General features: G+C 60.1%; 56 protein-coding genes (2 of these 56 only partly in view). 35 read left to right on the top strand and 21 right to left on the bottom strand.

The features are described from left to right. From miaB to ENGE1_RS13005, 9 genes are all read left to right on the top strand, one after another. A protein-coding gene (gene miaB / locus ENGE1_RS13045; protein ID WP_048253023.1) for a tRNA (N6-isopentenyl adenosine(37)-C2)-methylthiotransferase MiaB crosses the window boundary here: on the top strand, nucleotides 1-708 show its final stretch. 717 nt of this gene lie to the left of the window's left edge; the window shows 708 of its 1,425 coding nt (coding positions 718-1,425); its start codon lies beyond the left edge, outside the window; its stop codon occupies nucleotides 706-708. A gap of 148 nt (nucleotides 709-856) precedes the next feature. Then, the gene (locus ENGE1_RS13040) at nucleotides 857-1,912 is read left to right on the top strand and encodes a PhoH family protein (protein ID WP_043086712.1); all 1,056 of its coding nucleotides are present in this window, start codon (nucleotides 857-859) and stop codon (nucleotides 1,910-1,912) included. Then, on the top strand, nucleotides 1,909-2,376 hold the full coding sequence (gene ybeY / locus ENGE1_RS13035) for an rRNA maturation RNase YbeY (protein WP_043085239.1): 468 nt from the start codon (nucleotides 1,909-1,911) through the stop codon (nucleotides 2,374-2,376). Before ENGE1_RS13040 ends, ybeY begins: the two co-directional genes overlap by 4 nt. 88 nt (nucleotides 2,377-2,464) lie before the next feature. After that, nucleotides 2,465-3,343 (top strand): CNNM family magnesium/cobalt transport protein CorC, encoded by an 879-nt coding sequence (corC, locus tag ENGE1_RS13030; RefSeq protein WP_043085240.1) that lies wholly within the window; start codon nucleotides 2,465-2,467, stop codon nucleotides 3,341-3,343. Nucleotides 3,344-3,371: 28 nt separating this feature from the next. Then, a complete protein-coding gene (gene lnt, locus ENGE1_RS13025) occupies nucleotides 3,372-4,910 on the top strand; it encodes an apolipoprotein N-acyltransferase (RefSeq protein WP_048253022.1) in 1,539 nt (512 codons plus the stop codon). 340 nt (nucleotides 4,911-5,250) lie between these two features. Then, on the top strand, nucleotides 5,251-6,156 hold the full coding sequence (locus tag ENGE1_RS13020) for an amino acid ABC transporter substrate-binding protein (protein ID WP_043085242.1): 906 nt from the start codon (nucleotides 5,251-5,253) through the stop codon (nucleotides 6,154-6,156). 155 nt (nucleotides 6,157-6,311) lie between these two features. Next, nucleotides 6,312-7,052: an amino acid ABC transporter permease gene (locus tag ENGE1_RS13015; protein ID WP_043085243.1), complete on the top strand. Its 741-nt coding sequence runs from the start codon at nucleotides 6,312-6,314 to the stop codon at nucleotides 7,050-7,052. Further along, entirely contained in the window at nucleotides 7,052-7,726 is a 675-nt protein-coding gene (gltK, locus tag ENGE1_RS13010; RefSeq protein ID WP_048253021.1) for a glutamate/aspartate ABC transporter permease GltK, read from the top strand. Before ENGE1_RS13015 ends, gltK begins: the two co-directional genes overlap by 1 nt. Further along, entirely contained in the window at nucleotides 7,726-8,451 is a 726-nt protein-coding gene (locus tag ENGE1_RS13005; RefSeq protein ID WP_043085245.1) for an amino acid ABC transporter ATP-binding protein, read from the top strand. The genes gltK and ENGE1_RS13005 overlap by 1 nt, the downstream gene beginning before the upstream one ends. Nucleotides 8,452-8,553: 102 nt before the next feature. Here the strand turns inward: ENGE1_RS13005 and ENGE1_RS13000 are convergent, their stop codons facing one another. Continuing rightward, nucleotides 8,554-9,036, bottom strand: a complete 483-nt coding sequence (locus ENGE1_RS13000; protein ID WP_043085246.1) for a zinc ribbon-containing protein — start codon at nucleotides 9,034-9,036, stop codon at nucleotides 8,554-8,556. A gap of 215 nt (nucleotides 9,037-9,251) precedes the next feature. Between ENGE1_RS13000 and leuS the strand changes: the two genes are divergently transcribed. From leuS to ENGE1_RS12925, 15 genes are all read left to right on the top strand, one after another. Further along, nucleotides 9,252-11,834 (top strand): leucine--tRNA ligase, encoded by a 2,583-nt coding sequence (leuS, locus tag ENGE1_RS12995; protein ID WP_146144437.1) that lies wholly within the window; start codon nucleotides 9,252-9,254, stop codon nucleotides 11,832-11,834. 14 nt (nucleotides 11,835-11,848) lie between these two features. Continuing rightward, a complete protein-coding gene (gene lptE, locus ENGE1_RS12990; RefSeq protein ID WP_043085248.1) occupies nucleotides 11,849-12,436 on the top strand; it encodes an LPS assembly lipoprotein LptE in 588 nt (195 codons plus the stop codon). Next, nucleotides 12,436-13,467 (top strand): DNA polymerase III subunit delta, encoded by a 1,032-nt coding sequence (gene holA / locus ENGE1_RS12985; protein ID WP_043085249.1) that lies wholly within the window; start codon nucleotides 12,436-12,438, stop codon nucleotides 13,465-13,467. The genes lptE and holA overlap by 1 nt, the downstream gene beginning before the upstream one ends. Nucleotide 13,468: 1 nt before the next feature. After that, nucleotides 13,469-14,122, top strand: coding sequence for a nicotinate-nucleotide adenylyltransferase (gene nadD, locus ENGE1_RS12980; protein WP_048253019.1), 654 nt, complete (start codon nucleotides 13,469-13,471; stop codon nucleotides 14,120-14,122). A 210-nt stretch (nucleotides 14,123-14,332) separates the two neighbouring features. Then, nucleotides 14,333-14,650, top strand: coding sequence for a ribosome silencing factor (rsfS, locus tag ENGE1_RS12975; RefSeq protein WP_043085252.1), 318 nt, complete (start codon nucleotides 14,333-14,335; stop codon nucleotides 14,648-14,650). Nucleotides 14,651-14,653: 3 nt separating this feature from the next. Further along, complete coding sequence (rlmH, locus tag ENGE1_RS12970; RefSeq protein WP_043085253.1) at nucleotides 14,654-15,121, top strand: 23S rRNA (pseudouridine(1915)-N(3))-methyltransferase RlmH; 468 nt, start codon at nucleotides 14,654-14,656, stop codon at nucleotides 15,119-15,121. A gap of 30 nt (nucleotides 15,122-15,151) precedes the next feature. Next, entirely contained in the window at nucleotides 15,152-17,053 is a 1,902-nt protein-coding gene (gene mrdA / locus ENGE1_RS12965; protein WP_043085254.1) for a peptidoglycan DD-transpeptidase MrdA, read from the top strand. Between the two features lie 2 nt (nucleotides 17,054-17,055). Then, entirely contained in the window at nucleotides 17,056-18,168 is a 1,113-nt protein-coding gene (gene mrdB / locus ENGE1_RS12960) for a peptidoglycan glycosyltransferase MrdB (RefSeq protein ID WP_043085256.1), read from the top strand. A 10-nt stretch (nucleotides 18,169-18,178) separates the two neighbouring features. Beyond that, nucleotides 18,179-19,297: an endolytic peptidoglycan transglycosylase RlpA gene (gene rlpA / locus ENGE1_RS12955; RefSeq protein WP_043085257.1), complete on the top strand. Its 1,119-nt coding sequence runs from the start codon at nucleotides 18,179-18,181 to the stop codon at nucleotides 19,295-19,297. Between the two features lie 136 nt (nucleotides 19,298-19,433). Then, nucleotides 19,434-20,636 (top strand): D-alanyl-D-alanine carboxypeptidase DacA, encoded by a 1,203-nt coding sequence (gene dacA, locus ENGE1_RS12950; protein ID WP_043086713.1) that lies wholly within the window; start codon nucleotides 19,434-19,436, stop codon nucleotides 20,634-20,636. Between the two features lie 106 nt (nucleotides 20,637-20,742). Next, nucleotides 20,743-21,006 (top strand): DUF493 family protein YbeD, encoded by a 264-nt coding sequence (gene ybeD / locus ENGE1_RS12945; protein ID WP_043085260.1) that lies wholly within the window; start codon nucleotides 20,743-20,745, stop codon nucleotides 21,004-21,006. A 94-nt stretch (nucleotides 21,007-21,100) separates the two neighbouring features. Then, nucleotides 21,101-21,742, top strand: a complete 642-nt coding sequence (gene lipB, locus ENGE1_RS12940; RefSeq protein WP_043085261.1) for a lipoyl(octanoyl) transferase LipB — start codon at nucleotides 21,101-21,103, stop codon at nucleotides 21,740-21,742. 271 nt (nucleotides 21,743-22,013) lie between these two features. Further along, nucleotides 22,014-22,979 (top strand): YbeF family transcriptional regulator, encoded by a 966-nt coding sequence (locus ENGE1_RS12935; RefSeq protein ID WP_048253018.1) that lies wholly within the window; start codon nucleotides 22,014-22,016, stop codon nucleotides 22,977-22,979. A gap of 187 nt (nucleotides 22,980-23,166) precedes the next feature. Further along, nucleotides 23,167-24,132 (top strand): lipoyl synthase, encoded by a 966-nt coding sequence (gene lipA / locus ENGE1_RS12930; RefSeq protein ID WP_045288697.1) that lies wholly within the window; start codon nucleotides 23,167-23,169, stop codon nucleotides 24,130-24,132. Nucleotides 24,133-24,334: 202 nt separating this feature from the next. Next, nucleotides 24,335-25,717 carry a uracil-xanthine permease family protein gene (locus ENGE1_RS12925; protein ID WP_048253017.1) on the top strand — a complete coding sequence of 461 codons (1,383 nt, stop codon included), beginning with the start codon at nucleotides 24,335-24,337 and terminating at the stop codon, nucleotides 25,715-25,717. 117 nt (nucleotides 25,718-25,834) lie between these two features. Here ENGE1_RS12925 and tatE read toward each other — a convergent pair whose 3' ends face one another. Both tatE and ENGE1_RS12915 read right to left on the bottom strand, forming a co-directional pair. Further along, complete coding sequence (gene tatE, locus ENGE1_RS12920; protein ID WP_043085266.1) at nucleotides 25,835-26,038, bottom strand: twin-arginine translocase subunit TatE; 204 nt, start codon at nucleotides 26,036-26,038, stop codon at nucleotides 25,835-25,837. A gap of 126 nt (nucleotides 26,039-26,164) precedes the next feature. Continuing rightward, entirely contained in the window at nucleotides 26,165-26,953 is a 789-nt protein-coding gene (locus tag ENGE1_RS12915; protein ID WP_048272998.1) for a deaminated glutathione amidase, read from the bottom strand. Between the two features lie 87 nt (nucleotides 26,954-27,040). On the opposite strand from ENGE1_RS12915, the gene crcB reads away from it, so the two are divergent. Next, the gene (gene crcB, locus ENGE1_RS12910) at nucleotides 27,041-27,418 is read left to right on the top strand and encodes a fluoride efflux transporter CrcB (RefSeq protein WP_043085268.1); all 378 of its coding nucleotides are present in this window, start codon (nucleotides 27,041-27,043) and stop codon (nucleotides 27,416-27,418) included. A 49-nt stretch (nucleotides 27,419-27,467) separates the two neighbouring features. Here crcB and cspE read toward each other — a convergent pair whose 3' ends face one another. From cspE to ENGE1_RS12875, 7 genes are all read right to left on the bottom strand, one after another. Further along, nucleotides 27,468-27,677: a transcription antiterminator/RNA stability regulator CspE gene (gene cspE, locus ENGE1_RS12905; protein WP_000034826.1), complete on the bottom strand. Its 210-nt coding sequence runs from the start codon at nucleotides 27,675-27,677 to the stop codon at nucleotides 27,468-27,470. A 188-nt stretch (nucleotides 27,678-27,865) separates the two neighbouring features. Further along, nucleotides 27,866-28,432, bottom strand: a complete 567-nt coding sequence (pagP, locus tag ENGE1_RS12900; protein WP_106913026.1) for a lipid IV(A) palmitoyltransferase PagP — start codon at nucleotides 28,430-28,432, stop codon at nucleotides 27,866-27,868. Between the two features lie 101 nt (nucleotides 28,433-28,533). Beyond that, nucleotides 28,534-31,653, bottom strand: coding sequence for an efflux RND transporter permease subunit (locus tag ENGE1_RS12895; RefSeq protein WP_048253015.1), 3,120 nt, complete (start codon nucleotides 31,651-31,653; stop codon nucleotides 28,534-28,536). Then, nucleotides 31,650-32,876, bottom strand: coding sequence for an efflux RND transporter periplasmic adaptor subunit (locus ENGE1_RS12890; protein ID WP_048253014.1), 1,227 nt, complete (start codon nucleotides 32,874-32,876; stop codon nucleotides 31,650-31,652). Before ENGE1_RS12890 ends, ENGE1_RS12895 begins: the two co-directional genes overlap by 4 nt. Beyond that, nucleotides 32,873-34,129 carry a TolC family protein gene (locus ENGE1_RS12885; protein ID WP_048272997.1) on the bottom strand — a complete coding sequence of 419 codons (1,257 nt, stop codon included), beginning with the start codon at nucleotides 34,127-34,129 and terminating at the stop codon, nucleotides 32,873-32,875. The genes ENGE1_RS12890 and ENGE1_RS12885 overlap by 4 nt, the downstream gene beginning before the upstream one ends. Before the next feature lie 13 nt (nucleotides 34,130-34,142). After that, complete coding sequence (locus ENGE1_RS12880) at nucleotides 34,143-34,469, bottom strand: copper-binding protein (RefSeq protein ID WP_052097962.1); 327 nt, start codon at nucleotides 34,467-34,469, stop codon at nucleotides 34,143-34,145. Nucleotides 34,470-34,523: 54 nt separating this feature from the next. Beyond that, complete coding sequence (locus tag ENGE1_RS12875) at nucleotides 34,524-34,916, bottom strand: hypothetical protein (RefSeq protein WP_043085288.1); 393 nt, start codon at nucleotides 34,914-34,916, stop codon at nucleotides 34,524-34,526. Nucleotides 34,917-35,268: 352 nt separating this feature from the next. On the opposite strand from ENGE1_RS12875, the gene dcuC reads away from it, so the two are divergent. The 4 genes from dcuC (at nucleotide 35,269) to uspG (ending at nucleotide 38,638) form a co-directional block, all read left to right on the top strand. Beyond that, entirely contained in the window at nucleotides 35,269-36,642 is a 1,374-nt protein-coding gene (dcuC, locus tag ENGE1_RS12870; protein WP_043085289.1) for an anaerobic C4-dicarboxylate transporter DcuC, read from the top strand. Nucleotides 36,643-36,728: 86 nt separating this feature from the next. Next, entirely contained in the window at nucleotides 36,729-37,535 is an 807-nt protein-coding gene (gene rna, locus ENGE1_RS12865) for a ribonuclease I (RefSeq protein WP_045288706.1), read from the top strand. A 137-nt stretch (nucleotides 37,536-37,672) separates the two neighbouring features. Next, nucleotides 37,673-38,083 carry a nucleoside diphosphate kinase regulator gene (gene rnk, locus ENGE1_RS12860; RefSeq protein WP_045288707.1) on the top strand — a complete coding sequence of 137 codons (411 nt, stop codon included), beginning with the start codon at nucleotides 37,673-37,675 and terminating at the stop codon, nucleotides 38,081-38,083. Between the two features lie 126 nt (nucleotides 38,084-38,209). Next, the gene (uspG, locus tag ENGE1_RS12855) at nucleotides 38,210-38,638 is read left to right on the top strand and encodes a universal stress protein UspG (protein WP_043085293.1); all 429 of its coding nucleotides are present in this window, start codon (nucleotides 38,210-38,212) and stop codon (nucleotides 38,636-38,638) included. A 63-nt stretch (nucleotides 38,639-38,701) separates the two neighbouring features. Here uspG and ahpF read toward each other — a convergent pair whose 3' ends face one another. Then, nucleotides 38,702-40,267, bottom strand: a complete 1,566-nt coding sequence (ahpF, locus tag ENGE1_RS12850; RefSeq protein WP_043085294.1) for an alkyl hydroperoxide reductase subunit F — start codon at nucleotides 40,265-40,267, stop codon at nucleotides 38,702-38,704. A 118-nt stretch (nucleotides 40,268-40,385) separates the two neighbouring features. Next, the gene (gene ahpC, locus ENGE1_RS12845) at nucleotides 40,386-40,949 is read right to left on the bottom strand and encodes an alkyl hydroperoxide reductase subunit C (protein WP_043085295.1); all 564 of its coding nucleotides are present in this window, start codon (nucleotides 40,947-40,949) and stop codon (nucleotides 40,386-40,388) included. A gap of 380 nt (nucleotides 40,950-41,329) precedes the next feature. Between ahpC and dsbG the strand changes: the two genes are divergently transcribed. Next, on the top strand, nucleotides 41,330-42,076 hold the full coding sequence (gene dsbG, locus ENGE1_RS12840) for a thiol:disulfide interchange protein DsbG (protein WP_048253013.1): 747 nt from the start codon (nucleotides 41,330-41,332) through the stop codon (nucleotides 42,074-42,076). Nucleotides 42,077-42,080: 4 nt separating this feature from the next. On the opposite strand, the gene ENGE1_RS12835 is transcribed toward dsbG, so the two are convergent. Next, on the bottom strand, nucleotides 42,081-43,226 hold the full coding sequence (locus tag ENGE1_RS12835; protein ID WP_172626172.1) for a pyridoxal phosphate-dependent aminotransferase: 1,146 nt from the start codon (nucleotides 43,224-43,226) through the stop codon (nucleotides 42,081-42,083). A gap of 121 nt (nucleotides 43,227-43,347) precedes the next feature. On the opposite strand from ENGE1_RS12835, the gene ENGE1_RS12830 reads away from it, so the two are divergent. Genes ENGE1_RS12830 through ENGE1_RS12820 form a run of 3 tightly spaced genes read left to right on the top strand, consistent with a single transcriptional unit; the run spans nucleotide 43,348 to nucleotide 45,184 of the window. Further along, complete coding sequence (locus ENGE1_RS12830; RefSeq protein ID WP_043085299.1) at nucleotides 43,348-43,962, top strand: methylthioribulose 1-phosphate dehydratase; 615 nt, start codon at nucleotides 43,348-43,350, stop codon at nucleotides 43,960-43,962. Beyond that, nucleotides 43,959-44,645 (top strand): acireductone synthase, encoded by a 687-nt coding sequence (mtnC, locus tag ENGE1_RS12825; protein WP_048253012.1) that lies wholly within the window; start codon nucleotides 43,959-43,961, stop codon nucleotides 44,643-44,645. The genes ENGE1_RS12830 and mtnC overlap by 4 nt, the downstream gene beginning before the upstream one ends. Next, complete coding sequence (locus ENGE1_RS12820; protein WP_048253011.1) at nucleotides 44,642-45,184, top strand: 1,2-dihydroxy-3-keto-5-methylthiopentene dioxygenase; 543 nt, start codon at nucleotides 44,642-44,644, stop codon at nucleotides 45,182-45,184. Before mtnC ends, ENGE1_RS12820 begins: the two co-directional genes overlap by 4 nt. Nucleotides 45,185-45,269: 85 nt before the next feature. Here the strand turns inward: ENGE1_RS12820 and ENGE1_RS12815 are convergent, their stop codons facing one another. The 3 genes from ENGE1_RS12815 to mtnA all read right to left on the bottom strand — a co-directional run bounded on the left by ENGE1_RS12815 (nucleotide 45,270) and on the right by mtnA (nucleotide 48,220). After that, a complete protein-coding gene (locus ENGE1_RS12815; RefSeq protein ID WP_048253010.1) occupies nucleotides 45,270-46,595 on the bottom strand; it encodes an ImmA/IrrE family metallo-endopeptidase in 1,326 nt (441 codons plus the stop codon). Further along, entirely contained in the window at nucleotides 46,588-47,028 is a 441-nt protein-coding gene (locus ENGE1_RS26950; protein WP_071199816.1) for a hypothetical protein, read from the bottom strand. The genes ENGE1_RS12815 and ENGE1_RS26950 overlap by 8 nt, the downstream gene beginning before the upstream one ends. Nucleotides 47,029-47,197: 169 nt before the next feature. Next, nucleotides 47,198-48,220, bottom strand: a complete 1,023-nt coding sequence (mtnA, locus tag ENGE1_RS12810) for an S-methyl-5-thioribose-1-phosphate isomerase (protein WP_048272996.1) — start codon at nucleotides 48,218-48,220, stop codon at nucleotides 47,198-47,200. A 103-nt stretch (nucleotides 48,221-48,323) separates the two neighbouring features. Between mtnA and mtnK the strand changes: the two genes are divergently transcribed. Beyond that, a complete protein-coding gene (mtnK, locus tag ENGE1_RS12805; protein WP_048253008.1) occupies nucleotides 48,324-49,523 on the top strand; it encodes an S-methyl-5-thioribose kinase in 1,200 nt (399 codons plus the stop codon). 13 nt (nucleotides 49,524-49,536) lie between these two features. Here mtnK and ENGE1_RS12800 read toward each other — a convergent pair whose 3' ends face one another. From ENGE1_RS12800 to cstA, 5 genes are all read right to left on the bottom strand, one after another. Further along, a complete protein-coding gene (locus ENGE1_RS12800; protein WP_048253007.1) occupies nucleotides 49,537-50,598 on the bottom strand; it encodes a sugar ABC transporter substrate-binding protein in 1,062 nt (353 codons plus the stop codon). A gap of 17 nt (nucleotides 50,599-50,615) precedes the next feature. Further along, the gene (locus tag ENGE1_RS12795; protein ID WP_043085307.1) at nucleotides 50,616-51,614 is read right to left on the bottom strand and encodes an ABC transporter permease; all 999 of its coding nucleotides are present in this window, start codon (nucleotides 51,612-51,614) and stop codon (nucleotides 50,616-50,618) included. Then, on the bottom strand, nucleotides 51,611-53,113 hold the full coding sequence (locus ENGE1_RS12790; protein ID WP_048253006.1) for a sugar ABC transporter ATP-binding protein: 1,503 nt from the start codon (nucleotides 53,111-53,113) through the stop codon (nucleotides 51,611-51,613). The genes ENGE1_RS12795 and ENGE1_RS12790 overlap by 4 nt, the downstream gene beginning before the upstream one ends. Nucleotides 53,114-53,323: 210 nt before the next feature. After that, nucleotides 53,324-53,521 carry a YbdD/YjiX family protein gene (locus tag ENGE1_RS12785; protein WP_043085311.1) on the bottom strand — a complete coding sequence of 66 codons (198 nt, stop codon included), beginning with the start codon at nucleotides 53,519-53,521 and terminating at the stop codon, nucleotides 53,324-53,326. 55 nt (nucleotides 53,522-53,576) lie between these two features. Continuing rightward, on the bottom strand, nucleotides 53,577-55,682 hold the full coding sequence (gene cstA / locus ENGE1_RS12780) for a pyruvate/proton symporter CstA (RefSeq protein WP_043086719.1): 2,106 nt from the start codon (nucleotides 55,680-55,682) through the stop codon (nucleotides 53,577-53,579). 296 nt (nucleotides 55,683-55,978) lie between these two features. Between cstA and ENGE1_RS12775 the strand changes: the two genes are divergently transcribed. Further along, nucleotides 55,979-56,531 carry the 5' portion of a nucleoside recognition domain-containing protein gene (locus ENGE1_RS12775; RefSeq protein WP_045288720.1) on the top strand. The gene runs 161 nt beyond the window's last position, so the window shows 553 of its 714 coding nt (coding positions 1-553); it begins with the start codon at nucleotides 55,979-55,981; its stop codon lies off the right edge, out of view.

The following is a 56,531-nucleotide window of genomic DNA, read 5'->3' as shown; positions in this document are numbered from 1 at the left end:
CATCCGATCGAGTTTACCGACGACATTATCGAGGTATACCGCGATACGCCGGAGCTGGTGAGCTTCCTGCACCTGCCGGTGCAGAGCGGCTCCGACCGGGTGCTGAACCTGATGGGCCGCACCCACACCGCCCTGGAGTACAAGGCGATTATCCGCAAGCTGCGCGCCGCGCGCCCGGATATCCAGATTAGCTCCGACTTTATCGTCGGCTTCCCGGGCGAAACCACCGACGACTTCGAGAAGACCATGAAGCTGATTGCCGACGTCAACTTTGACATGAGCTACAGCTTTATCTTCTCCGCCCGTCCGGGGACGCCTGCCGCCGATATGGTTGACGATGTGCCGGAAGAAGAGAAGAAGCAGCGCCTCTATATTCTGCAGGAGCGCATTAACCAGCAGGCGATGGCCTGGAGCCGCCGGATGCTCGGCACGACCCAGCGCATCCTGGTGGAGGGCACCTCCCGCAAGAGCATCATGGAGCTGTCCGGGCGCACCGAAAATAACCGGGTCGTGAACTTTGAGGGCACGCCGGAGATGATCGGCAAATTCGTTGACGTTGAAATCGTCGACGTCTATCCGAACTCGCTGCGCGGCAAGCTGGTGCGCACCGAGGAGGAGATGGGCCTGCGCGTGACGGAGTCGCCTGAATCGGTGATCGCCCGCACCCGTAAAGAGAACGACATCGGCGTCGGTATCTACCAGCCGTAATTCCTGCGGTCCGCCCGGCCGGGCGGACCCTTGCTTTTTCCGCACCGATCCCCACATCAACAGCAGCGCTTGCGCCTTCACTCCCTGGCGTGAATAATTTCTTTATCAGCACCCGCAGTCGCCCGTGCGCAACGTGAAAGAGGACAGTTTGAACACAGAAACCCGCGAAATTACCCTTGAGCCCGCAGACAACGAGCGCCTGCTGAGCCTCTGCGGCCCGTTTGACGACAACGTCAAGCACCTTGAGCGCCGCCTCGGTATCGAAATCAACCGCCGCGACAACCACTTTAAGCTGACCGGACGCCCGATCTGCGTCACCGCCGCCGCCGATATCCTGCGCGACCTGTACGTCGATACCGCGCCGATGCGCGGCCAGACCCAGGACATCGAGCCGGAGCAGATCCACCTCGCGATCAAAGAAGCCCGCGTGCTGGAGCAGAGCGCCGAGAGCGTGCCGGACTACGGTAAAGCCATCAATATCAAGACCAAGCGCGGGGTGATCAAGCCGCGCACGCCGAACCAGGCCCAGTACATCGCCAATATTCTCGACCACGATATCACCTTCGGCGTCGGCCCGGCGGGGACCGGGAAAACCTACCTGGCCGTTGCCGCGGCGGTAGACGCCCTGGAGAAGCAGGAGATCCGCCGCATTCTGCTCACCCGTCCGGCGGTTGAGGCCGGGGAAAAGCTCGGCTTTCTGCCCGGTGACCTGAGCCAGAAGGTTGACCCGTACCTGCGCCCGCTGTACGACGCCCTGTTCGAGATGCTCGGCTTTGAAAAAGTCGAGAAGCTGATTGAGCGCAACGTCATTGAAGTGGCCCCGCTGGCCTATATGCGCGGACGCACGCTGAACGATGCCTTTATCATTCTCGACGAGAGCCAGAACACCACCATCGAGCAGATGAAGATGTTCCTGACCCGCATCGGTTTTAACTCAAAGGCGGTGATCACCGGCGACGTCACCCAGATTGACCTGCCGCGCAACACCAAGTCCGGCCTGCGTCACGCCATTGAAGTGCTGGCCAACGTCGACGAAATCAGCTTCAACTTCTTCCACAGCGAAGACGTGGTGCGCCATCCGGTGGTTGCCCGCATCGTCAACGCCTATGAGGCGTGGGAAGAAGCGGAGCAGAAGCGCAAGGCCGAACTCGCCGCCGAGCGCAAGCGCGAAGCGCTGGCCGCCCAGGAGCATGACACAAAATGAGCGCCGTGATTTTAGATTTACAGGTAGCCTGTGAAGAGACCAGCGGCCTGCCGGAGGAAGCCTTATTCCAGCGCTGGCTGGACGGCACCGTTCCGGCCTTTCAGGCGGAATCGGAAGTGACCGTCCGCCTGGTGGATGAGGCGGAGAGCCACGAGCTCAACCTGACCTATCGCGGTATGGATAAGTCCACCAACGTGCTCTCCTTCCCGTTCGAGGTGCCGGAGGGCATGGAGATGCCGCTGCTTGGCGATCTGGTTATCTGCCGCCAGGTGGTTGAGCGGGAAGCCAAAGAGCAGGGAAAACCGCTGGAAGCCCACTGGGCGCACATGGTCGTGCACGGCAGCCTGCACCTGCTGGGCTATGACCATATTGAAGATGATGAAGCGGAAGAGATGGAAGGCCTGGAGACGGAGATAATGCTTGCTCTGGGCTATGATGATCCGTACATTGCCGAGAAAGCGTAACCGGTGACCAGCCCGGTATTTATGCCGCGGGTTGCTGAGTTTACGCGCCGCGGCGACATTTCACTAACACGAGACCCCACACGACGCCATGAGCGACGACAATTCACACAGTAGCGACAACGTAACTCATAAGAAGGGATTCTTCTCCCTGCTCATCAGCCAGCTGTTTCACGGCGAACCGAAAAACCGTGATGAACTGCTGGAGCTGATCCGCGATTCCGGGCAGAACGAGCTTATCGACGAAGATACGCGCGACATGCTCGAAGGGGTCATGGATATCGCCGACCAGCGCGTGCGCGATATCATGATCCCCCGCTCTCAGATGGTCACCCTCAAACGTAATCAGCCCCTCGACGAGTGCCTCGATGTGATCATCGAGAGCGCCCACTCGCGTTTTCCAGTGATCAGCGAAGACAAGGATCACATTGAAGGGATCCTGATGGCCAAAGATCTGCTGCCGTTCATGCGCAGCGATGCCGACGCCTTCAGCATAGAGAAAGTACTGCGTCCTGCTGTGGTAGTGCCGGAGAGCAAGCGCGTAGACCGCATGCTCAAGGAGTTTCGCTCCCAGCGCTACCACATGGCGATTGTGATTGACGAATTTGGCGGCGTTTCCGGTCTTGTCACCATTGAAGACATCCTCGAACTTATCGTCGGCGAGATCGAAGACGAATACGACGAAGAGGAAGATATCGACTTCCGCCAGCTCAGCCGCCATACCTGGACGGTGCGCGCCCTCGCGCCCATCGAGGACTTCAACGACACCTTCGGCACCCACTTCAGCGATGAAGAGGTGGACACTATCGGCGGGCTGGTGATGCAGGCCTTTGGCCACCTTCCCGCGCGCGGTGAAGCGATCGACATTGATGGTTACCAGTTCAAAGTTGCGATGGCCGACAGCCGACGTATTATTCAGGTTCACGTAAAACTTCCGGACGACGCGCCTCAGCCTGAGCTGGAAGAGTAATTCAGACTTATTTAACAGGAAGTTGTCGATGGCCTTTGCCTCCCTGATTGAACGCCAGCGTGTGCGCCTGCTGCTGGCGCTGCTTTTCGGCGCCTGCGGTACGCTGGCCTTTTCGCCGTACGATATCTGGCCGGCGGCGATTATTTCGCTGATGGGCCTGCAGGGGCTGACGCTCAACCGTCGCCCGCTGCAGAGCGCCTGGATAGGCTACTTCTGGGGGCTGGGCCTGTTCGGTACCGGCATCAACTGGGTTTACGTCAGCATCGCCCAGTTTGGCGGCATGCCGGGGCCGGTGAACGTGTTTCTGGTCCTGCTGCTGGCGGCCTACCTGTCGCTCTACACCGGGCTGTTTGCCGGCATTCTCGCCCGCCTGTGGCCGAAAACCCACTGGCTGCGGGTGGCGATTGCCGCGCCCGCGCTGTGGCAAATCACCGAGTTCCTGCGCGGCTGGGTGCTGACCGGCTTCCCTTGGCTGCAGTTTGGCTACAGCCAGATTGACGGCCCGCTGAAGGGGCTGGCGCCGGTTGCCGGCGTGGAGACCATCAATTTCCTGCTGATGCTGGTCAGCGGCCTGCTGACGCTGGCGCTGGTAAAGCGCGGCTGGAAGCCGCTGGCGGTCGCCGTCGTGCTGTTCGCCCTGCCCTTCCCGCTGCGCTATATCCAGTGGTATCAGCCGCTGCCCGAGCGTACGACCACGGTATCGCTGGTGCAGGGCGATATTCCGCAGTCGATGAAATGGGATGAAAAAGAGCTTATCAATACCCTGCAGATTTACCTCGACGCCACCGAGCGGGTAATGGGCAAATCGCAGCTGATTATCTGGCCGGAGTCGGCGATCCCCGATCTGGAGATCAACCAGCAGCGCCTGCTGAGCCGCGTTGACGAGATGCTGCGGGCCAGCAATAGCTCGCTGATTACCGGTATCGTCGATGCCCGCCTCAACGCGCAGAATCGTTATGATACCTACAATACGATAATCACCCTCGGCAAAGATAATCCCTACAGCTACAGCTCGACTGACCGCTACAACAAGAACCACCTGGTGCCGTTCGGCGAGTTCGTGCCGCTGGAGTCGATCCTGCGCCCGCTGGCGCCCTTCTTCGATCTGCCGATGTCGTCGTTTAGCCGCGGACCATACGTGCAGCCGCAGCTCTCAGCGCATAATCTCAAGCTGACCGCCGCCATCTGCTACGAGATCATCCTCGGCGAGCAGGTGCGGGACAACTTCCGCCCGGACACCGACTATCTGCTGACTATCTCCAACGATGCCTGGTTCGGCAAGTCCATCGGCCCGTGGCAGCACTTCCAGATGGCGCGCATGCGCGCCCTGGAGCTGGCGCGCCCGCTGCTGCGCAGCACCAATAACGGCATTACGGCGGTAATCGACCCGCGCGGCGAGGTGCAGGCGATGCTGCCGCAGTTTACCCGCGACGTGCTGACCGCCAAAGTGACGCCAACCCGCGGCCTGACGCCTTATGCCCGCACCGGCAACTGGACGCTGTGGATCCTCACCGCGCTGTTCGGCTTTACCGCCGTGCTGATGAGCCTGCGCCAGCGCCGTCGCTAAAACCCCGGGCGGCGGCAGCGCCGCCCGAGGATCCCCCTGCCTTTTGCCATTTCTGGCACATCAATTGCTTTATTAAATCTGAGAACTGCGGATTTTTGCCTGAACGCGGCCAACCCGCACCAGCATGGCGCAGACCTGGCACCATAACAGTGCAAGCAGGTTTTTTTGCCTTGAAACGGTGCGGTGCGCTTCGCAAAAATAAACAATAACGCAGCAAAATCTTTACATTAAGCCAGACTAAATGTTAACAAAAAGGCTTAACACTGCACGCTTAAGTTGCAGGCAATAACAACACAACAGGTATCAGGGCGTCTCTGGCGCCATTCATGAGGAGTTGGAAATGCAATTACGTAAACTGGCCACGGCAATGCTGGTGATGGGAATGTCCGCCGCCGCAGTACACGCAGAAGACGCGCCGGCTGCCGGCAGCACCCTCGATAAAATCGCCAAAAACGGCGTGATCGTGGTCGGGCACCGCGAATCCTCGGTCCCGTTCTCCTACTATGATAATCAGCAGAAGGTTGTCGGCTACTCTCAGGACTACTCCAACGCCATCGTTGAGGCCGTGAAAAAGCAGCTCAACAAACCCGATCTGCAGGTGAAGCTGATCCCCATTACCTCCCAGAACCGCATTCCGCTGCTGCAGAACGGCACCTTTGATTTCGAGTGCGGATCCACCACCAACAACCTCGAGCGCCAGAAGCAGGCCGCCTTCTCTGACACTATCTTCGTCGTCGGCACCCGCCTGCTGGTGAAGAAAGGCGGCCCGATTAAGGACTTCGCCGATCTGAAAGGCAAAGCGGTGGTCGTGACCTCCGGCACCACCTCTGAAGTTCTGCTGCACAAGCTCAACGATGAGAAGAAAATGGATATGCGCATCATCAGCGCTAAAGACCACGGCGACTCTTTCCGCACCCTGGAGAGCGGCCGCGCGGTGGCGTTTATGATGGATGATGCCCTGCTGGCGGGCGAGCGCGCCAAAGCGAAGAAACCGGGCAACTGGGAAATCGTCGGCACGCCGCAGTCAAAAGAGGCCTACGGCTGCATGCTGCGTAAAGACGACCCGCAGTTCAAAAAGCTGATAGACGACACCATTGCCAAGGCGCAGACCTCCGGCGAAGCGGCGAAGTGGTTCGACAAGTGGTTCAAGAATCCGATCCCGCCGAAGAACCTGAACATGAACTTCGAGCTGTCTGACGACATGAAAGCCCTGTTCAAAGAGCCAAACGATAAAGCGCTTAACTAATTAAAACAACGATGGGCGGGACTCCTGCCCTCCCGACTGCGGGGAAAAACGGACAGACTATACGGCGGGTGGCCGTTCCCCACCGGCCGCGAAAATAAGTTTTCCTTAGCAGTCTTCGAGGGTAGCGCTGCTACCCTTTTTTTCGGAGTTTATTTATGTCAATCGACTGGAATTGGGGCATCTTCCTGCAGGAGGCCCCGTTCGGCAACACCACCTATCTCGGCTGGCTGTGGAGCGGATTCCAGGTCACCGTCGCCCTGTCGGTCACGGCCTGGATCATCGCCTTCCTCGTCGGCTCGCTGTTTGGCATCCTGCGTACCGTCCCGAACCGCTTTCTTTCCGGTATCGGCACCCTCTACGTGGAGCTGTTCCGCAACGTACCGCTGATCGTGCAGTTCTTTACCTGGTATCTGGTGGTCCCCGAACTGCTGCCGGAAAATATCGGCATGTGGTTCAAGGCGGAGCTGGATCCGAACATTCAGTTCTTCGTCTCCTCGATGCTCTGCCTCGGTCTGTTTACCGCCGCCCGCGTCTGCGAGCAGGTACGCGCCGCGATCCAGTCGCTGCCGCGCGGCCAGAAGAACGCCGGGCTGGCGATGGGGCTGACTCTGCCGCAGACCTACCGCTACGTGCTGCTGCCCAACGCCTACCGCGTGATCGTCCCGCCGATGACCTCAGAGATGATGAACCTGGTGAAGAACTCGGCCATCGCCTCCACCATCGGGCTGGTGGACATGGCCGCCCAGGCGGGCAAGCTGCTGGACTACTCGGCCCACGCGTGGGAGTCCTTTACCGCTATCACCCTGGCCTACGTGCTGATTAACGCCATCATTATGCTGGCGATGAACCTGGTTGAACGCAAAATTCGCCTGCCGGGCAATATGGGAGGCAAATAATGCACGATTTTGACTGGAGCTCCATCGTTCCTTCAATGCCCTACCTGCTGGACGGGCTGCTGATCACCCTGAAGATCACCGTCACCGCGATCGTCGTCGGCATCGTCTGGGGCACCCTGCTGGCGGTGATGCGCCTGTCGCCGCTGAAACCGCTGGCGTGGTTCGCCACCGCCTACGTCAACGTCTTTCGCTCCATTCCGCTGGTGATGGTGCTGCTGTGGTTCTATCTGATCGTACCGGGCTTTCTGCAGAACGTGCTGGGCCTGTCGCCGAAAGCCGATATCCGGCTGGTGTCGGCGATGGTGGCCTTCTCGATGTTTGAGGCGGCCTACTACTCGGAGATTATCCGCGCCGGGATCCAGAGCGTCTCACGCGGGCAGAGTAACGCCGCCCTAGCGCTGGGCATGACCCACGGCCAGTCGATGCGGCTGATCATTCTGCCGCAGGCCTTCCGCGCCATGGTGCCGCTGCTGCTCACGCAGGGCATCGTGCTGTTCCAGGATACCTCCCTGGTGTACGTCCTGAGCCTGGCGGACTTCTTCCGCACCGCTTCCACCATCGGCGAGCGCGACGGCACCCAGGTTGAAATGATCCTGTTTGCCGGCGCCGTCTATTTTGTTATCAGCCTTAGTGCATCCCTGCTGGTCAGCTACTTGAAGAGAAGGACCGTATAATGATTTCCCTGAAAAATATTTCTAAATGGTATGGCCACTTTCAGGTGCTGACCGACTGTTCCACCGAAGTGAAAAAAGGCGAAGTGGTGGTGGTCTGCGGCCCTTCCGGCTCCGGAAAATCGACCCTGATTAAGACCGTTAACGGCCTGGAGCCGGTGCAAAAGGGCGAGATCACCGTCAACGGCACAAAGGTCAACGATAAAAAAACCAATCTGGCGAAGCTGCGCTCTCACGTCGGGATGGTGTTCCAGCACTTTGAGCTGTTCCCGCATCTCTCCATCGTGGAAAACCTGACCCTGGCGCAGGTAAAAGTGCTCAAGCGCGATAAGGCTGCCGCCCGCGAGAAAGGGCTAAAGCTGCTGGAGCGCGTCGGGCTCTCCGCCCACGCCAATAAGTTCCCGGCCCAGCTCTCCGGCGGCCAGCAGCAGCGCGTAGCCATTGCCCGCGCCCTGTGCATGGATCCGGTAGCGATGCTGTTCGACGAACCCACCTCGGCGCTGGATCCGGAAATGATCAACGAAGTGCTCGACGTGATGGTTGAACTGGCCAACTCCGGCATGACCATGATGGTAGTGACCCACGAAATGGGTTTCGCCCGCAAGGTGGCGAACCGGGTGATCTTTATGGATGAGGGCAAGATCGTCGAGGATTCCAATAAGGACGACTTCTTTAATAATCCGCAGTCGGACCGGGCGAAGGACTTTCTGGCGAAGATTTTGCACTGACGGATTGCGGGGCAAGGCCGAGTCGCCTGATGCCCTCCCCCGGCCCTCTCCGACGGGGAGAGGGCGCAAACACCAGCCTCTCCTACGGAGAGGCGCTTTTACTTAAGGCTCAAACGCCCTCCTCTGAAACTGATCGTGGCCGCACTTCGGGCACAGCGGCAGCACTTCCGGGGAGTACATCGCCAGGTGAAAGTGGCACTTCTCGCACACCAGATTACCCAGGCCGACCACCTCACCGCTGTGGTAAACGCCGTGGTGGTTTAAGTCCTGAAACACCTCGCGCCACTCGAGCTGGGTCTTATCAGTAATGTCCGCCAGCTGCTGCCAGATACTCTCCTTAATCACCCGCATAAAGACGCTGTCCTGCAGCTCATCCTGGCTCTCCTGATAGCTGAGGGCAAACTCCTCCAGATCGCGGCGCACCGCGCGAAACAGCTGGTCCCGCTCCGCGTCCGTCAACTCGCCGGTCTGCTTAGCGTCTTCCCTCGCCCGCTCCACCAGCGCGTCAATGTCGCGATCGCCGCCCTGCAGCTTCTCCGACAATGACGCCACCAGCTCGCGGTAGTATTGAGCAACCTTGTTCATTGTTTTCCTCTCCCGGTCGGTTAACGTCCTCTAATAATAGACCTTATTCGCCCGTGGAATTGTCCGAGAGTCCACACTGTCGTTAAATAAACGCCCGCGCGCAGTGCGCGAAAGGCTGTTGTGACGTGCACGTTTGGGCTATGCTATGCGGATCTGCAATATCACATCCATTGGCTACATATGTAGCTGTATTGAAAACAGGACCACTGGCTGCCATGCAAGAGCAATACCGCCCGGAAGAGATAGAATCGAAAGTCCAGCAACACTGGGACGAAAAGCGCACATTTGAAGTGACCGAAGACAACAGCAAAGAAAAATATTACTGCCTGTCGATGCTACCCTATCCTTCTGGCCGCCTACACATGGGCCACGTGCGTAACTACACCATCGGTGACGTGATCGCGCGCTACCAGCGCATGCTGGGCAAGAATGTCCTGCAGCCGATCGGCTGGGATGCGTTCGGCCTGCCGGCAGAGGGTGCTGCGGTAAAAAACAACACCGCGCCTGCGCCGTGGACCTACGACAACATCGCCTACATGAAAAACCAGCTCAAAATGCTGGGCTTCGGCTATGACTGGAGCCGCGAGCTGGCGACCTGTACCCCAGAATACTACCGCTGGGAGCAGCAGTTCTTCACCGAGCTGTATAAAAAAGGCCTGGTGTATAAAAAGACCTCTGCCGTTAACTGGTGCCCGAACGACCAGACCGTACTGGCCAACGAGCAGGTGATCGACGGCTGCTGCTGGCGCTGCGATACCAAGGTTGAGCGCAAAGAGATCCCGCAGTGGTTTATTAAAATCACCGCCTATGCCGACGAACTGCTCAACGATCTTGACACGCTCGACCACTGGCCGGACACGGTTAAGACCATGCAGCGCAACTGGATCGGCCGCTCTGAAGGCGTGGAAATCACTTTCGACGTCAAAAAATACGCCGATACGCTGACGGTCTACACCACCCGCCCGGACACCTTTATGGGCGCCACCTACCTGGCGGTCGCAGCGGGCCACCCGCTGGCCCAGCAGGCTGCGGCGAATAATCCTGAACTGGCAGCATTTATTGACGAGTGCCGCAACACCAAAGTTGCCGAAGCCGACATGGCAACGATGGAGAAGAAAGGCATCGACACCGGCTTTAAGGCCGTTCACCCACTCACCGGCGAAGAAATCCCGGTGTGGGCAGCTAACTTCGTGCTGATGGAGTACGGCACCGGCGCCGTGATGGCCGTTCCGGGTCACGACCAGCGCGACTACGAGTTCGCCCGCAAATACGGTCTGACCATCAAGCCGGTTATTCTCAATGCCGACGGCAGCGAGCCGGACCTCTCTGAACAGGCGTTGACTGAAAAAGGCACCCTGTTTAACTCCGGCGAGTTCAGCGGCCTGAGCTTCGACGCAGGCTTCAACGCCATTGCCGATCGTCTGGCTGAAATGGGCGTGGGCGAGCGTAAGGTCAACTACCGCCTGCGCGACTGGGGCGTGTCCCGCCAGCGCTACTGGGGGGCACCAATTCCGATGGTCACCCTCGAAGACGGCACCGTCATGCCGACGCCTGCCGACCAGCTGCCGGTTATCCTGCCGGAAGACGTGGTAATGGACGGCATCACCAGCCCGATTAAAGCCGATCCCGAGTGGGCGAAAACCACCGTTAACGGCCAGCCGGCGCTGCGCGAAACCGATACTTTCGACACCTTTATGGAGTCCTCCTGGTACTACGCGCGCTACACTTGCCCGCAGTACGATAAAGGCATGCTGGACGAAAAAGCGGCCAACTACTGGCTGCCGGTCGATATCTATATCGGCGGCATTGAACACGCCATTATGCACCTGCTCTATTTCCGCTTCTTCCACAAGCTGATGCGCGACGCGGGCATGGTCAACTCCGACGAGCCGGCAAAACAGCTGCTGTGCCAGGGCATGGTGCTGGCAGACGCCTTCTACTACGTCGGTCAGAACGGCGAGCGCAACTGGGTCTCCCCGAAAGAGGCCATCGTTGAGCGCGACGACAAGGGCCGCATCGTGAAGGCGAAGGACGCCGCGGGCCATGAGCTGGTCTACACTGGCATGAGCAAAATGTCGAAGTCGAAGAATAACGGCATCGACCCGCAGGAGATGGTGGAGCGCTACGGCGCCGATACCGTGCGCCTGTTTATGATGTTCGCCTCCCCGGCCGATATGACGCTGGAGTGGCAGGAATCGGGCGTGGAAGGCGCTAACCGCTTCCTTAAGCGCGTCTGGAAACTGGTTTACGAGCACGTTGCCAAAGGCCCGGTTGCCGCCCTCGACGTTGATGCCCTCAGCGAAGATCAACAGGCCCTACGCCGCGACGTTCACAAAACGATTGCCAAAGTCAGCGATGATATCGGTCGTCGTCAGACTTTCAACACCGCAATTGCGGCAATCATGGAGCTGATGAACAAGCTGGCGAAAGCCCCGCTTGAGGGCGAGCAGGATCGCGCCCTGATGCAGGAAGCGCTGCTGGCAGTGGTTCGCATGCTCAATCCGTTCACCCCGCACGCCAGCTTCACCCTGTGGCAGGAGCTGGGCGGCGAAGGCGATATCGACTGCGCGCCGTGGCCGGTTGCCGACGATAAAGCGATGGTGGAAAACAGCACTCTCGTGGTCGTGCAGGTTAACGGTAAAGTACGTGGTAAAATCACCGTACCGGTGGATGCAACAGAAGATCAGGTACGTGAACGCGCAGGCCAGGAGCATCTGGTTGCGAAATATCTGGATGGCGTGACCGTGCGTAAAGTCATTTACGTTCCGGGCAAACTGCTCAATCTGGTCGTAGGCTAAGCGCGGGAGGAAACGTGCGCATTCTGACATCACTCTTGTTATCTGTGGCGGTACTCGTTACCGCCGGTTGCGGCTGGCACCTGCGCAGTACCACTCAGGTGCCCGACAACATGCGAAAACTGATCTTTGTTTCCGGTGACCCCAACGGGCCGCTGAGCCGCGCGGTGCGCAACCAGCTGCGCCTGAGCAACGTCGAAATCGTCGAAGGCAGTTCGGTACGTAAAGACATTCCGTCTCTGCGCATGGGCGGCGCCTCCATCAATGAAGACACCGCCTCTATCTTCCAGAACGGCGATACGGCGGAGTACCAGATGGTGATGACCGTCACCGCCAGCGTGCTGATCCCGGGTCACGATATCTATCCGCTGAAGACCAAGGTCTACCGCTCCTACTTCGACAACCCGCAGAAAGCGCTGGCGAAGGATGCGGAAAAAGACATGATCATCAAAGAGATGTACGATCGCGCCGCCGAACAGCTGATCCGCCAGCTGCCGAGCGTCAAGGTTGCCGATGCTGAAGAGGCCCGCGAGAGCGGAAATACCTCTGATATCTCGCCTGCGGCGCCGGCGAAAGCACGCGTTCCCACCATTACGGGCGAGTGATGATTCGGCTGTACCCTGAACAACTCCGCGCGCAGCTCTCTGAAGGGCTGCGCGCGGCGTATCTGCTGTTGGGTAACGATCCGCTTCTGCTTCAGGAAAGTCAGGATGCCGTTCGCCACGCCGCGAACGCGCAGGGCTTTGAGGAGCACCACACCGTTGCTATTGACGCCAGCACCGACTGGAATGCCCTGCTCGCCATGAGCCAGGAGCGCAGCCTGTTTTCCAGCCGCCAGACCCTGATGCTGCTGCTGCCGGACAACGGCCCCAATGCCGCCATTAATGAACAGCTGGCCGCGCTCGTCGCTCTGCTGCACGACGATCTGCTGCTGATCGTCCGCGGCAACAAGCTCACCAAAGCGCAGGAGAACGCGGCCTGGATCAAGGCGCTGGCCAACCGCGCGGTGCTGGTCTCCTGCCAGACGCCGGAGCAGGCCCAGCTGCCGCGCTGGCTGGCGGCAAGGGCGAAGCAGCACAAGCTGCAGCTCGACGATGCCGCAAGCCAGCTACTCTGCTACTGCTATGAAGGCAATCTGCTGGCGCTGGCCCAGGCTCTGGAGCGGCTTTCGCTGCTGTGGCCGGACGGCAAGCTGACGCTGCCCCGGGTAGAGCAGGCGGTTAATGACGCCGCCCACTTCACGCCGTTCCACTGGCTGGACGCGCTGCTGGCCGGCAAGAGCAAACGCGCGCTGCACATTCTGCAGCAGCTGCGCCAGGAGGGCAGCGAGCCGGTTATCCTGCTGCGCACCCTGCAGCGCGAGCTGCTGCTGCTGGTCAATATGAAGCGTCAGTCGGTCAGCACGCCCCTGCGGGCGCTGTTTGATAAGCACCGGGTGTGGCAAAACCGCCGCCCGCTATTTACCGAAGCCCTTAACCGCTTAAGCCAGGAACAGCTGCGGCACGCGGTTTCCCTGCTGACGCAGACCGAGCTGACCCTCAAGCAGGATTACGGTCAGTCCGTCTGGGCAGAGCTTGAGAGTCTCTCTCTGCTGCTGTGCCACAAGACGTTGCCCGATATTTTTTTCGAAGGATAATATGACCGTTCTTAAGGCCATGTATGGCGGTACGTTCGATCCAGTGCACTATGGCCACCTCAAGCCCGTAGAGATCCTCGCCAACCTGATTGGCCTCTCGCGGGTGATCGTGATGCCGAACAACGTTCCGCCGCACCGCCCGCAGCCGGAGGCGACCAGCGACCAGCGCAAGCACATGCTTGAGCTGGCGATCGCCGATAAGCCGCTGTTTTCCCTTGATGAGCGCGAACTTAAGCGCGAAACGCCCTCCTACACTTCCGAGACGCTCAAGGCCTGGCGCGCCGAGCAGGGCCCGGAGCAGCCGCTGGCCTTTATTATCGGCCAGGACTCGCTGCTGAACTTTCCTTCGTGGCACGATTACGAAAGCATTCTCGACAATGCCCATCTGCTGGTATGCCGCCGCCCCGGCTATACGCTGACGATGAAAGAGGATGCGCATCAGGCCTGGCTTGACCGCCACCTGACCCATAGCGCAGAAGATCTGCACCGTACCCCGGCGGGGAAAATCTACCTGGCGGAGACGCCGTGGTTCAATATTTCCGCCACGCTCATTCGCGAGCATCTTGAGCGGGGAGAGTCCTGCAGCGGGATGCTGCCGGAGAGCGTGCTGACCTACATTGAGCAGCAGGGCCTCTATCGTCACGCCGGGCATTGACAGGCCCGGATAGGCTGATATTCTCCGCGCCTGGCGCGACGCTGATTTACAGAAATTGTTTTACAAAAATGGCGATGCAATCAGCGGCCTGTGATGGGATGATACCCCGCCTGGCGCCAACTGCCGGACATTTGTCCCGAATTCTTTGCTCAATCAGGTATACTGACGGGCTCTTTCTATTGTTTATCTTCACCTGACCAGGGGGAACACTTGCAGGGTAAAGCACTCCAGGATTTTGTGATCGACAAAATCGACGACCTTAAAGGCCAGGACATCGTCACCATCGATGTTCAGGGTAAATCCAGCATCACCGACTGCATGGTTATCTGTACCGGTACCTCCACGCGCCACGTGATGTCCATTGCCGACCACGTGGTTCAGGAGTCCCGCGCGGCGGGTATGCTGCCGCTCGGCGTTGAAGGCGAAAGCGTCGCCGACTGGATCGTTGTCGATTTAGGCGATGTCATTGTCCACGTCATGCAGGAAGAGAGCCGTCGCCTGTATGAGCTGGAAAAACTCTGGGGTTAACGGGTGAAGCTGCAGCTCGTCGCCGTAGGCACCAAAATGCCGGACTGGGTACAGACCGGCTTTAGCGAATATTTGCGCCGCTTTCCGAAGGATATGCCGTTTGAGCTGGTGGAAATTCCCGCCGGCAAGCGCGGTAAAAACGCCGATATTAAGCGCATCCTCGACAAAGAGGGCGAGCTGATGCTGGCCGCTGCCGGCAAAAACCGCATCGTGACCCTCGATATTCCGGGCAAACCCTGGGACACGCCGCAGCTGGCGGTCGAGCTGGAGCGCTGGAAGCAGGATGGCCGCGACGTGAGCCTGCTTGTGGGCGGTCCCGAGGGACTCTCCCCCGCCTGTAAAGCCGCCGCCGAGCAGAGCTGGTCCCTCTCCGCGCTGACGCTGCCCCATCCGCTGGTGCGGGTGCTGGTGGCAGAGAGCCTCTACCGGGCGTGGAGCATCACCACCAACCATCCATACCATCGCGAGTAATGATGACCAGGTCAGAAGATTAAGCAGCGGATGAAATTACAGAATTCTTTTCGCGACTATAGTGCTGAGTCCGCGTTGTTTGTACGCCGGGCGGTGGTCGCCTTTTTGGGGATTTTGGTGCTCACCGGCGTGCTGATCGCCAACCTCTATAATCTGCAGATTGTGCGCTTTACCGACTATCAGACGCGTTCAAACGAAAACCGCATTAAGCTGGTGCCGATTGCCCCCAGCCGCGGCATTATCTATGACCGCAACGGCACGCCGCTGGCGCTTAACCGCACCATTTATCAGCTGGAAGTGATGCCGGAGAAGGTCGATAACCTCCAGCAGACGCTCAACGATCTGCGCAGCGTTGTCGACCTGACCGACGACGATATTGCCAACTTTAAAAAAGAGCGCGCCCGTTCGCACCGCTTTACCTCTATTCCGCTGAAAATAAACCTCAGCGAAGTGCAGGTTGCCCGCTTCTCCGTGAATCAGTACCGCTTTCCCGGCGTGGAAGTGAAGGGCTACAAGCGCCGCTACTATCCGTTCGGCTCCGCCCTGACCCACGTCATTGGCTACGTGTCGAAAATCAACGACAAAGACGTGGAGCGCCTCGATAAAGAGAATAAGCTCGCCAACTATGCCGCTACCCACGATATCGGCAAGCTCGGCATTGAGCGCTATTACGAAGATGTCCTCCACGGCCAGACCGGCTATGAAGAGGTTGAAGTCAACAACCGCGGCCGGGTCATTCGCCAGCTGAAAGAGGTGCCGCCCCAGGCCGGGCACGATATCTATCTGACTCTCGATCTGCAGCTGCAGCAGTATATCGAAACGCTGCTGGCCGGCAGCCGCGCGGCGGTGGTGGTCACCGATCCGCGTTCGGGCGGTATTCTGGCCCTGGTGTCGATGCCGAGCTACGATCCCAACCTGTTCGTTGACGGCATCTCCAGCAAGGACTACTCGGGGCTGCTCAACGATCCCAATACGCCGCTGGTGAACCGCGCGACGCAGGGCGTCTACCCGCCCGCCTCGACGGTGAAGCCCTACGTGGCGGTCTCGGCGCTCAGCGCCGGGGTCATTACCCGCAATACCAGCCTGTTCGATCCCGGCTGGTGGCAGCTGCCCGGCTCTGAAAAGCGCTACCGCGACTGGAAAAAGTGGGGGCACGGCCGCTTGAACGTGACTAAAGCGCTTGAGGAGTCGGCGGATACCTTCTTCTACCAGGTCGCCTACGACATGGGTATTGACCGCCTTTCGGAGTGGATGGGCAAGTTTGGCTATGGCCACTATACCGGCGTCGATCTCTCCGAAGAGCGCTCCGGCAATATGCCAACCCGCGAGTGGAAACTTAAGCGCTTTAAGAAGCCCTGGTATCAGGGCGACACCATCCCGGTGGGCATCGGCCAGGGCTACTGGACCGCCACGCCGATTCAGATGAACAAGGCGCTGATGACCCTGATTAACGACGGCGTGGTCAAAGTGCCGCATCTGCTGTACAGCACCCGGGAAGACGGCAAGCTCATTCCGTGGCGGCAGCCGCCCGAACTGCCCATCGGCGATATTCACTCCGGCTTCTGGGAAATTGCCAAAGACGGCATGTACGGCGTGGCCAACCGCCCGAACGGTACGGCGCATAAGTATTTCGCCGGTGCACCCTACCGGGCGGCGGCCAAGTCCGGTACTGCGCAGGTCTTCGGTCTGAAGGCCAACGAAACCTATAACGCCCATAAAATTGCCGAGCGCCTGCGCGATCATAAGCTGATGACCGCCTTCGCGCCTTACGATAACCCGAAAGTGGCGGTGGCGATGATCCTCGAAAACGGCGGCGCCGGTCCGGCGGTCGGCACGATCATGCGCCAGATCCTCGACCACATTATGCTCGGCGATAACAATACCGTTCTACCTGCAGAAGCCCCGGCCGCTGCAGCGGCGGAGGACCAATAATCATGACCGACAATCCGAATAAAAAGTCGCTGTGGGAGAAAATCCATATCGACCCCACCATGCTGCTGATCCTGCTGGCGCTGCTGACCTACAGCGCGCTGGTTATCTGGAGCGCCAGCGGCCAGGATATGGGGATGATGGAGCGCAAAATCGGCCAGATCGCCATGGGTCTCGTCATCATGGTAGTGATGGCGCAGATCCCGCCCCGGGTGTATGAAGGCTGGGCGCCGTGGCTGTATATCTTCTGTATCATTCTGCTGGTGGCGGTGGACGCCTTCGGGGCTATCTCGAAAGGCGCCCAGCGCTGGCTCGACCTCGGTATCGTGCGCTTTCAGCCCTCGGAGATAGCCAAAATCGCCGTGCCGCTGATGGTGGCGCGCTTTATCAACCGCGACGTCTGTCCGCCGACGCTTAAAAATACCGCCATCGCGCTGGTGCTTATCTTCCTGCCGACCCTGCTGGTGGCGGCGCAGCCGGACCTCGGCACCTCGATTCTCATTGCCCTCTCCGGCCTGTTTGTGCTGTTCCTCGCCGGGCTGAGCTGGCGCCTTATCGGCGTGGCGGTGGTGCTGGTGGCGGCATTTATCCCGATCCTCTGGTTCTTCCTGATGCACGACTATCAGCGCCAGCGGGTGATGATGCTGCTCGATCCGGAAACCGATCCGCTCGGCGCGGGCTATCATATTATTCAGTCGAAAATCGCTATCGGCTCCGGCGGCCTGCGCGGCAAGGGGTGGCTGCACGGCACCCAGTCGCAGCTGGAGTTTCTGCCCGAGCGCCACACCGACTTTATCTTCGCGGTGCTGGCCGAAGAGCTGGGCCTTATCGGCATTCTGATCCTGCTCGCGCTCTACGTGCTGCTGATTATGCGCGGGCTGGTGATCGCCGCCCAGGCGCAAACTACCTTTGGTCGGGTGATGGCCGGCGGCTTAATGTTGATTTTATTCGTTTATGTCTTCGTGAATATTGGTATGGTGAGTGGCATACTGCCGGTGGTTGGCGTTCCGCTGCCGCTGGTCAGCTACGGAGGCTCTGCCCTCATCGTGCTGATGGCCGGGTTTGGGATCGTGATGTCGATTCATACCCACAGGAAAATGTTGTCGAAAAGCGTATAAGGGGTGCGCAATGCGCAAGCTTTGGATTGGGACCTGTATTGCAGCAGGATTACTGACGGCCTGTTCGAACGATGATGGTCAGCAGCAGACCGTTAGCGCACCTCAGCCCGCGGTCTGTAGCGGGCCGGTCGTTGAAATCAGCGGCGCAGATCCGCAGTATGAAACCCTGAATCCGTCGGCGAATCAGGATTATCAGCGCGACGGTAAAAACTACAAAATCGTGCAGAACCCGGCCAACTTCAGCCAGGCCGGACTGGCGGCTATCTATGATGCCGAGCCGGGCAGCAACCTGACCGCCTCGGGCGAAGCCTTCGATCCGACGCAGCTGACGGCGGCGCATCCGACGCTGCCGATCCCAAGCTATGCGCGCATCACCAACCTCGCCAACGGGCGGATGATCGTGGTGCGCATTAACGATCGCGGCCCTTACGGCAACGATCGGGTGATTTCGCTCTCCCGCGCCTCTGCCGACAGGCTGAATACCTCTAACAACACCAAAGTGCGCATCGATCCGATTATCGTCGCGCCGGACGGTACGCTCTCGGGTCCGGGCACGGCCTGCACCACTATCGCTAAGCAGACCTATGCCCTGCCCGCTCGCCCGGATCTGAGCGGCGGCATGGGCAGCGCCTCCTCCGCGCCGGAGCCCGTACCGGTCGCCGACCAGAACAACGTCCGGCCAATCAGCAACGATACGCTCAAGCCGGAAAACGGCACCGCTGAAACCGGTCACGAAGGTGGCTTCCTCGGAGCACCGGCGCCGCTCAGCGCCGGCGTGCTCGAAAGCAGCGAGCCCGCCGCGCCGCAGGGTACGGCCTCGTCGCCGGTTACCGCGCCCGGTTCCGTTCAGGGCAGCGCCGCGCCGGCAGCGGCCGCCCCTGTCTCCGCCCCGGCAGCCGCCAGCGGCAGCTACGTGGTGCAGGTTGGCGCCGTCAGCGACCAGGGCCGCGCGCAACAGTTCCAGAAAAAGCTGAGCCAGCAGTTTTCCGTGCCGGGCCGCGTAATGCAAAACGGCGCGGTGTGGCGCATTCAGCTGGGTCCCTTTAACAGCAAAGGCGAAGCCAGCGGCCTGCAGCAGCGCCTGCAGAGTGAAGCCCAGCTCCAGTCTTTTATTACTCACGCCAACTAGCGGCCGGCGGCACCGGGTTATGCGTATGTGTAAAAAGCGTTAACATTCACATATGCTTTCCCGGATGCCGCGCCAGAACGCATTTGCTATAGTTGGGCACTATTTTAACTCCATCACGGATGTCGTTGTTCTGACCATGAAGACCTCTTTCTCTGCACGTATACTTATCACCGCGCTCTCCGTCGCGGCGCTCTCTCCGGCAGCGGTTCGCGCCGATGACCTGAACATCAAAACCATGATCCCGGGCGTACCGCAGATTGATGCGGAGTCCTACATCCTCATCGACTACAACTCGGGCAAAGTGCTGGCGGAGCAGAACGCCGACGCCCGCCGCGATCCCGCCAGCCTGACTAAAATGATGACCAGCTACGTTATCGGCCAGGCGATGAAGGCCGGTAAATTTAAAGAGTCCGACCTGGTCACCATCGGCAACGATGCCTGGGCCACCGGCAACCCGGTGTTTAAAGGCTCGTCGCTGATGTTCCTCAAGCCGGGTATGCAGGTGCCGGTGTCGCAGCTGATCCGCGGCATTAACCTGCAGTCCGGTAACGACGCCTGCGTGGCGATGGCCGATTACGTGGCCGGTAGCCAGGACGCCTTTGTTGGCCTGATGAACAACTACGTCAACGCGCTGGGCCTGAAGAACACCCACTTCCAGACCGTGCACGGCCTCGATGCCGATGGTCAGTACAGCTCGGCCCGCGATATGGCGCTGATTGGCCAGGCGCTGATCCGCGACGTGCCGAACGAGTACGTCATCTATAAAGAGAAAGAGTTCACCTTTAACGGCATCCGTCAGATGAACCGCAACGGCCTGCTGTGGGACAACAGCCTGAACGTTGACGGCATCAAGACCGGACATACCGATAAAGCGGGCTATAACCTGGTCGCTTCTGCGACCGAAGGGCAGATGCGCCTGGTCTCCGCCGTGATGGGCGGGCGCACCTTTAAGGGACGCGAAACCGAAAGTAAAAAGCTGCTGACCTGGGGCTTCCGCTTCTTTGAAACCGTCAGTCCGCTGAAAGCCGGGAAAGAGTTCGCCTCCGAGCCGGCCTGGTTTGGCGACAACGACCGCGCATCGCTGGGCGTCGATAAAGATGTTTATCTCACTATCCCGCGCGGGCGTATGAAGGACCTGAAGGCCAGCTACGTGCTGAACAACCCTGAGCTGCACGCCCCGCTGCAGAAAAATCAGGTGGTCGGCACCATCAACTTCCAGCTTGATGGTAAAACCATCGAACAGCGCCCGCTGGTGGTGCTGCAGGAGATCCCGGAAGGAAACTTCTTTGGCAAAATCATTGATTACATTAAGTTAATGTTCCACCACTGGTTTGGTTAAAATTTAACCACTTGAAAGTGTGATCTTCATCCCCATATACTAAGCATGACTACTTCTGCTCCCGCGCCACGCGCGGGAGCAGTTCTTTTACACACCCGGAGCTGACATGAAAACCAAACTTAACGAACTGCTTGAATTCCCTACCCCGTTTACCTACAAGGTGATGGGTCTGGCGAAACCTGAGCTGGTTGACCAGGTGGTGGAAGTGGTGCAGCGCCATGCGCCCGGCGACTACTCTCCGCAGGTGAAGCCGAGCAGTAAAGGGAATTACCACTCGGTATCCATTACCATCACCGCCACCCACGTCGAGCAGGTAGAGACCCTCTACGAAGAGCTCGGCAATATCGAAATTGTGCGGATGGTTCTGTAATATTCTTTCCTGCCCGGCTCCCCGCCGGGCAACATGTTAACTCCCTGTGATATAATCCCGCACACCCGTTTCACCCTCCAGCGGAGATGCTGTTTTGGATCTCAACACCATTATTGTGCGCCAGCTCGGCGTTCAGCCCTACGAACCCGTCTCGCAGGCAATGCACGAATTTACCGACCAACGCGATGAAAATACTCCGGACGAACTCTGGCTCGTCGAGCATCCGCCGGTATTTACCCAGGGCCAGGCCGGAAAGGCCGAACATCTGCTGATGCCGGGCGATATTCCGGTTGTGCAGAGCGATCGCGGTGGCCAGGTGACCTACCACGGACCCGGACAGCAGGTTATGTACGTACTGCTCAATCTCAAGCGCCGCAGGCTCGGCGTGCGCGAACTGGTCACCCTGCTGGAACAGACCGTGGTCGATACGCTGGGTGAGTACGGCATCGATGCCCATCCGCGGGCTGATGCCCCAGGCGTCTACGTCGGCGAGAAAAAAATCTGTTCGCTGGGCCTGCGCATTCGCAAAGGCTGTTCCTTCCACGGACTGGCGCTGAATATCGACATGGATCTGACGCCTTTTCTGCGCATTAATCCCTGCGGTTACGCCGGCATGGAGATGACCCAGATGCGTGCGCTGGTTGCCGGCGTTAAAACAGAGACGGTTTCACCGGTATTAGTCTCCGCATTTTTAGCTTTGCTAAACAACCCACCGAATATATATATCAACGCTTAATATATTTTGTTTTAACCCGGCCGATGTCGGGTTACCTCAATTTTTATCGGGTTATCCTTTACATTAACTCTGTATTTCTATATTTTCTTCTTCTCGGACAGTTAGCAGAATAGGTCTTAATACCTCTAACGAGGTATTAAATATAAATTCAGCACAGCACTCAGTGGTCCTACCCATTGATATTTAATAGCGAAAATCTTTTTTCCGCGAAATTTCTCTGAGAAAAATACCTAATCCTCATTCCTGTTATGAATGAACACGGAGTTCCATTGTGGAATATGACTACCAATCAGCACATCTAATAAGTCCTCATAGCGAAAAGGATTCACCGCAAATTTTCCATACCCTACGCGCCATCGACCTCAATCTGTTGACCATTTTTGAAGCAGTTTACATCCACAAAGGTATTGTTAACGCCGCACGTATTCTGAATCTCACGCCGTCTGCAATTAGCCAGTCAATTAAGAAACTCAGAACCGTATTTCCCGACCCGTTGTTTATCCGTCGGGGCCAGGGCGTGGTGCCGACAAGTTATGCCACGCATCTTCATGAATACATCAGCCAGGGGCTCGAATCTATTCTCGGCGCGCTCGACTTAACCGGAATTTACGATAAGCAGCGCACCATTACTATCGGCACGTCACCAACGGTGGGGGCAGTGGTAATGCCAACCATATATCCGATAATAAAAGAGAAATTTCCGCATCTGCTGCTGCGCAATATTCCGGTTACCGACGTCGACAGCCAGCTCAGCCAGTTTCAGACCGACCTGATTATTGACAGCCACAGCTACACGCCGCGCGCCCTGAATTATCAGGTCCTTTATCGCGACAGGCTGGTGCTGGTCGCCCGTAACGGCCATCCGGCCCTGCAGATACCGTTTAGCCTCGATATGCTAGACCACTACCGCTATACGCTACTGATGGTTGAGGGCGCGGCCCATACCGAGTTCCGCAACCGTATCCAGGCCATCCTTGCCGAGCAGCAGATAAGCGTCAGCAGCTATAACCTCGTAACCATTACCGCGCTTATCAGCAGCAGCGATCTGCTGGGGATCATGCCGGAGAGTTGCTACAACCTGCTCTCCCGCTGCTGGCCTATCCGGCGCCTCGACGTGCCGCTGATTGAAGAGGAGCCGATGGACATCTCCCTCTACTATAACAGCCACAGCCTGCTCGACCCCACGCTCGGCAACGTCATTGAGACTATCAGTCAGGCTTTTGGGGCAGCGAAATAGCCAGATGTAAACTCTGGTGAGCACATAACGCAACATATGATTTACAAATTGACGGGGCGGCGGAGTGCGCTCCGGGCGCAATTAGTGGTATACTTTCCGGCATCCTGATTCAAAAATAGTTGATAAATACAACATTACCTTGAATTGAACGCTTTCCTTCGTTACTCGCAACTGGAACACGCAAGCTATGAGTAAACCCATTGTTATGGAACGCGGCGTTAAGTACCGCGATGCCGACAAAATGGCCCTTATCCCGGTTAAAAACGTGGCTACCGAGCGCGAGGCGCTGCTGAGAAAACCGGAGTGGATGAAGATTAAACTTCCCGCCGACTCCTCCCGCATTCAGGGCATCAAAGCAGCAATGCGTAAGAACGGCCTTCACTCCGTCTGCGAAGAGGCCTCCTGCCCTAACCTCGCAGAGTGCTTCAACCACGGCACCGCCACCTTTATGATCCTCGGCGCTATCTGCACCCGGCGCTGCCCGTTCTGCGACGTGGCCCACGGTCGTCCGATCACGCCGGATGCTAACGAGCCGCAGAAGCTGGCCCAGACCATTGCCGATATGGTCCTGCGCTACGTGGTTATCACCTCCGTAGACCGCGATGACCTGCGCGACGGCGGCGCCCGGCACTTTGCCGACTGCATCAGCGCCATTCGCGAAAAGAGTCCGGGCATCAAGATAGAGACGCTGGTCCCGGACTTCCGCGGCCGCATGGATCGCGCCCTCGATATTCTGAAAGAGACCCCGCCGGACGTGTTTAACCACAACCTGGAAAACGTGCCGCGCCTCTACCGCCAGGTGCGCCCGGGCGCCGACTATAACTGGTCTCTGAAGCTGCTCGAGCGCTTTAAAGAAGCGCACCCGGAGCTTCCCACCAAATCAGGTCTGATGGTCGGCCTGGGGGAAACCAACGCCGAAATCATCGAGGTGATGCGCGACCTTCGCCGCCACGGGGTGACCATGCTGACGCTTGGCCAGTATCTGCAGCCGAGCCGCCACCACCTGCCGGTGCAGCGCTACGTCAGCCCGGACGAGTTCGAAGAGATGAAAGCCGAGGCGCTGGCGATGGGCTTCACCCACGCGGCCTGCGGCCCGTTCGTGCGCTCCTCTTATCACGCCGACCTGCAGGCGAAAGGGATGGAAGTGAAGTAATTCCGCCCTGCCCTGAAAAGCCGCAGCCCGCCTGCGGCTTTTTTGTCCATTCCGCACAATCCTGGTGCACATGGTGCGTTATGAAACTTTCGCTTCACAACTTAAAATCCATTAAATCAAATAGATAATATTTTAAGCACCAACATCATTATCTGGAACGTTTCATGCATCTCCTGTTTATCGCGACTTACAGGAGCACGCAATGTCAGCCCACGAACCCTCCGAACTGATTTACGGCCTGGAAGATAAACCGGCGCCGCTACCGGCCTTTCTCACCGCGCTGCAGCACGTCATGGCGAGCCTGGTCGGCATCATCACCCCGCCGCTGATCGTCAGCTCGGCGCTGGGCCTGGACGCCTATCTGCCCTGGCTTATCAGCATGTCGCTGATGGTCTCCGGCGCCGGCACCTTTTTACAGGCGCGCAGGCCGTTTGGCATCGGTGCGGGCATGATCTGCCTGCAGGGCACCAGCTTCGCCTTTCTCGGAGTTATTCTCGCCGCGGGCTTTACCGTCAAGAGCCGGGGCGGCGGCCCGGAGCAGATTATGGCGATGATCTTCGGCCTTACCCTCATTGCAGCCTTTATCCCGGTGGTGGTCAGCCGCTTTCTCGGCCAGCTGCGCCGGGTGATAACGCCGCTGGTGAGCGGCACGGTGCTGTGTCTGATCGGCATCAGCCTGATTAAGGTCAGCATCACCGACTGGGGCGGCGGCCACGGCGCCAAAGATTTTGGCGCGCCGGGCAACCTGCTGCTCGGCCTGCTGACGCTGATGACCATCGTGCTGTTCAGCCGGGCGGGGAACCGCTGGCTGCGGCTGGGGGCGGTTATCCTCGGTATCGCCTTCGGCTGCCTGCTGGCGGCGCTCAGCGGGAAGCTGCACTGGCAGCCATTTACCCACAGCTGGGTCGCCCTGCCGCAGCCGCTGCGCTTCGGCTTTGACTTCGACTACACGCTGTTTCTGCCGTTTGCACTGATCTCGCTTATCTGCATTCTGGAAGCGGTGGGCGATCTGACGGCCAACTGCCTGCTGTCGCGCCGCCCGATCGAGGGCGATGAGTACGTGGGCCGCCTCAGGGGAGGCATACTGGCAGACGGCGCAAGCTGCGTGCTGGCGGCGCTGTTTTCCGCCCTGCCGAGCACCACTTTTGCGCAGAACAACGGCGTCATTCAGATGACCGGCGTCGCCAGCCGCCGGGTGGGGCTGTGGATTGGCGCCCTGCTGGCGCTGCTGGGGCTATTTCCGATTTTTGGCGCCGCTATTCAGCAGATCCCGGCGCCGGTGCTGGGCGGCGCGACGCTCGTCATGTTCGGCAGCGTGCTGGCGGCGGGGATCCGCATCATGACCCAGTCGCCGCTGACCCGGCGCGATATGCTGATTATCGCCGTCTCTTTCGGCATTGGCCTGGGCGTAGAGGCCGAGCCGGCGTTTCTCAGCCAGCTGCCGCCGGTATTTAAAAACCTGTTCGGCTCTGCGGTCGCCAGCGGCGGCATTACGGCCATGCTGCTGAATCTGCTGCTGCCCGGAGAAGGCAGCGAGCGCCCGTCCGTTCAGGCCGCCGCGGCGAAAAATCGCGCGCCGCGCTGAAACAGTTCGTTGCACTTCTGCGAAAAAAAACGGACATGAAACACAAGAGGCCGCAGCAGGATTTGCTGTGGCCTCTCTGACAGGTGCGGCGTATTGAGAATATGGCTGCGCCGGGGATTACTCTTTATGCGAGAGTTTTTCTGCCGGGAGCTCGTCGTCGGCACTCTTTTTCACGCTGGTATCATCTTCGTTCATGGCCTTCTTGAAGCCTTTGATTGCCGAACCCAGATCGCCACCCAGCGTGCGTAATTTTTTGGTACCAAACACCAGTACAATCAGCGCAGCAACAACCAGCAGTTTGGTAATACTAATCTCACCCATAGATACCTTCTCATTAAATCAGCAACAAAAAAACGCGCTCTGAACCTTAGATCATTAAGGATCATTTAGCGGGGGCACACAATAGCAATCTGTAACAAGGTGAATCAAGCGCCGTTTAAAAAAACATCACATAATTTGCGGTGGCGCAAAGCGGCGGTTATTAAGCACCGGAAGCGCATCACGGATCTGCTGCAGCGCCGCTTTGCTCACCTCCGCCACGATCAGCTGCTGCTGATAGCCTGCCCCGGCGAGCGTAACGCCGCAGGGATCGACGATCCGGCTCTGGCCAATATTTTTATTACCGCACTCTCCCGCCGCCACAAAGTAGCAGGTGGTATCGAGCGCCCTGGCGGCCAGCAGCGTACTCCAGTGATGCTCCTTCAGCGGCCCGCGCACCCAGGCCGTCGGCAGCGCCAGGATCTCGGCACCCTGCAGGGCAAGCGCCAGCGCCATCTCCGGGAAGCGCAGGTCATAGCAGGTCATCAGGCCGACGCGCATACCTTCTACCTCAATAAGCGGCGGCAGTACATCGCCAGCGTCCACAAGCCGGGATTCCTGCACATTAAAGGCATCGTAGAGATGCAGCTTCCGGTAGCGGGCAATAATCTCGCCTGCCCGCAGCGCCACCAGCGTATTGGCGGCCCTGCCCTCGCCGGTAGGCACGTGGACGGTAAGGACCGTGGTGAGCCCGCTGCGGCGGCTCTCCTCGCGAAGCAGGCTGACAAACCCGCCGTCCAGCGGCTGCGCTGACTTCACCGACATATCAGGATCGCCGTCAGCGCGGGCCAGCAGCGCTTCCGGCAGCACCAGCAGGGCGACGCCAAGATCGGCAGCCTGCTGCATCAGCTGCACGCAGGTGCGGGCGTTGGTGGCCCAGTCTGGGGTAACGGCAAATTGTCCGGCGGCTACGCGCATGCTCCCTCTCCTTAAATCAGGCCGTAGCCAGATGGCTGGCCCGGCGTTAAACTCAACGATACTCTATTTCAATAACAGGAACACACGGTGATACAACTTCTTTTTGCCGTTTTTATCGGTGGCGGCACCGGCAGCGTCGCGCGCTGGATGCTGGGTATGCGCTTCAATCCGCTCCATCACGCTATCCCGGTGGGGACGCTCATCGCCAACCTGCTTGGAGCCTTCATTATCGGCGCAGGCCTGGCGTGGTTTAACCGGATGACGGATATCGACCCGATGTGGAAGCTTTTGATCACCACCGGCTTCTGCGGCGGCCTGACGACCTTTTCGACATTCTCTGCGGAGGTCGTTTTTTTACTGCAGGAGGGGCGATTTGGCTGGGCGCTGCTGAACGTGGCGGTGAACATGCTCGGGTCATTTGCCATGACGGCGGCCGCCTTCTGGCTCTTCTCCGCCTCGCGCTAAAACAAAAAAAACCCGCCGTGGCGGGTTTTGAATTCTGCTGTCGTTATGCTTACAGAGCGGTTACGTTAGCAGCAGAAGGGCCTTTGGCACCGTTAGTGATTTCGAACTCTACGCGCTGACCTTCAGCCAGAGTTTTGAAACCGTTAGTCTGGATTGCAGAGAAGTGTACGAACACGTCTTTGCTGCCATCTTCCGGAGTAATGAAACCAAAGCCTTTGGACTCATTAAACCACTTAACGTTACCTTTAATCTTAGACATCAATATTACCTTTACAAGAAAATAGACACAAATGCTGTGTCGGGTAACAGTACAGCAATTGTGGTGGCTTTTGTCCAGCTTAACTTCACTAAAAAGTGATAAAAGTCGCTAACTTTTTACTTACAGCCCGAATGGCTGTTTTTTTTACGCAGATTGTGCGTTTCGTCCAGGCATCCCGTGCTCCCTTCTCAGAAGCCGAAGCGCATCCAGGCGAAGTAGACATTGCCGTTATTGTAGGTGCCGGGAATGTAGGTCATCTGGAACGTGGCCGGGCCATAGCCGATGGACGCCAGCGGCAGCAGAACCGGAATGGGCACGTAGCGCCAGTTATCGCGGGCGGTGACGCCCGCGGTATAGCCAAGCCCCAGATGGAACTTATCATCCCTGAGCGGGCGCCAGGTCTTTTCCCAGCCGTAGCCGCCGATAGGCTCCCACTTGTTGAACGAGTCCTTAAACGCCATCAGGTAAAGGCCGTGCCAGTTCCCCTTATCGTCGCGTCGCGACTGGCCGAATCCGGCGCCCCAGGGACGCTCGTTGTATTTGTCCGTTTTCTCTTTGTCGTAGGCAAAGCGCGCGTGCCAGGTGATCGCGGGCACATACAGATCGTAATCCTGCGGCGCCTGCCAGGTCCTGGCGATATTGTCCCCCAGCGTGGAGAAGGCGTCGCCGACGCTCTCGCCAAGCGACGCCCGCGCGCCGGAAATGAATGCTAACTGGGTGAAAGCCAGCAGCAAAATAAACAGGTTTTGATTCAGTTTTAGCACATTTACTAACCTTTCATTTCAAGGTCGAACAAAATAGCAGCTGAAACCTGAACAAAACCCAAACGGCTGCGCCCGAGCGCAGCCTTGCTCTCCTACCGGCGCGGACGATGCAGCAGCTTATACAGCGCCGGGATCACCAGCATCGACAGCAGCGGCGCGCTCACCATGCCGCCGATCATCGGCGCCGCAATACGGCTCATTACTTCAGAGCCGGTGCCGCTGCCCCACATTACCGGCAGCAGTCCGGCCATGATGGTCGCCACGGTCATCACCTTTGGCCGCACCCGCAGGACCGCGCCCTCGTGAATGGCGCTCAGCAGGCAGGCCTCATCCACCGCGCCCTGCTGCCGCCGCTTTTCAAGGGCGCTGTTAAGGTACAGCACCATGATGACCCCGAACTCAGCCGCCACCCCCGCAAGGGCGATAAAGCCTACGGCGCCGGCCACCGACAGGTTGTAGCCGAGAAGCCACAGCAGCCAGACGCCGCCAATCAGCGAAAACGGCAGCGTACCGACGATAAGCAGTACGTCAGCCGCCCGTCGGAAGGTGAGCCACAGCAGCATCACAATAATCATCAGGGTCACCGGCAGCACCAGTTTCAGCTTCGCGCTGGCGCGTTCGAGGTACTCAAACTGCCCCGACCACGACAGGGTCACGCCCTGCGGCAGCGCCACCTCTTTTGCCACCCGCTGCTGCATCTCGGTCACCGCCGACTGCAGGTCGCGATCGCGCAGGTCAACGTAGATCCAGTTCGACAGGCGGGCGTTCTCGCTCTTGAGCATCGGCGGCCCTTCGCTAATCCGCACCTCCGCCAGCTCGCCCAGCGTCACCTGCTCGCCGCCCGCCGTCAGCAGCGGCAGCGCGCGCAGCTTATCGACGCTGTCGCGCAGGTCGCGCGGATAGCGGACATTGATCGGAAAGCGCTCCCGCCCTTCAAGGGTCTGACCGACGTTTTCGCCGCCCACCAGCGTGCCCGCCAGCGACTGTAGCTCCTTCACGGAGACGCCGTAGCGCGCCGCCTGCCGGCGGTTAAGGGTGATATCCACGTAGCGGCCGCCGGAAAGACGTTCCGCCAGCGCCGAGGTCACGCCGGGCACCGTCTTAACGACCCGTTCGATCTGCATCGCCACCCGTTCGATATCGGCGAGGCTGTTGCCGTTAACTTTGATCCCCACCGGGCTCTTGATGCCGGTCGCCAGCATATCGAGCCGGTTGCGGATCGGCGGCACCCAGACGTTGGCAATGCCCGGCAGCTGGACGATTTTGTCCAGCTCCTCCACCAGCTTTTCCGGCGTCATGCCGGGCCGCCACTGCTCGCGCGGCTTAAAGCGAATGGTGGTCTCAAGCATGGTCAGCGGCGCGGAGTCGGTGGCGGTGTCCGCCCGGCCCGCTTTGCCAAAGACGCTTTCCACCTCCGGCACGCGCTTAATCAACCGGTCGGTCTGCTGCAGCAGGCGTCCGGCTTCGCGGGCGGAGATCCCCGGCAGCGTCGAGGGCATATAGAGCAGGTCGCCCTCGTCGAGGGGCGGCATAAACTCGCTGCCGAGGCGCTGCAGCGGCCACAGCGTGAGGGCCAGCAGCATCGCCGCCAGCAGCAGCGTGGTCTTCGGCCAGCGCAGAACCTTATCGAGCAGCGGTTCGTAGGCGCGCACCAGCCAACGGTTGAGCGGATTAGCGCTCTCATCCGGCACCCGGCCGCGGATAAAGTAGCCCATCAGCACCGGCACCAGAGTGATACCGAGCCCGGCCGCCATCGCCATAGACCAGGTTTTGGTAAACGCCAGCGGCGCGAACATCTTCCCCTCCTGCGCCTCCAGCGAAAAGACCGGAATAAACGACAGGGTGATAATCAGCAGACTGCAAAACAGCGCCGGCCCTACTTCGGTCGCCGCCTTCTGGGTGATATGCCAGTAATCCTCGCCGGAGGGCGCGCGCTGGGGGTTATCGTGCCGCCACTGCTCCAGCACCTTGTGCATGTTCTCAATCATCACGATCGCGGCATCGACCATCGCCCCGATGGCGATGGCGATGCCGCCGAGCGACATGATATTGGCGTTAATCCCCTGGTAGTGCATGACGATAAACGCCCCGAGAATGCCCAGCGGCAGGGAGATTATCGCCACCAGCGCCGAGCGGAAGTGGAACAGAAACAGGGTGCAGACCAGCGCCACGACGATAAACTCTTCAATAAGCTTGTGGGTCAGCGTGTCGATAGCGTGCTCTATCAGGCCGGAACGGTCGTAGACCGGCACAATCTCAACCCCCGCAGGCAGGGTTTTCTGCAATTGCGCGAGCCTTGCCTTCACCGCGCGCAGCGTCTCCAGCGCGTTTTTGCCGTAGCGCATGATGACGATGCCGCCGGTGACTTCGCCTTCGCCGTTGAGCTCCGCCACGCCGCGGCGAATTTCCGGTCCCAGCTGCACGCGGGCCACGTCAGAGAGCATCACCGGCACGCCGCCTCTGCTGGCAATCACCACCTTGCGGAAATCCTCCACGCCGTGCAGATAGCCGCGGGTGCGTACCATGTACTCCGCTTCGCCCATCTCGATCAGCGCCCCGCCGCTCTCCTGGTTGGCCGACTTGATGGCGTCCACCAGCTGCTGGTGCGTCACCCCCAGCGCGCGCATGCGCTCGGGATCGACCACCACCTGATACTGCCGCACCATGCCGCCGACGCTGGCCACTTCGGAAACGTTCGGCACCGTTTTCAGCTCATACTTCAGCGTCCAGTCCTGAATAGCGCGCAGATCCGCCAGGCTGTGGCGGCCGCTTTTATCCACCAGCGCATACTCATAGATCCAGCCGACGCCGGTGGCGTCCGGCCCCAGCTCCGCCTTAACGCCCTCCGGCAGCTGCGACTGGATTTGGCTCAGGTACTCCAGCACCCGCGAGCGGGCCCAGTAGAGGTCGGTTCCGTCTTCAAACAGCACGTAGACGTAGGCGTCGCCAAACATCGAAAAGCCGCGCACGGTTTTCGCTCCCGGCACCGACAGCATGGTGGTGGTCAGCGGCCAGGTGACCTGATCCTCGATGACCTGCGGCGATTTGCCCGGATAGCTGGCGCGAACGATCACCTGCACGTCGGAGAGATCCGGCAGCGCGTCCAGCGGCGCCCGCTGCAGCGCCCAGACGCCCCACAGCGCCATGCCGATAGCGGCAACGATAACCAGCAGGCGGTTGCGCAGCGCGGCGCGAATGACCCAGGCAATCATGGCTGCATCTCCCCGTGCTCGTGTTCCATCGACACAGGCAGCGCGCTGCGCAGGCTGGCCTCCGAGTCAATCAGGAACTGGCCGGAGGTGACGACCCTCTCGCCCTCCTGCAGGCCCCGGCGGATCTCCGTCCAGCCGTCGGCGCTGATGCCGGTCATGACGTTCACCGCCTCGAAGCGTCCGCCGTCGCGGGCGACAATGACCCGACTGCGTTCGCCGGTGGCGATCACCGCCTCTTCCGGTACCGCCAGCACCGCTGGCGCCCCCTGTGCCTGCTGCGCCGCGACGTGCATATACATGCCCGGCCTTAACTTGTGCTGCGGGTTGTCGAGCACAATCCGCGCCTTCAGGGTGCGGGTCGCCGCGTCCATCTGCGGCAGGATCTCGCTGACCCGGCCGCGGAATGTCTCTCCGGGCCAGCTATCGGTGGCGGCCTCTATCTCTGCTCCCGCCGCCAGCGCTCCCGCCTGGCTCTGGGGATAGTCCACCACCAGCCAGACCGGATCGAGGTTTGCCAGTTCAAACAGCGGCGCGGAGGCCGCCACCTGCACGCCTTCGCGGGTATCAAGTTTCGCGACATAGCCGTCGCGCGGTGCCCGCAGCGTGATGCGGGTCTGCGGGCTGCCGCTGCGTTCGAGCTGGCGCAGAGTGGCCTCCGGCATAAACTGCAGCGCCAGCCGGCCGCGCGCCGCGCGGGTCAGGGCCGGATCGCCAAGCTGGCGAACCGCAAGATACTCCTGCTGGGCCGAGGTCCACGCCGGGATCCACAGCTGCGCCAGCGGTTCCCCGGCGCGCACCTGCTGCTGCTCGGCGCGAACGAACAGCTTCTCCACTACCCCGGCGGCGGGGGCCGGGACGGTCGTCAGGCTGCGGTCATCCTGGGTAATGGTGCCCCAGGCGGCAATTTTCTGGCTCAGCGCGCGCCGCTGCGCGGTCTTCACCACCATGCCCAGGCTCTGCTGCTGGCTGGCGCTGATGGCAACGCCGGCGGCCTGCTGCGGCTGCTCGTCGGCGTAGCGCGGCACCAGCTGCATATCCATAAAGGGCGATTTCCCCGGCTTATCAAAGCGCTGGCCCGGCACCATCGGATCGTACCAGTAGAGCACTTTGCGTCCGGCGCTTTCGGCCTGCGGCGCATCGGCGTGATGCCGGGTGCCGGCGTAATAGCCCGCGGCGGCGGCCAGAACGGCTACCGCGACGGCGATCGGGATCGGGCGCTTCATAGCGTGGTCTCCTGAGGGATCAGATAGCGAATGGCCGCCCAGCTTTTGGCGACGGTCTTCTCCGCGTTGAGAGTGGCCAGAGTGGCGGTCAGCAGGTCGCGGCGGGCGGCGAGCAGCGCGCTCAGATCCGACTGTCCGCTGCGGTACTGGGCGTTGAGCAGGCTGACCCGCTGGCGCTGAAGAGGCAGTACCTCGTCCCGCTGGCGCAGCCAGATAGCCTGGGCCGCCTGATAGTCAGCAATCAGCGCGCTGAGCTGCGCCGCATGGGCGCGCTCGACCTGCGCCAGCTTATCGTTGGCCTGCAGGGTGCGTGAGACGTCGGCCGCGTGATCTTTATCCTGCCGCTTCGCCTGAAATAGCGGCAGATCGACGGTAAACATCACCCCCGCCATATCGTCATAGTCATCTCCCCGGCGAGCGTAGTAGAGCTCAACCTCGACGTCCGGAATGGCGGCGATAGCCGACTCCGCCGAACGCGACTTCGCCGCTCCGGCCTCCCTGACGGCGGCAACCACTTCCGGATGCTGCGCCACGCCCGCCAGCAGCGCGCTCTCATCGGCGGGCAGGCGCTGCCAGGACGGCAGCGGCCCGCTGACCGCGGTGACGTTTTTACCGGTGAGCTGAAGCAGCCTGGCCTGCGCCAGGCGCACGTCGCGCCCGGCAAGCGTCACGCTGTCGCGCATCCCCAGCAGGGTCATCTTCAGGGCCAGTACGCTGTCCGGCGAAGAGCTCCCGGCGCCAACGCTGGCGCGCTGGGCACTCTGCTGACGCTCGGTTTCCGCCACCAGCGCGCGGGCCGACGCCAGCGCCTGCTGCGACAGGGCGAGATCGAGCCACGCCTGGGCGGTGTCGCGCTGCAAATTTGCCAGCAGGGTTTGCGACTGCGCCTCGACGCTTCTGGACTGCGCGATCAGGGTCTGCGCCTTGCGGTCGCGCTTCTCGCCGCTGACATAGCGCTGCATGATGCCGACCCGCTGCATAGTCATGCCTTCCCGGGTGAATCGGCGGTCGTTGTTGCCCTGTACGGGGACGTTTTCGATGCCGAACTTGAGCTTCGGATCCGGCAGTTGGCGGGCGGAGTCGGCCATCGCATCGAGGGCGCTGGCTTCGTTGCGGCTGGCGGAAAGTTCGGCGGAGTAGCGACGGGCTGCGGTGAGCGCCTGCGTCAGCGTCCACGCCTCTGCCTGCGCAGAGACGTGAAAAAAGCCGAGCAGCGCCCCGCCGAGCCACAGGCTCAGGGTGCGTATTCTCATGATGTCCCCTGAATCAGCCGCGCGGGCGTATTGCCGTAATGACGTAGCGTCCGTCCACCAGGCTGACGTCGGCCTCAACGGCCTGGTCAACCTTCAGCGGCGGCGGCGTCAGACCGCTGGCCAGCGCAAACGGCATGGTCATCGCGGGCCACTGCAGTTCGGGAACGGCCTCATGGGCAAGGGTAACGGCGCCCGGCGCCGTGGCTTTCACCACGCCGTGGATGCGGTACACCGCGGCGGCGGGCTGCGGCTGTGCGGAGGCGGAAGTTTCCGCATGAGCGGACGTCAGGACAAAGGCAAACAGGGCACCGATCAGCGCCTGAACAAATTTGATGGACATGATATTCTCCGGATAGTTGTTAATTGTCAGATAATTAAGCAAACATCCGGAAAGCTATTCCCGAAACCGGCAAAAGCGGATCGTTGCCGGCGGCCCTGCGGCGGGAGGTTTAAGGCTACCGTCTACAGCCGAGCGGCTGCCGCACGGTATATCGATAACGGCGAGGGTCATAGAGAGCGGCAGCGCCACCAGCGGCGGATGCTCCACCTTCTGCTGTCCGCTGTCGGGAACGCAGTGCTTATCGCACAGCGCGCTTTTCATCATTTTACTGCCGGTCTGCCCATGATCCAGATGCTGTATCTGAACGCTTGCGCCGCTAAGATCGATCGGGCAGCGGTGCCCGGCCACGGCGAGTTGGCTTTGCAGTACTATCGCGCAGAGCATCACCAGCAGCATCGAAAGATGCCGCCGGAGAGCGTTCAGCCGGTATAACCACAGAGCGTTCATTAACACAACCTGTTCAGGACAGAGAGCTCCGAGTATACGCAGGGCTAATATTTTGGCGAAAGGTTTTTACCCGTTTTACAAATAATCAGAATTCCCGGGCTTATTTTCGATAATATTTATCTTACTGTTATCAATTAATCAGCAAATAGCACAAATATTTTACTCAAAAAAGCGGACACGCTGCGCCAGTTTCATGTTTTACTTATTGCGCCTTATGGAAAGAAATTACCCACAACATCATTCACGCTGCCCCGGAGCGGCAAAGTCTTGATTACCGTCAGAGAAAGATGGCTGCTTATTAGGCACATTCTTTAACCGATTATTAATACCTTTGGGATTTCAGGATTTCAGCATGTTAACGTTATTTGAGCTCCTTATCGGAGCCGCGGTCATTGTGGGCGTAGCCCGCTATATCATTAAAGGTTATTCCGCCACCGGCGTGCTGTTCGTCGGCGGCCTGCTGCTGCTGATAGCCAGCGCCCTGATGGGGCATAAAATACTGCCGTCCAGCGCGAGCTCCACCGGCTATTCGGCCACCGATATCGTTGAATATATCAAGATCCTGCTGATGAGCCGCGGCGGCGATCTCGGCATGATGATCATGATGCTCTGCGGTTTTGCCGCCTATATGACCCACATCGGCGCCAACGACATGGTGGTGAAGCTGGCCTCGAAGCCGCTGCGCTACATCAACTCCCCTTATCTGCTGATGATTGCCGCCTACTTTGTGGCCTGCCTGATGTCGCTGGCGGTCTCCTCGGCTACCGGCCTCGGGGTACTGCTGATGGCGACGCTGTTCCCGGTGATGGTCAACGTCGGCATCAGCCGCGGCGCGGCGGCGGCTATCTGCGCCTCGCCTGCGGCGATTATTCTCTCGCCCACCTCCGGCGACGTGGTGCTGGCCGCCCAGGCCGCCGAAATGCCGCTGATTGATTTTGCTTTCAAGACCACGCTGCCTATCTCCATCGCCGCCATTGTCGCAATGGCGATAGCGCACTTCTTCTGGCAGCGCTATCTCGATAACAAAGAGCAGGTCGCCCACGAGATGCTCGACGTCAGCGAAATCACCACCACCGCGCCGTCGTTTTACGCCATCCTGCCGTTCACGCCCATCCTGGGCGTACTGATTTTTGACGGCAAATGGGGCCCGGAACTGCACATCATTACCATTCTGGTCATCTGTATGCTGCTGGCGGCGGTGCTTGAATTTTTGCGCGGATTTAACACTCAGAACGTTTTCTCTGGCCTTGAAGTTGCGTACCGGGGCATGGCGGACGCCTTTGCCGGCGTGGTCATTTTGCTGGTCGCCGCCGGGGTCTTCGCCCAGGGCCTCAGCGCTATCGGCTTTATCAGCAGCCTGATCTCCATCGCCACCTCGTTCGGTTCCGCCAGCATTATCCTGATGCTGGTGCTGGTTATCCTCACCATGCTGGCGGCGATGACCACCGGCTCCGGCAATGCGCCGTTTTACGCCTTCGTCGAAATGATCCCGAAGCTGGCGCACTCCTCCGGCATTAATCCGGCTTATCTGTCGATTCCGATGCTGCAGGCCTCCAACCTCGGGCGCACTATTTCGCCGGTATCCGGCGTGGTGGTTGCCGTGGCGGGAATGGCAAAAATCTCCCCTTTTGAAGTGGTAAAGCGCACCTCGGTGCCGGTCGTCGTCGGCCTTATCGTGGTTATTGCGGCCACGGAAGTGCTGGTTCCTGCCCTGGCCGTGCACTAGTCACCTCATGCAACGAAAAGGCGCCAGAAGGCGCCTTTTTTATGCTTTAATATTTCAAGGAATGTCTCTCAGAACCAGGAAATCTCATGTTAAGGAAGAATATCGCGGCGGTTAGCATCGGCGCATCGCTGTTTATTGCCCATGTCGCTCAGGCTGATCCGCTGACGGCCACCCGCTACGGCGATTTTGATCGCTATGTGCTGGCGCTCTCCTGGCAGACCGGATTTTGCCAGAGCCAGTACGATCGCAATAACAAGCCGCCCGTTGAGTGCCGCCTCGATAAAGAGCCAAAGGATAAAACCAGCTACCTGACCGTCCACGGTCTGTGGCCGGGGCTGCCGAAATCCATCGCCGCGCGCGGCGTCGACGAGGGGCGCTGGATGCGCTTTGGCTGCGCCACGCGCCCTGTTCCCGATATGCCTGAAGTCAGGGCCAGCCGCAAATGCGACGCCGCCGAAACCGGCCTGTCGCTGGAGATGGCTAACCGGCTCAATAACGTGATGCCCGGCAGCGGCGGCAAGTCCTGTCTTGAGCGCTATGAGTACGCCAAGCACGGCGTCTGCTTCGGCTTCGATCCCGACGCCTACTTCGGCACGATGGTGCGCTTTAACGGCGAGGTGAAGCAGAGCGCTATTGGCCAGTTCCTGGCGAAGAACTACGGCAAGACCGTCAGCCGCGAGGATTTTGATGCCGCGATCGCCAGCGCCTACGGTAAAGAGAGCGTTAAGGCCTTTAAGCTTACCTGTAACGGCAACCCCGCCTACCTGACCGAAATGCAGATAGCGATCAGGGCCGCCGCCGTTAACCGCCCGCTGGCCGCCGACTCGCTGCTGCCGCAGCCGCATCCGGGCAACTGCGGTAACGCTTTTGTAGTCGATAAAGCGGGCTATTAGCGGGAAATTTTGCGAATGTGACGCGATGCACTGCAAAATAGCCTCACAGCGGCTACACTAGCCCTGTTGAAACCCTCGCCTTAAGACGGCGAGGTTTTTTTTTGCACCAGGCCAACTGGAAAGACATGGAGTGAACAATGACCAGACCTGCAATTATCATTAACGAACTGGACGCCGAGCGCATCGACAGGCTGCTGGAGCAGCCGCAGTGGGCCAGTCTGCCGGTTGCGGACGCGCTCAACGATGAGCTGGATCGCGCCGTGATGTGCGAGCCTGAGCAGATGCCGCACGACGTGGTGACCATGAACAGCCGGGTGCGCTTTCGCGATCTCAGTACGCACGAGGAGCGCACCCGCACGCTGGTCTTCCCCGCCGACATGAAAGACAGCGCCAGCCAGCTGTCGGTTCTCGCCCCGGTGGGCGCCGCCCTGCTCGGGCTGAAGGTCGGGGCGACGATCCGCTGGACGCTGCCCAACGGCACCGTCACGCACCTTGAAGTCCTCGAGCTGCTTTATCAGCCGGAAGCCGCCGGCGAATTCCACCGCTAAAATGCTCCCCAGAGGATGCCCGCCATCCTCTTAATGCCCGCCCTGCTGATATATTTGCGAGCTGAATGACATAAAAAATCGTGCAAATATGCTTATCTATCTGCAACGCTTACAAGGAGGAGTGCTATGTATAACACCATCATTATGCCGGTTGATGTTTTTGAAATGGCGCTGAGCGATAAGGCAATACGCCACGCAGAATTTCTGGCAGGAGAGACTGGCATTATTCACCTGCTGCACGTGGTGCCCGGTTCAGCCAGCATGACCATGACCCGCTTCGCCGCCGATCTCCGGCGCTTTGAGGAACATCTCTACAATGAATCGATGACGCGGCTGAAAACGATGGTCGATCATTTCAGCATCGACCCGTCCCGCATCAAGGTCCACGTGCGCGAAGGCAGCGTGCGCGACGTGGTTAACGAGCTGGCCGAAGAGCTGAAGGCTGACGTCGTGGTGATTGGCTCACGCAACCCGTCCATCTCAACCCACCTGCTGGGCTCCAACGCCTCCAGCGTGATCCGCCACGCGCACGTGCCGGTGCTGGTGGTCAGATAACGCCGCAAAAAAAGGGGCTACCTCGCGGTAGCCCCTGCACATTGCTGTGTAACGTCTTTTTAATTATGCGGTCTTCGTGCGGATCAGATAATCAAAGGAACTCAGAGACGCCTTCGCACCCTCGCCGGTAGCGATGATAATCTGCTTGTACGGCACGGTGGTGCAGTCGCCGGCGGCGAATACGCCCTTAACGCTGGTTTCGCACTTAGCGTCGATGATGATCTCGCCCATGCGGTTGCGCTCGATAGCGCCGTCCAGCCAGTTAGTGTTCGGCAGCAGGCCAATCTGGACGAAGATGCCGGACAGCGCAACGTGGTGCTCGTCACCGCTGACGCGGTCGCGGTAGTCGATGCCGGTCACTTTGCTGCCGTCGCCCTTCACTTCAGTGGTCTGAGCGTTAACAATGATATCGACATTTTTCAGGCTGCGAACTTTATCCTGCAGCACCTGGTCGGCCTTCATTTCAGGGGCAAACTCAAGCAGAGTCACGTGCTCAACGATCCCCGCCAGGTCAATGGCCGCCTCAACGCCGGAGTTCCCGCCGCCGATCACCGCCACGCGCTTGCCTTTAAACAGCGGGCCGTCGCAGTGCGGGCAGTAGGTCACGCCCTTGGTGCGGTACTGATCTTCGCCCGGCACGTTCATGTTACGCCACTTGGCGCCGGTAGCGATGATGATGCTGCGCGCTTTGAGCACCGCGCCGGAGGCGGTTTCAATCTGGTGCAAACCGCCTTCCTGAGCGGCAGGCGTCAGCCTGCTGGCGCTCTGGGAGTCAATCACGTCCACCTCGTAGTCGGAGACGTGCGCCTTCAGGGCGCCGGCCAGCTTCTGACCTTCCGTTTTCGGCACGGAGATGTAGTTTTCAATATCCACAGTGTCCAGCACCTGGCCGCCAAAGCGCTCGCCCATCAGACCAGTGCGGATGCCTTTACGGGCAGAGTAGACTGCAGCCGCCGCGCCTGCGGGGCCGGAGCCAACGATCAGCACGTCATAGGCGTCGCGCTTATTCAGCTCTTCCGCCGCGCGTTTTTCGGCGCCGGTATCCACTTTCGCGACGATTTCAGACAGGGTCATGCGGCCCTGGCCGAACTCCTGACCGTTGACGAACACCGCCGGAACGCCCATCACGTTGCGCTCGGTGATTTCGTTCTGGAAGGTGCCGCCGTCGATGGCGGTATGCTTGATGCGCGGGTTGAGGACCGCCATCAGGTTCAGCGCCTGCACCACGTCCGGACAGTTGTGGCAGGAGAGCGAGTAGTAGGTTTCAAATTCGAAGTCGCCGTCGAGATCGCGGATCTGCTCCAGCAGAGACTGGGCCTCTTTCGACGGATGACCGCCGGTCCACAGCAGCGCCAGCACCAGCGAGGTAAACTCGTGGCCGAGCGGCGAGCCGGCAAAGCGCGGCCCCTGCATGGAGCCCGGGTTAGTGATCAGGAAGGAGGGTTTGCGCACCGCAAGGGTGTTGTCTTCTTTAAAGCTCACCTTCGGCGACAGCTCGGCGATCTCCGTCAGCAGTTCTCTGATTTCAGCCGATTTCGCGCCGTCATCCAGGGTGGCAACCAGCTCAACGGGCTTGGTCAGTTTCTCAAGGTAGGCCTTGAGCTGGGTCTTCATGTTAGTGTCGAGCATTATTTATCTCCTGCTTAAAACGTCATCATGCAAGCAGCCTGAGTCAGGCAGCGCATGCGGCTTGCATCATAAAGTTAGGAAAAACGGGTGCGGCGCACCCGTTTGGGAAGGTAGAAACTTAGATCTTACCGACCAGATCAAGAGACGGCGCCAGAGTCGCTTCGCCTTCTTTCCACTTCGCCGGGCACACTTCACCCGGGTGAGAAGCAACGTACTGTGCGGCTTTGATTTTGCGCAGCAGGTCAGACGCGTCGCGGCCGATGCCTTCAGCGGTCACTTCGATAGCCTGGATGATACCCTGCGGATCGACTACGAAGGTTGCGCGGTCGGCCAGACCTTCGTCTTCACGCATGTTTTCGAAGTTACGGGTCAGGGCACCGGTCGGGTCGCCGATCATCGCATACTTGATTTTAGCGATGGTTTCAGAGCTGCCGTGCCATGCTTTATGGGTAAAGTGGGTGTCGGTAGAAACAGAGTAAACGTCTACGCCCAGCTTCTGCAGTTCATCGTAATGGTCAGCTACGTCACCCAGTTCGGTCGGGCAAACGAAAGTGAAGTCAGCCGGGTAGAAGAAGAACACGCTCCAGCGGCCTTCGGTGTCTTTCTCCGTTACTTCGATGAATTCGCCGTTTTTGAAGGCCTGGTTTTTGAAAGGTTTGATCTTGGTGTTAATTAAGGACATCTGTACTTCCTCCGTGTTTTCGTTGAGGTCTAAGGTAACTAACTTCGCCTGATTCGGCTAATGCGTTTCCATTATCAAATCAATAAGCGTTAGCTAACAACCCGACCGCAGCGACTCTGTGAACCTGATTGACAAACTGCCTGACGTAAAAAAGGCCGCCGGCTGCGGCGACCCGTTTGTCCGAAGCCCATCCGGGAGCCGGCGCCAGTCAGTCTGGCTGTGCGTTGCGCGCTGTATGACCGTAAAAGGCCATGACAGCAGAGGGGATTAGAACATCCGACCTCTATAAGGGCAATTGCACTCGCCGTGGGTCTTATCTATGGTTGTGATAGGTTCTGCCATTCATATAACAATATCCATAAAATTTACAAGGAATTACCATGTCCCGTTTTGCCCTTGCATGCTGTTTGCTGCCGGCCATCGCGCTGGCCGACGATCTTCCGGCCCCGGTAAAAGCGATTGAGAAACAGGGTATCACCATTATCAAATCATTCGACGCGCCGGGCGGAATGAAAGGCTATCTGGGCAAATATCAGGATATGGGCGTCACCATCTACCTGACGCCGGACGGCAAGCAGGCGATCTCCGGCTATATGTATGATGCGAAGGGCACTAACCTCAGCGAACAGATGATCCAGCAGGAACTGTACGGTCCCCAGGGCCGGGCGCTGTGGCAGCAGATGGAAAAATCGACCTGGCTTCTGGACGGTAAAAAAGAGGCGCCGAGGATAATCTACGTCTTTTCCGATCCCTTCTGCCCCTACTGTCGCCAGTTCTGGCAGATGGCCCGGCCGTGGGTTGAGTCCGGTAAGGTACAGCTGCGCACGCTGCTGGTGGGCGTTATCAGGCCCGAGAGCCCGGCCACCGCCGCTGCCATTCTCGCCAGCAGCGACCCCGCCAAAACCTGGCACGACTATGAGCAGTCGGGCGGTAAACTCAAGCTTACGGCCCCTGCGTCTGCGGCGCCGGCGCAGATGAAGGAGCTCAACGACAACGAAAAGCTGATGGACACCCTCGGCGCCAGCGCCACGCCCGCCATCTATTATCTCAACGACCAGCAGATGCTGCAGCAGGTCGCCGGCCTGCCGGATGCGGAGAACCTGCAGGCGATGATGGGCGACAAATAGCCGACTACAGCCTGCACAGACGCTCCGCCGCCGCCAGCAGGGTTGCCTCCTGCTTGGCGAAGCACAGCCGCACCAGCCGGTGCGGGAAGGGTCCGTCGCAGAACACCGACAGCGGGATCGCCGCCACGCCCACCTCGGTGGTCAGCCAGCGGCAGAAGCTGACGTCGTCGAGATCGGACACGGCGCTGTAGTCCACCAGCAGGAAGTAGGTGCCTTCGCAGGGCAGCACCTCCAGCCGGCTGCTGCTCAGCGCGTTGATAAACAGATCGCGGCGCGCGCGATAAAACGCCGGCAGGTCGCGATAGTGCTCCGGAGCGTGGCGCAGCATATCCGCCAGCGCCAGCTGGGCGGGCGTATTCACGGCGAAGGTCAGATACTGATGGATCTTACGCAGCTCGGCGCTGATGGCCGCGGGCGCCACCGCGTAGCCCACCTTCCAGCCGGTCATGTGATAGGTCTTACCAAACGAGGAGACCGCCACCGCGCGCTGCCGGAGCTGCGGATGGGCCAGCACGCTGGCGTGGCCGCCGTCGGCAAAGCAGATGTGTTCGTAGACCTCGTCGCTGATAACGTAGATTTCGCGGTCGGCGATCGCCTGCCACAGCGCCGCGAAATCCTCCTGCCGCCAGACGGTGGCCGACGGATTGTGCGGCGTATTGAGGATAACCAGCCGGGTGCGCTCGCTCAGCAGCCCGGCAAATGCCTGCCAGTCAACGCGGAACTGCGGCGGCTGCAGGGCAATGCGCTGCAGTATGCCGCCTGAGAGCTGTACCGCCGGGGCATAGCTGTCATAGCTCGGATCGAAGCAGATAACCTCATCCCCTTCCCGCACCAGGGCGGTAATGGCCGCGTAAAGCGCCTCGGTGGCGCCCGCCGTCACCGTCACATCGCTGGCGGCATCCGGCCTGTAGCCGTACAGCTCTGCCGTTTTATCGGCAATCGCCTCGCGCAGCGCCGGCACCCCGGTCATCGGCGCGTACTGGTTCGCGCCCTGGGCCACGTGGTGCGCCAGCCGCGCCTGCAGATAGTCCGGACCGTCAAAATCGGGAAAGCCCTGCGACAGGTTAATGGCCCCGTGCTCGGCGGCCAGGGCGCTCATCTGGGTAAAAATGGTGGTGCCCAGCGCGGGCAGTTTGCTCTGCGGTATCAGGGAGGGATTGCTCATCTTTTGTTAACCAGCCGTCATTGTGATGTTGAAGCCACTATAACACGATGTTAGTATTTGGCAATCAAGACGCTTAGACGTCTAAATGCAACAACAAGAGGACACGATGAGCGATCTCCCGCAGCTTCACGCCCTGGTCGACGCCTGCCGCTGGATTGGCGCCAGGGGCTGGGCGCCCGCCACCGGCGGCAATATGTCGGTGCGCGAAGACGCGCGCTGGTGCTGGCTGAGCGAATCCGGCAAGGATAAAGGCAGCCTCACCGCCGCCGACTTCCTGCAGGTAGATATCGCCAGCAACGCCGCGCCGTCCGGCCGCCTTCCCTCCGCTGAAACCGGTCTGCACACGCTGATTTACCGCCTCTACCCGCAGGCGGGTGCGGTCCTGCACGTACACACGGTCAACGCCACCGTGCTGTCGCGCATTGAGAAATCGCCCGCGCTGCGGCTGCGCGGCTACGAAATGCAGAAGTCGCTGCGCGGGCAGACCAGCCACCTGGAAAGCGTTACCGTTCCGCTGTTTGACAACGACCAGGATATCGACGCCCTCGCCCGCCGCATCGAACGCAGGGCCGCAGAAGCTCCGCTGGAGTACGGCTTTCTGCTGCGCGGCCACGGTCTTACCTGCTGGGGGCGCGACGTCGCCGAGGCCCGCCGCCACCTGGAAGGGCTGGAGTTTCTCTTTGAATGCGAGCTGCGCCTGCGCCAGCTGGAGGGAGTATGATCCGCGCTATCGTTACCGATATTGAAGGCACCACCAGCGATATTCGCTTCGTGCACAACGTCCTGTTCCCTTTCGCCCGCCGGCGCCTGGCGGCCTACGTTACGCAACATCAGGCCAGCGTCCCGGTCAGCGATATTCTGACCGCGCTGCGTCAGGAAATCGGCGAACCGCAGGCCAGCGTCGGGAAACTTATCGACGTCCTGCTCGGCTTTATCGACGAAGACCGCAAATCGACGGCGCTGAAGGCGCTGCAGGGCCTTATCTGGCGCGACGGCTACCTAGGCGGTGACTTCACCGGTCATCTTTATCCCGACGTTCTCCCTGCCCTGACGGCGTGGCAACAGCAGGGCATTGCGCTGTACGTCTACTCCTCCGGCTCCGTCGAGGCGCAGCAGCTGCTGTTCGGCTACAGCGACGAGGGCGACATCACGCCGCTATTTAGCGGCTACTTTGATACCCGCGTCGGCGCCAAGCGCGAAGTGTCCTCCTACCGCGAGATCGCCCGGCAGATAGCCCTGCCCGCGCAGCAGATCCTGTTTCTTTCCGATATTCACCAGGAGCTGGACGCCGCCCGCGAGGCCGGCTTTCAGACCCTGCAGCTGATCCGCGGCGACGCCGATCCCGCCAGCCGCCACCCGCAGGTGTCCGGCTTTGACCATATTCAACCGGAGCAGATGCCATGAGCGCCCTGACTATCTATGCAGATTCCCGCCCCGATACGCCCGTCTGGCACAGCACCCTCGGTGCCGAGATCCAGCAGCGCCTGAACGCGAAAGGCGTACGCTTCGATCGCTGGCAGGCGGATCGCGACCTCGGCGACGCCCCCACCGCCGAAACCGTCATCGCCGCCTACCAGCACGCCATCGACCGGCTGGTGGCGGAAAACGGCTACCAGAGCTGGGACGTCATCAGCCTGCGCGCCGACAACCCGCAGAAAGATGCTCTGCGGGAAAAGTTTCTCAACGAACACACCCACGGCGAGGACGAAGTGCGCTTCTTCGTCGAAGGCGCGGGGCTGTTCTGCCTGCACATCGGCGATGAGGTCTACCAGGTACTGTGCGAGAAAAACGATCTGATCTCGGTCCCCGCCGGCACGCCGCACTGGTTCGATATGGGCTCGGAGCCGAACTTTACCGCGATCCGCATCTTCGATAATCCCGAAGGCTGGGTGGCGAAGTTTACCGGCAGTGAGATTGCGGCAGGGTTTCCGCGGCTGGCGTGAAGCTATCGGGATTTAAGACAGCGCCTGCGGCAATTCACGCCCGCAAGCGTTGCCGAGACGGAGGAGAGTATTCGGCCCCGACGACTCAGCAAACTAACCGGTACGGCAGATCGCATTCGCGCGGATTTTCCAGATAGCCGTTATTTTGCAGAACAGACGTCACCGTCTGTTCGCTGACGCCAAAATAGTCTGACGCATCTTCAATAGCATTCTCTGAAAGGTCCCCGGCCAAAAAGCCGGTCAGGCTTTCGACCGGGCACAGAAATTCGGCGGCAAAGGCGCGCTGGCGCTTTTGCCGTGCGGTGGTTAACTCAGATGACACCAGCCAGCCGGGCGATTCACTGCTGCCCATACAGTAGCCGCCGAGAAAGCGCGCAAACTCAAAGCGCCTTGCGTCGGGGTGACGCTTGCGGGGGAGATACTCGAATGCGCCATTGCCGGCGGGTCTGGCAACGGAGACAGCGCAACGGCGGTTGACGTCGTAGCCGTTTACCGCGCCTGACGTTAAGCCTAATAACGTATAGAGGTCACCGTCCGCAACGGGCTTTTCAATATTCCCCATTTGCCTGCGCAGTGCTTTCGCCGCCTTCACTCCCTGATGCCAGGGCGCCAGTTGCGGGCAGCAAGGCCCGATGCCGAAAGGCTCTATTTCCGGTTTTCCTTCAATGCCTTTGAGGTCAATTAAGTTATCGATAGCAGTTAATACATGCGCTTCATCTTTACGGCCTAATACGGGCGCCAGCTCATCCATCGCCGCATTTCCGGTTACCTGCCCGAAATGCATGATGCGCTGAAGCAGGTCGTCAGGGCAGGATTCGGCATCGTAACCCAGGCGTGCCTCCAGCTTCCTCATGTTTGCCGTTTCCGCATCCGCGCGCTCGTCCTGCAGCAGCGTCCAGAGCGCGGAAAGGTCGGTCGAACGGTGTCCCATCGCTGTCTGCCGCTCGATGACTGCGGAGATAAATGTATCCAGCTCGCGAGAGAAGTCGGCAAGCGCCACGGATTTGGCGCCGCGTAAAGCTGCCAGATAGCTGACGGACTGATTTTCCTGGACGAGGGCTTCAGCCCAGATGTTCATCGCTTCGCCATCCGGTGAGAACAGCAGCGCAGGCCACACGTATCCGTGATTTGCGGCCCCCAGCTCATGGGCCATCCGCCAGTCATGAGAGGGTTTGATCCCCGGTTTGCTCAGCGGCTCGTAATGAAGCCGCCACCACGAATTGACCAGCCAGGCCGCCAGCGGATAAGCGGAGACAAGAACCGACTCGCACACCTTCTTCGACCAGATATCAAAATGCGTGGTCAGATTGGTGCCCGCAACATTGACAGTGAGGTATCCCGAGGTATCGCGTAAAAGAGCGTCTTTTTCATCCGTCGTGAGCCAGTCGATAGAGAGTTGTAAATCAGTCATTTTTTCTTCTCTTCCAGCGAGCGAGAACCTCTGCCGCCATAGGATCATTACCGGGCAATGGATAGCCATGATAACTGCCCGTCTGCGGATTCTCCAACTGTGATTCGAGCACCAGATTGCAGCCTGTTACCGCCCAGACATTTTTAGGCCAGCCTTTTTCGAATCTATCGCTGACGCAATCTGAACGTATACCTTCTTTGAGCAGCGCCAGCGCATCCCGGCGCCTGAAAATGCCTGCAACATCACAGAGCGCTTTACCAGGACGAGGCGCCATCGGCGGCGTCAGCCCAAAATCACCGGGGTTTTTCTTATGTTCAGGGTTGCCTCCGTAGCGCACTTTTTCAATAAGCTCTGGTAGCTGTCGTTTTTCATCACTATCAAGGTGGATAAGTCTGCGTTTGAGGTTAAAACTATTATTGCGTCTGGTTTTCATTCCCTTGCCTCCGTCAGGACTGCATCCTGCAGTGTTGCAATGGCATCAGCCCTTCAAATCCATCGGGCTTGAGAGCCATAATTAATCGCCCTCAAGTGTAATTCCCGCCACCGTCACTGACTACATTACAAGCAATTTTGTCCGAATTCTGACGCTCAGCGTCCGCGAGTCACGCCGCCGCAAAAGCTCCCGCCCTCACCGCCTCCGGCCCCACGATGCCGCTGTCCAGTACCCAGCCGGTGATGAGTTCCGCAGGGGTAACGTCAAACGCCGGGTTATAGACCCGCGCATCCTGCGGCGCCCACCGCACGCTGCCGAAGCTGCCCGCCGCGCCGGTAACCTCCGCCGCCGCGCGCTGCTCAATGGGAATAGCCGCGCCGTTCGGGCAGTGCGGATCGAGGGTGGTCCGCGGGGCGGCGACATAGAAAGGAATATTGTGGAATTTCGCCAGCACCGCCAGCGAGTAGGTGCCGATTTTATTCGCCACGTCGCCGTTGGCGGCGATGCGGTCGGCGCCAACCCACACCGCGTCGACCTGGCCCTGCGCCATCAGGCCGGCCGCCATCGAGTCGGTAATGAGCTGATAGGGCACGCCCAGCTCACCCAGCTCCCACGCGGTGAGGCGCCCGCCCTGCAGCAGCGGGCGCGTCTCATCGACCCAGACGTTGGCGACGTTGCCCTGGCGATGGGCGCGATTAATCACCCCCAGCGCCGTGCCGACGCCCGCCGTGGCCAGACCACCGGTATTACAGTGGGTCAGCAGACGGCTGCCGGGCGCCACCAGCGCGCTGCCCGCCTCGGCGATACGCTCGCAGAGGTGCTTATCTTCGTCCACCAGCCGCTGCGCTTCGGCCACCAGCGCCGGAGCGAACGCCTCCTGCTGCAGAGCCAGCCGCATACGATCGAGGTTGTTCATCAGATTGACCGCCGTCGGCCGGGAGGCGCGCAGCGTCTCCAGCGCCGCCAGCAGTTCATCGCGGCTCAGCCCGCGCTCGGCCAGCAGCCCGAGCAGCAGGCTGGCGGAGAGGCCGATCAGCGGCGCGCCGCGCACCCGCAGGGTCAGAATATGGTCAACCAGCGACGGCACGCTGTTGGCCTCAAGCCACTTCACTTCCTGCGGCAGCGCCTGCTGATCCAGAATAAACAGCTGGTTATCGCGCACCCGCAGGCTGGTCGTCTGTAATGTCTGCATGTCGTTAAATCCGTGTTGCGTTGTTGTAGGGCATTGTGTCAGGATGAAGTCCGGATGTATAGACGTCTGAACGGCTTTATTTCAATACGTTGAGGAACGAGGCATGTCGCACTACCACACCTTCACCGCCGCGGATGCCGTGGCCTACGCGCAGCAGTTCGCTAAACTTGCGGATCCCTCCGCGCTGGTCAGTGCGCAGGAAGTCGGTGACGGCAACCTGAACCTGGTATTTAAGATTTTCGATTCGGCGGGCGTCAGCCGGGTCATCGTCAAGCAGGCCCTGCCCTACGTGCGCTGCGTCGGCGAGTCCTGGCCGCTGACGCTGGACCGCGCGCGGCTTGAGGCACAGACCCTGACCGAGCACTATCGCCACAGCCCGGCGCATACGGTGAAAATTCTGCACTTCGATCCGGCCCTGGCGGCGATGGTGATGGAAGATCTCTCCGATCACCGCATCTGGCGCGGAGAGCTGATTGAGGGGAAACACTACCCGCAGGCGGCCAGCCAGCTGGGCAGCTATCTGGCAAATACCCTGTTCCACACCAGCGACTTCTTCCTGCACCCTCATGAAAAGAAAGCCCAGGTGGCGCGGTTTATTAATCCGGAAATGTGCGAGATAACCGAAGATCTGTTCTTTAACGATCCCTACCAGCAGCACGCGCGCAATAATTACCCGCCGGAGCTGGAGGCTGATGCCGCCACCCTGCGCCACGACGAACTGCTGCGCCGGGCGGTTGCCGGACTCAAGCACCGCTTCCTCTCCCACGCCGAGGCCCTGCTGCACGGCGATATTCACAGCGGCTCGCTGTTTGTGGCCGAAGGCAGCCTGAAGGCGATCGACGCCGAGTTTGGCTACTACGGGCCCATCGGCTTTGACGTCGGCACCGCCATTGGCAATCTGCTGCTCAACTACTGCGGCGCGCCGGGGCAGCTGGGGCTGCGCGATGCCGCCGCCGCCCGCGAGCAGCGCCTCGACGATATTCAGATCCTGTGGCGCACGTTTGCCGAGATTTTCCTCGGACTGGCCAGGGAGAAGACCCGCGACGCCGCGCTGGCGGTGCCGGGGTACGCAGAAGCATTTTTGCACAAGGTGTGGCAGGACGCGGTGGGCTTCTGCGGCACGGAGCTTATCCGCCGCAGCGTCGGGCTGTCGCACGTCGCCGATATCGACACCATCAGCGATCCGGAGATGCGCCACGCCTGCCTGCGCCACGCCATCGCGCTTGGCCGGGCGCTGATCGTGCTGGCCCCGCGCATTGATAGCGTAGAGGAACTGATCGCCCGCGTCAGGCAGTACGGCTGACGCGGGCCGCCGCTTACTTGTTTTTAGCCTCCAGGGTGGCAAACCAGGGCGCAATAAAGTCCTGGGTTTGCCCCCATCCCGGCACGATCTTCGCAAGCGTCGCCACGTTAACCGCCCCCGGCTGCGCCGCCAGCAGGGCCTGCGGGATCGCCGCCGCCTTAAAGTCGTAGCTGGCGGGGGTCGGCTCACCGGCAATTTTATTGGCGATAAGCCGCACGTTGGTCGCGCCGATAAGTTTCGGATCGACCGCCACGCTCACCTTCCACGGGCTGCCCGCCTCGCGCATCAGCTGCAGATCCTGGTTCGAAATATCAATGCTGTAGAGCTTAATTTCGATACGGCCATTCTCCTTGAGCGCCTTATAAGCTCCCTGACTAAAGGCATCCCACGCTCCCCAGATGGCATCAATTTTACCTTTCGGATACTTCGCCAGCACCGCGCCGACTTTGTTTGCCGTATCGCCCTGCACATCAGACGAGACCGCGCCGATAGACTCCAGCTCGTGAATGCCGGGATTTTGCTTCAGCAGCGCGCGATAGGCCGCCTCCCGGCGCTCCATCGGCGGAAAGCCGGCAACCCAGAGCTTGATGATGTTAGCCTTGCCGTTAAAGTCTTTCACCAGCTGGCCGAAAGAGAGATCCGTCAGCGACGCATCGTCCTGTTGCGAAACGGTCACGCCCGGAATCTGCCCTTTCACCGCCGTATCAAACGCGGCGACCTTAATACCCGCATCCACCGCCTTCTGCACCAGCGCGGTTGAGTAGGGATCGCGCCCCTGCGAGAGAATGATCCCGTCATATTTCTGGCTGATGGCCTGATTCACGAAGTCCTGAAACTTCGCATCGTCGCCGTTACTTAAAAAGGCGCTGACCTTAAAGCCCAGCTTCTTACCCTCGAGGATCGCCCCGGAGATAAACTGCGTGGTGTTGTCATCGGAGCCGAGATTGCGGATCACCGCAATGCGGATGGGCCCGCTGTGCCCGGCAATCGCCGCCGGGACGGGGGCCGGCGTTTCGGCCCAGGCAGCGGCGGTGAACAGCGCCGCGGCAAGCAGCGACAGGCTACGTGTTTTCATTGTGTTTACCTTTATTGTTATGTCCGGCGCTGAAAATAGGTCAGGGCCAGCGCGCCAGCCAGCACCAGACCTTTAATAATATCCATGGCGTAATAGGGCACCGAGAGCATCACCAGGCCGTTGGAGAGCACGCCGAGGATCACCGCGCCGACCAGCGTTCCCAGCGCGTTCGGCTTGCCGGAACCGGCCAGCGAGAAGCCGATCCACGCGGCGGCGACGGCATCCATCAGGTAGCCGCTCCCGGCGTTAACCTGCGATGAGCCGATGCGCGAGGCGAGCAGGATACCGCCGAGCCCCGCCAGCAGCGACGCCAGTACGTAGGCGGCAACTTTATAGCGGATGATGCGGATGCCGGAAAGGCGGGCCGCCTCCGGATTGCCGCCGATGGCGTACATCCGCCGCCCGTGGGTGGTCAGGGAGAGCGCCAGCTGCGCCAGCAGCGTGACCGCCAGCATGATTATCACAATCGTCGGTACCTGTCCCAGCAGGGCGAAGGCAGCCGGGATGGTGCCCTCCGCCATCTCGCCGCTGGGCAGCACCATGTTTTCGGTAATCGAGCCGCCGAAGCTGTAGGTGGCCGCCACGCCCTGGATAACGAACAGGCTGGCAAGCGTCGCCAGCATGTCCGGGATGCGCAGGACTACGATCAGAAAGGCGTTGAACAGCCCCACCAGGGTGCAGAGCAGCAGCGTCACCGCAATCGCCGCCCCGGTGCCGAAGCCGTGCCAGACGAACAGCGAGATAACCAGCGCGTTGGCCAGCGACGCGGTGGAGCCCACCGACAGATCGAAGCCGCCGACGGTCAGCGACAGGGAAACGCCCACCGCGATCACCGTCACAATGGCGATCGAGCGCAGGATATTGACGATATTAAAGGGATCGAGGAAGTTATCCGCCGCGAGGCCGAAGATAGCCACCAGCGCCACCACGGTCAGCAGCATGCCCCACTTGTAGAAGAAATCAAAAATCTGCCGGCGAACCGATGTCGCCTCCCGAACGGTCAGGGCCTTGCTCACGATGTCACGCCTCCGGTGGAGTAATAAAGTAGTGTCTCTTCGCGGGCCTCATCGCCCGCCAGTTCGGCGACGATGCGCCCGTCCCAAAGGACGCAGATCCTGTCGCACAGCCCCACCAGCTCGGCGAACTCGCCGGAGGCGTAGATAATGCCCTTCCCCTCCCGCGCCAGGCCGTCGATAAGGCTGAAAAGATCGGTTTTGGCTTTGATGTCCACGCCTTTGGTCGGCTCGTCGAAAATCAGCACCCGGGCATCGCCGCGCAGCCACTTGCCGATCGCCACCTTCTGCTGATTACCGCCGGAGAGGTGGCGCAGCGTCTGCCCCGGCCCGGCGGCGCGGATCCCGAGGCGTCCGATGACCTCCTGCGCCCAGCGCCAGGCCCGGCGCTGGCCGAACAGGCTCCAGCGGGAAAAGCAGCGGTCGGCGCTGACCGCCAGGTTCATGCTGATGGGCTCATCGATAAAAATGCCCTCCCGGCGCCGCTCCTCGGGCACCAGCGCCAGTCCGCGGCTGACGGAATCTGCCGGGTCCCGCGGCTGCCAGGGGCGCCCGTCCAGCTCACCGCGGCTGACGCGGCTTTTCGCCGCACCGAACAGCGCCTTGCACAGCTCGGTTTTTCCGGCGCCCGCCAGCCCGGCGATGCCGAGAATTTCACCCTCGCGCAGCCGCAGGGAGATATCCCGCAGACGCCCGGCGTCCCGCAGCCCCTCCACCGCCAGCACCACGTCGCCGTCGGCGGGCGGGCGCGGCGGCGGAAAAATATCGGTCAGCGCGTGACCGAGCATCTTTTCGACAATCGCCTCGCCGCTCAGGGCCGCCATCGGCACGCTCTCCACCCGCCGGCCGTCGCGCAGCACCGTCAGCGTGTCGCAGATGCCGCGCAGCTCGTGGATGCGGTGCGAGATAAACACGATGCCGATGCCCTGCTCCCGCAGGCGGCGAACGACGGCAAACAGCCGCTCGCTTTCGCGGGCGTCCAGCGGCGCGGTGGGTTCATCGAGGATCAGGAAGCGGCAGCGGTGCGACAGCGCCCGCGCCAGCAGGATCTGCTGCTTCTCGGCGAGGGTGCAGCTGTCAACGGCGCGCCTGACGTCGAGTCCCGCGTCGAGCTGCGCCAGCGCGTCGGCGGCCCGGCGGCGGACCTCCGCCCAGCGAAAGCGGTAGCCCGGCTGCGCCAGATGGTCCAGCAGGATGTTCTCGGCAATCGACAGCCCCGGCACCAGCGCCACGTCCACCTCCTGCTGCACCAGATGGATACCCAGCTGCTTCGCCTGATGCGGCGTGCGGATTGAAACAGGCTGATTATTGATAATGATTTCGCCCTCGTAGCGGGCGTGGGTGCCGCAGAGCACCGCCATCAGCGTCGACTTACCCGCTCCGTTGGCGCCGGTAAGGGCGTGCACCGACCCGCCCTGCAGCGTAAATTCTACCCGGCTCAGGGCCCTTACGCCGCCAAAGGCCAGGCTGATACCGCGCATCTCAAGCCGGTTAGCGACCATGTTGTTTCATCCCCGCGCTGAAAAACGATATGTCCCGCCCGCCAGCAATGGCAATCTGGATGGCTGGACATCTAACAGAGAATGATATTACACAAGTCGCTTACAACTAAGCAACACACATATTGTGCATAAGCAGTGACGCCGCGCGGGCGTCAGAAGAGGGGAAACCGGGAAGAGGAGGTCAGAAAACAGGAATACAGAAGGAACCGATCAGCAGCACTTAGCGCCGCCCTTGCCGCCGTAGCGGGCGTCCTGACGCTCGCGGAAGAACTCCTCGTAAGTCATCGGCGGCTGGTCAGGGTGATTGACCCGCATGTGCTCAACGTAATTATCGTAGTCCGGCACGCCGATCATCATTTTTGCCGCCTGGCCGAGGTATTTACCGGCTTTGGACAGAGTATCAAACATAACGTCTCCCGAAAGGTGTGCCCCTCCCGGCGGGAGAGGCACTCAGATAACAACTTTAATGGGCGCCTTTGGCCTGCGCAACGATCTGCTCGACGTTTTCCGGCATTGCCTGGTACGGCGTCTCCTTCATCGTCGGCGTCGGCGACTTCAGCGCCGCCAGCGCGCACTTGATCGAGAACAGCGCCAGCACCACCACCACCACCATAAAGAAGATGGTCAGCCCGGCGTCGAGGCGGTTGTTAAACACCAGCTGGGCCAGCTGCGACTCGGTGTACTGCGGCGGAATATTGCCGCTGTCGATCATCGCCTGGAACTTGTTGGCAATGGCGAGGAAGCCCACTTTCACATCGCTGCTGAACGCCTTCTGCCAGCCTGCGGCCAGCGTACAGATCAGCAGCCACGCGGTCGGCACCAGGGCCACCCACGCATAGCGCTGGCGCTTCATCTTGAACAGTACCACGGCGCAGAGCATCAGCGCCATGCCGGCCAGCATCTGGTTAGCGATGCCGAACAGCGGCCACAGGGTGTTGATGCCGCCGAGCGGATCCACCACGCCCTGGTGCAGGAAGTAGCCCCAGGCCAGCACGCACAGCGCGGTCGCCAGCAGGTTGGCGGGCAGCGAATCGGTTTTCTTAAGGCCGGGGCTGATAACCCCCAGCAGATCCTGCAGCATAAAGCGCGCCGCGCGGGTACCGGCGTCCACCGCCGTCAGGATGAACAGCGCCTCAAACAGGATCGCAAAGTGGTACCAGAAGGAGACGTCCATCAGTCCGCCCAGCGAGCCGTGCAGAATGTAGGCCATGCCCACCGCCAGAGTCGGAGCACCGCCCGCGCGGGAGATGATCGACTGTTCGCCCACTTCGCTGGCGATCTGGTGCAGCGTATCCGGCGTAATCACAAAGCCCCAGCTGCTGACTACCTGCGCCGCCGATGCCACCACGTCCGCCGTACCCGCCGGCGCCAGCACCGCCATCGGGCTGTTCATGGCAAAATAGACGCCCGGATCGATCACGCAGGCCGCCACCAGCGCCATGATGGCGACGAAGGACTCCATCAGCATCCCGCCGTAGCCGATAAAGCAGGCCTGATTTTCATTAGCCAGCATCTTCGGCGTGGTGCCGGAGGCGATCAGAGCGTGGAAGCCGGAGACCGCGCCGCAGGCGATAGTGATAAACAGGAACGGAAACAGATCGCCGGTCCACACCGGGCCGGTGCCGTCAACAAACTTGGTCAGCGCCGGCATGGTCAGGGTCGGGCGCATGATAAGAATGCCCACCGCCAGGCCGACGATGGTGCCAATTTTCAGGAAGGTGGAGAGGTAATCTCGCGGGGCCAGCAGCAGCCACACCGGCAGCACCGCCGCCACAAAGCCGTAGCCCACCAGCATCCAGGTCAGCTGCACGCCGGTGAAGTCAAACCACGGCGCCCAGGTCGGGCTCTCCGCCACCCAGCCGCCGGAGATAATGGCAAACACCAGCAACACCAGGCCAATGACCGACACTTCGCCGATGCGGCCGGGGCGCAGATAGCGGATATAGATCCCCATAAAAATCGCCAGTGGAATGGTAAAGGCGACGGTATAGGTGCCCCACGGGCTGTGGGTCAGGGCTTTCACCACGATCATCGCCAGTACCGCGAGGATAATGACCATGATCATAAAGGTCGCCACCAGCGCAATCACGCCGACGGTAGTACCCATCTCCTCTTTTACCAGCTCGCCGAGCGAGCGGCCGTCGCGGCGGGTAGAGACGAACAGTACCATAAAGTCCTGCACCGCCCCGGCCAGCACCACGCCCGCCAGCAGCCAGATCATCCCCGGCAGGTAGCCCATCTGCGCGGCCAGCACCGGCCCCACCAGCGGACCGGCCCCGGCAATAGCGGCAAAATGGTGACCGAACAGCACTTTTTTGTCCGTCGGCACATAGTCGAGGCCGTCGTTATGGCGCACCGCCGGCGTCATGCGCGTAGCATCAACCTGCAGCACATTCTTCGCGATATAGAGGCCGTAAAAGCGGTAGGCAATAAGGTAGATACAGACTGCGGCAACCACTATCCACAGCGCATTAATCTGTTCGCCGCGGTTGAGAGCGATATAGCCGAGGGCAAAGGCCCCGACCACCGCCAGCACCGCCCATAGCAGATACTTTCCGGGGTTGTTCATAATCATGTTCCGCCTGTGTAGGAGAGAGATGTTACATTTTGTATCTATAACACCGACGCATTAATTAACAATAATGCAACGGTTAAAAAGCCGAAAAAATCCAAGTATTTTCATGACTTTGTTAAGTCGATCACTTTCCTGAGTAAACAGCAGCAATCACCGCAATCTCCTCTGGCATCACAATTTTTACACGCCGTTTATTTCGCTGCGTTATCAAATGATTTGCATCATTTTTTTTACTTCCGCTGTAGTGACAATACAGGTGCGAAATTATTCATATAAACAAGGATAAGGATATGAGTGTTCAACCGCAGGAACAGAAAATCGGGCCGGGGGCCTACATCGCCCTCGCCTTCGCCGCCCTCTTCTTTTCGGGGCTGATGGGCGGCAGCGAATGGTACGGCGTATTTGATTTCACCACCCTCAACGGCGCCTTTGGCAAGGTGGTGACCGGCGTCAGCCAGCAGGGCGATACCATTGCCGCCGCCACCGGCAGCTTTCGCGGCAAGGGCGGTCACGGGGCGATGGACGGGTTTCTCTTTGCCCTGGGGCTGATCCCGGCGGTCATGTTTGCGCTGGGAATGATTAACGTGCTGGAGCACTACGGCGCCCTGCGCGCGGCGCGCCGCCTGCTGACCCCGCTGCTGCGCCCGCTGCTCGGCCTGCCGGGCAATACCGGACTGGCGCTGATCGGCAGCCTGCAGAGTACCGACGTCGGCGCGTCGCTGACCCGCAGCCTGGCGGACGAAGGCGAGCTTAGCGAAAAAGAGAAAGACGTCTTCGCCATGTTTCAGTTTTCAGCCGGGGCGATGATCACCAACTTTTTCTCCTCCGGGGCAATATTGTTTA

The sequence above is a fragment of the Pluralibacter gergoviae ATCC 33028 = NBRC 105706 genome, assembly GCF_001598855.1.
GTDB lineage: Bacteria > Pseudomonadota > Gammaproteobacteria > Enterobacterales > Enterobacteriaceae > Pluralibacter > Pluralibacter gergoviae.
Note: the sequence above shows the minus strand (reverse complement) of the source record. Positions and strands in the feature narration are given on the sequence as shown.

Bases quoted from the DNA above. Each gene is read 5' to 3' on its own strand.
- lnt (WP_048253022.1), top strand. From the start codon at position 3,372: ATGGCCTTTGCCTCCCTGATTGAACGCCAGCGTGTGCGCCTGCTGCTG.
- ENGE1_RS12820 (WP_048253011.1), top strand. From the start codon at position 44,642: ATGAGCGCCCTGACTATCTATGCAGATTCCCGCCCCGATACGCCCGTC.
- ybeD (WP_043085260.1), top strand. From the start codon at position 20,743: ATGAAAACCAAACTTAACGAACTGCTTGAATTCCCTACCCCGTTTACC.
- gltK (WP_048253021.1), top strand. From the start codon at position 7,052: ATGCACGATTTTGACTGGAGCTCCATCGTTCCTTCAATGCCCTACCTG.
- ahpC (WP_043085295.1), bottom strand. From the start codon at position 40,949: ATGTCCTTAATTAACACCAAGATCAAACCTTTCAAAAACCAGGCCTTC.
- lipA (WP_045288697.1), top strand. From the start codon at position 23,167: ATGAGTAAACCCATTGTTATGGAACGCGGCGTTAAGTACCGCGATGCC.
- corC (WP_043085240.1), top strand. From the start codon at position 2,465: ATGAGCGACGACAATTCACACAGTAGCGACAACGTAACTCATAAGAAG.
- ENGE1_RS13020 (WP_043085242.1), top strand. From the start codon at position 5,251: ATGCAATTACGTAAACTGGCCACGGCAATGCTGGTGATGGGAATGTCC.
- rna (WP_045288706.1), top strand. From the start codon at position 36,729: ATGTTAAGGAAGAATATCGCGGCGGTTAGCATCGGCGCATCGCTGTTT.
- ENGE1_RS12925 (WP_048253017.1), top strand. From the start codon at position 24,335: ATGTCAGCCCACGAACCCTCCGAACTGATTTACGGCCTGGAAGATAAA.
- ENGE1_RS13005 (WP_043085245.1), top strand. From the start codon at position 7,726: ATGATTTCCCTGAAAAATATTTCTAAATGGTATGGCCACTTTCAGGTG.
- ahpF (WP_043085294.1), bottom strand. From the start codon at position 40,267: ATGCTCGACACTAACATGAAGACCCAGCTCAAGGCCTACCTTGAGAAA.
- rlpA (WP_043085257.1), top strand. From the start codon at position 18,179: ATGCGCAAGCTTTGGATTGGGACCTGTATTGCAGCAGGATTACTGACG.
- ENGE1_RS12830 (WP_043085299.1), top strand. From the start codon at position 43,348: ATGAGCGATCTCCCGCAGCTTCACGCCCTGGTCGACGCCTGCCGCTGG.
- cstA (WP_043086719.1), bottom strand. From the start codon at position 55,682: ATGAACAACCCCGGAAAGTATCTGCTATGGGCGGTGCTGGCGGTGGTC.
- ENGE1_RS12800 (WP_048253007.1), bottom strand. From the start codon at position 50,598: ATGAAAACACGTAGCCTGTCGCTGCTTGCCGCGGCGCTGTTCACCGCC.
- ENGE1_RS26950 (WP_071199816.1), bottom strand. From the start codon at position 47,028: ATGAAAACCAGACGCAATAATAGTTTTAACCTCAAACGCAGACTTATC.
- ENGE1_RS12915 (WP_048272998.1), bottom strand. From the start codon at position 26,953: ATGCGCGTAGCCGCCGGACAATTTGCCGTTACCCCAGACTGGGCCACC.
- tatE (WP_043085266.1), bottom strand. From the start codon at position 26,038: ATGGGTGAGATTAGTATTACCAAACTGCTGGTTGTTGCTGCGCTGATT.
- leuS (WP_146144437.1), top strand. From the start codon at position 9,252: ATGCAAGAGCAATACCGCCCGGAAGAGATAGAATCGAAAGTCCAGCAA.
- ENGE1_RS13015 (WP_043085243.1), top strand. From the start codon at position 6,312: ATGTCAATCGACTGGAATTGGGGCATCTTCCTGCAGGAGGCCCCGTTC.
- mtnC (WP_048253012.1), top strand. From the start codon at position 43,959: ATGATCCGCGCTATCGTTACCGATATTGAAGGCACCACCAGCGATATT.
- ENGE1_RS12815 (WP_048253010.1), bottom strand. From the start codon at position 46,595: ATGACTGATTTACAACTCTCTATCGACTGGCTCACGACGGATGAAAAA.
- rnk (WP_045288707.1), top strand. From the start codon at position 37,673: ATGACCAGACCTGCAATTATCATTAACGAACTGGACGCCGAGCGCATC.
- dacA (WP_043086713.1), top strand. From the start codon at position 19,434: ATGAAGACCTCTTTCTCTGCACGTATACTTATCACCGCGCTCTCCGTC.
- uspG (WP_043085293.1), top strand. From the start codon at position 38,210: ATGTATAACACCATCATTATGCCGGTTGATGTTTTTGAAATGGCGCTG.
- dcuC (WP_043085289.1), top strand. From the start codon at position 35,269: ATGTTAACGTTATTTGAGCTCCTTATCGGAGCCGCGGTCATTGTGGGC.
- cspE (WP_000034826.1), bottom strand. From the start codon at position 27,677: ATGTCTAAGATTAAAGGTAACGTTAAGTGGTTTAATGAGTCCAAAGGC.
- dsbG (WP_048253013.1), top strand. From the start codon at position 41,330: ATGTCCCGTTTTGCCCTTGCATGCTGTTTGCTGCCGGCCATCGCGCTG.
- mrdA (WP_043085254.1), top strand. From the start codon at position 15,152: ATGAAATTACAGAATTCTTTTCGCGACTATAGTGCTGAGTCCGCGTTG.
- ENGE1_RS12890 (WP_048253014.1), bottom strand. From the start codon at position 32,876: ATGAAGCGCCCGATCCCGATCGCCGTCGCGGTAGCCGTTCTGGCCGCC.
- ENGE1_RS12790 (WP_048253006.1), bottom strand. From the start codon at position 53,113: ATGGTCGCTAACCGGCTTGAGATGCGCGGTATCAGCCTGGCCTTTGGC.
- mtnK (WP_048253008.1), top strand. From the start codon at position 48,324: ATGTCGCACTACCACACCTTCACCGCCGCGGATGCCGTGGCCTACGCG.
- nadD (WP_048253019.1), top strand. From the start codon at position 13,469: ATGACCGTTCTTAAGGCCATGTATGGCGGTACGTTCGATCCAGTGCAC.
- ENGE1_RS12885 (WP_048272997.1), bottom strand. From the start codon at position 34,129: ATGAGAATACGCACCCTGAGCCTGTGGCTCGGCGGGGCGCTGCTCGGC.
- ENGE1_RS12785 (WP_043085311.1), bottom strand. From the start codon at position 53,521: ATGTTTGATACTCTGTCCAAAGCCGGTAAATACCTCGGCCAGGCGGCA.
- ENGE1_RS13000 (WP_043085246.1), bottom strand. From the start codon at position 9,036: ATGAACAAGGTTGCTCAATACTACCGCGAGCTGGTGGCGTCATTGTCG.
- mtnA (WP_048272996.1), bottom strand. From the start codon at position 48,220: ATGCAGACATTACAGACGACCAGCCTGCGGGTGCGCGATAACCAGCTG.
- mrdB (WP_043085256.1), top strand. From the start codon at position 17,056: ATGACCGACAATCCGAATAAAAAGTCGCTGTGGGAGAAAATCCATATC.
- ybeY (WP_043085239.1), top strand. From the start codon at position 1,909: ATGAGCGCCGTGATTTTAGATTTACAGGTAGCCTGTGAAGAGACCAGC.
- ENGE1_RS12880 (WP_052097962.1), bottom strand. From the start codon at position 34,469: ATGTCCATCAAATTTGTTCAGGCGCTGATCGGTGCCCTGTTTGCCTTT.
- holA (WP_043085249.1), top strand. From the start codon at position 12,436: ATGATTCGGCTGTACCCTGAACAACTCCGCGCGCAGCTCTCTGAAGGG.
- ENGE1_RS12895 (WP_048253015.1), bottom strand. From the start codon at position 31,653: ATGATTGCCTGGGTCATTCGCGCCGCGCTGCGCAACCGCCTGCTGGTT.
- ENGE1_RS12875 (WP_043085288.1), bottom strand. From the start codon at position 34,916: ATGAACGCTCTGTGGTTATACCGGCTGAACGCTCTCCGGCGGCATCTT.